The sequence below is a fragment of the Micromonospora sp. NPDC049060 genome (assembly GCF_040649055.1).
GTDB lineage: Bacteria > Actinomycetota > Actinomycetes > Mycobacteriales > Micromonosporaceae > Micromonospora > Micromonospora reichwaldensis.
Window position 1 is genome coordinate 1 of the sequence record NZ_JBEZEV010000024.1, and the last position, 55502, is coordinate 55502.

General features: G+C 72.8%; 53 protein-coding genes, 3 tRNA genes and 2 pseudogenes (1 of these 58 running past the window's edge). 23 read left to right on the top strand and 35 right to left on the bottom strand.

Annotation, left to right across the window (positions count from 1 at the left end; genetic code table 11):
• Positions 1-292 precede the first annotated feature (292 nt).
• The 5 genes from AB0B83_RS12410 to AB0B83_RS12430 all read left to right on the top strand — a co-directional run bounded on the left by AB0B83_RS12410 (position 293) and on the right by AB0B83_RS12430 (position 4252).
• Positions 293-1039 (top strand): MBL fold metallo-hydrolase, encoded by a 747-nt coding sequence (locus AB0B83_RS12410; protein ID WP_357578230.1) that lies wholly within the window; start codon positions 293-295, stop codon positions 1037-1039.
• A gap of 78 nt (positions 1040-1117) precedes the next feature.
• Entirely contained in the window at positions 1118-1894 is a 777-nt protein-coding gene (locus AB0B83_RS12415) for a hypothetical protein (protein ID WP_357578231.1), read from the top strand.
• A 78-nt stretch (positions 1895-1972) separates the two neighbouring features.
• Complete coding sequence (rph, locus tag AB0B83_RS12420) at positions 1973-2701, top strand: ribonuclease PH (protein WP_357578232.1); 729 nt, start codon at positions 1973-1975, stop codon at positions 2699-2701.
• On the top strand, positions 2698-3315 hold the full coding sequence (gene rdgB, locus AB0B83_RS12425) for an RdgB/HAM1 family non-canonical purine NTP pyrophosphatase (RefSeq protein ID WP_357578233.1): 618 nt from the start codon (positions 2698-2700) through the stop codon (positions 3313-3315). The genes rph and rdgB overlap by 4 nt, the downstream gene beginning before the upstream one ends.
• A 22-nt stretch (positions 3316-3337) precedes the next feature.
• The gene (locus tag AB0B83_RS12430; protein ID WP_357578234.1) at positions 3338-4252 is read left to right on the top strand and encodes an AEC family transporter; all 915 of its coding nucleotides are present in this window, start codon (positions 3338-3340) and stop codon (positions 4250-4252) included.
• A gap of 52 nt (positions 4253-4304) precedes the next feature.
• On the opposite strand, the gene hutH is transcribed toward AB0B83_RS12430, so the two are convergent.
• The 6 genes from hutH to AB0B83_RS12460 all read right to left on the bottom strand — a co-directional run bounded on the left by hutH (position 4305) and on the right by AB0B83_RS12460 (position 12289).
• Positions 4305-5840 (bottom strand): histidine ammonia-lyase, encoded by a 1536-nt coding sequence (gene hutH, locus AB0B83_RS12435; RefSeq protein WP_311412461.1) that lies wholly within the window; start codon positions 5838-5840, stop codon positions 4305-4307.
• Positions 5837-7039 (bottom strand): imidazolonepropionase, encoded by a 1203-nt coding sequence (hutI, locus tag AB0B83_RS12440; RefSeq protein WP_357578235.1) that lies wholly within the window; start codon positions 7037-7039, stop codon positions 5837-5839. Before hutI ends, hutH begins: the two co-directional genes overlap by 4 nt.
• Positions 7036-8394, bottom strand: a complete 1359-nt coding sequence (locus AB0B83_RS12445) for a formimidoylglutamate deiminase (protein ID WP_357578236.1) — start codon at positions 8392-8394, stop codon at positions 7036-7038. Before AB0B83_RS12445 ends, hutI begins: the two co-directional genes overlap by 4 nt.
• A 112-nt stretch (positions 8395-8506) precedes the next feature.
• Positions 8507-9706 (bottom strand): allantoate amidohydrolase, encoded by a 1200-nt coding sequence (locus AB0B83_RS12450; RefSeq protein WP_357578237.1) that lies wholly within the window; start codon positions 9704-9706, stop codon positions 8507-8509.
• Between the two features lie 55 nt (positions 9707-9761).
• Positions 9762-11420 (bottom strand): urocanate hydratase, encoded by a 1659-nt coding sequence (gene hutU, locus AB0B83_RS12455; RefSeq protein ID WP_357578238.1) that lies wholly within the window; start codon positions 11418-11420, stop codon positions 9762-9764.
• Between the two features lie 17 nt (positions 11421-11437).
• The gene (locus tag AB0B83_RS12460) at positions 11438-12289 is read right to left on the bottom strand and encodes a MurR/RpiR family transcriptional regulator (protein WP_357578239.1); all 852 of its coding nucleotides are present in this window, start codon (positions 12287-12289) and stop codon (positions 11438-11440) included.
• 159 nt (positions 12290-12448) lie between these two features.
• Between AB0B83_RS12460 and AB0B83_RS12465 the strand changes: the two genes are divergently transcribed.
• Complete coding sequence (locus AB0B83_RS12465; RefSeq protein WP_357578240.1) at positions 12449-14395, top strand: trypsin-like peptidase domain-containing protein; 1947 nt, start codon at positions 12449-12451, stop codon at positions 14393-14395.
• A gap of 43 nt (positions 14396-14438) precedes the next feature.
• On the opposite strand, the gene AB0B83_RS12470 is transcribed toward AB0B83_RS12465, so the two are convergent.
• The gene (locus tag AB0B83_RS12470) at positions 14439-15416 is read right to left on the bottom strand and encodes an acyltransferase (protein ID WP_357578241.1); all 978 of its coding nucleotides are present in this window, start codon (positions 15414-15416) and stop codon (positions 14439-14441) included.
• A 189-nt stretch (positions 15417-15605) separates the two neighbouring features.
• Between AB0B83_RS12470 and AB0B83_RS12475 the strand changes: the two genes are divergently transcribed.
• The gene (locus AB0B83_RS12475) at positions 15606-17816 is read left to right on the top strand and encodes a sialate O-acetylesterase (RefSeq protein WP_357578242.1); all 2211 of its coding nucleotides are present in this window, start codon (positions 15606-15608) and stop codon (positions 17814-17816) included.
• Positions 17817-17882: 66 nt separating this feature from the next.
• Here AB0B83_RS12475 and AB0B83_RS12480 read toward each other — a convergent pair whose 3' ends face one another.
• The 6 genes from AB0B83_RS12480 to AB0B83_RS12505 all read right to left on the bottom strand — a co-directional run bounded on the left by AB0B83_RS12480 (position 17883) and on the right by AB0B83_RS12505 (position 25470).
• On the bottom strand, positions 17883-19208 hold the full coding sequence (locus AB0B83_RS12480; RefSeq protein ID WP_357578243.1) for an O-antigen ligase family protein: 1326 nt from the start codon (positions 19206-19208) through the stop codon (positions 17883-17885).
• 31 nt (positions 19209-19239) lie between these two features.
• A complete protein-coding gene (locus AB0B83_RS12485) occupies positions 19240-20616 on the bottom strand; it encodes an oligosaccharide flippase family protein (protein WP_357578244.1) in 1377 nt (458 codons plus the stop codon).
• Complete coding sequence (locus AB0B83_RS12490) at positions 20613-21680, bottom strand: glycosyltransferase (RefSeq protein WP_357578245.1); 1068 nt, start codon at positions 21678-21680, stop codon at positions 20613-20615. The genes AB0B83_RS12485 and AB0B83_RS12490 overlap by 4 nt, the downstream gene beginning before the upstream one ends.
• Entirely contained in the window at positions 21680-22681 is a 1002-nt protein-coding gene (locus AB0B83_RS12495) for a glycosyltransferase family 2 protein (RefSeq protein WP_357578246.1), read from the bottom strand. The genes AB0B83_RS12490 and AB0B83_RS12495 overlap by 1 nt, the downstream gene beginning before the upstream one ends.
• Positions 22682-22771: 90 nt before the next feature.
• Positions 22772-24307 (bottom strand): sugar transferase, encoded by a 1536-nt coding sequence (locus AB0B83_RS12500; protein WP_357578247.1) that lies wholly within the window; start codon positions 24305-24307, stop codon positions 22772-22774.
• Positions 24308-24420: 113 nt separating this feature from the next.
• Positions 24421-25470 carry an LCP family protein gene (locus AB0B83_RS12505; protein ID WP_357578248.1) on the bottom strand — a complete coding sequence of 350 codons (1050 nt, stop codon included), beginning with the start codon at positions 25468-25470 and terminating at the stop codon, positions 24421-24423.
• A gap of 179 nt (positions 25471-25649) precedes the next feature.
• Between AB0B83_RS12505 and AB0B83_RS12510 the strand changes: the two genes are divergently transcribed.
• The 3 genes from AB0B83_RS12510 to AB0B83_RS12520 all read left to right on the top strand — a co-directional run bounded on the left by AB0B83_RS12510 (position 25650) and on the right by AB0B83_RS12520 (position 28324).
• The gene (locus AB0B83_RS12510; RefSeq protein ID WP_357578249.1) at positions 25650-26483 is read left to right on the top strand and encodes a class I SAM-dependent methyltransferase; all 834 of its coding nucleotides are present in this window, start codon (positions 25650-25652) and stop codon (positions 26481-26483) included.
• A gap of 141 nt (positions 26484-26624) precedes the next feature.
• Positions 26625-27449 carry an MOSC N-terminal beta barrel domain-containing protein gene (locus tag AB0B83_RS12515; protein ID WP_357578250.1) on the top strand — a complete coding sequence of 275 codons (825 nt, stop codon included), beginning with the start codon at positions 26625-26627 and terminating at the stop codon, positions 27447-27449.
• Between the two features lie 386 nt (positions 27450-27835).
• Positions 27836-28324 carry a hypothetical protein gene (locus tag AB0B83_RS12520; RefSeq protein WP_357578251.1) on the top strand — a complete coding sequence of 163 codons (489 nt, stop codon included), beginning with the start codon at positions 27836-27838 and terminating at the stop codon, positions 28322-28324.
• A gap of 104 nt (positions 28325-28428) precedes the next feature.
• Here AB0B83_RS12520 and AB0B83_RS12525 read toward each other — a convergent pair whose 3' ends face one another.
• The 3 genes from AB0B83_RS12525 to bcp all read right to left on the bottom strand — a co-directional run bounded on the left by AB0B83_RS12525 (position 28429) and on the right by bcp (position 29662).
• A complete protein-coding gene (locus AB0B83_RS12525) occupies positions 28429-28968 on the bottom strand; it encodes a GNAT family N-acetyltransferase (protein ID WP_357578252.1) in 540 nt (179 codons plus the stop codon).
• A gap of 67 nt (positions 28969-29035) precedes the next feature.
• Positions 29036-29118: transfer RNA gene (locus AB0B83_RS12530), tRNA-Leu, on the bottom strand.
• Positions 29119-29185: 67 nt separating this feature from the next.
• Complete coding sequence (gene bcp, locus AB0B83_RS12535) at positions 29186-29662, bottom strand: thioredoxin-dependent thiol peroxidase (RefSeq protein WP_132233902.1); 477 nt, start codon at positions 29660-29662, stop codon at positions 29186-29188.
• Between the two features lie 243 nt (positions 29663-29905).
• Here bcp and AB0B83_RS12540 point away from each other — a divergent pair, with 243 nt between their 5' ends.
• The 4 genes and pseudogenes from AB0B83_RS12540 to AB0B83_RS12555 all read left to right on the top strand — a co-directional run.
• Positions 29906-30622 (top strand): energy-coupling factor ABC transporter permease, encoded by a 717-nt coding sequence (locus AB0B83_RS12540; RefSeq protein WP_357578253.1) that lies wholly within the window; start codon positions 29906-29908, stop codon positions 30620-30622.
• Positions 30619-31011 carry a PDGLE domain-containing protein gene (locus AB0B83_RS12545; RefSeq protein ID WP_357578254.1) on the top strand — a complete coding sequence of 131 codons (393 nt, stop codon included), beginning with the start codon at positions 30619-30621 and terminating at the stop codon, positions 31009-31011. The genes AB0B83_RS12540 and AB0B83_RS12545 overlap by 4 nt, the downstream gene beginning before the upstream one ends.
• A 7-nt stretch (positions 31012-31018) precedes the next feature.
• On the top strand, positions 31019-31789 hold the full coding sequence (gene cbiQ / locus AB0B83_RS12550) for a cobalt ECF transporter T component CbiQ (protein ID WP_357578255.1): 771 nt from the start codon (positions 31019-31021) through the stop codon (positions 31787-31789).
• Positions 31786-32541, top strand: a pseudogene (locus AB0B83_RS12555) (ABC transporter ATP-binding protein); the annotation flags it as partial. The gene cbiQ and the pseudogene AB0B83_RS12555, both read left to right, overlap by 4 nt.
• Positions 32542-32587: 46 nt before the next feature.
• Here AB0B83_RS12555 and AB0B83_RS12560 read toward each other — a convergent pair.
• The 4 genes from AB0B83_RS12560 to AB0B83_RS12575 are packed head-to-tail and all read right to left on the bottom strand — an operon-like array spanning position 32588 to position 35615.
• A complete protein-coding gene (locus AB0B83_RS12560) occupies positions 32588-33763 on the bottom strand; it encodes a hypothetical protein (protein ID WP_357578256.1) in 1176 nt (391 codons plus the stop codon).
• Positions 33760-34476: a thioredoxin domain-containing protein gene (locus AB0B83_RS12565; RefSeq protein ID WP_357578257.1), complete on the bottom strand. Its 717-nt coding sequence runs from the start codon at positions 34474-34476 to the stop codon at positions 33760-33762. The genes AB0B83_RS12560 and AB0B83_RS12565 overlap by 4 nt, the downstream gene beginning before the upstream one ends.
• Complete coding sequence (locus tag AB0B83_RS12570) at positions 34469-34993, bottom strand: MauE/DoxX family redox-associated membrane protein (protein ID WP_132233914.1); 525 nt, start codon at positions 34991-34993, stop codon at positions 34469-34471. The genes AB0B83_RS12565 and AB0B83_RS12570 overlap by 8 nt, the downstream gene beginning before the upstream one ends.
• A 31-nt stretch (positions 34994-35024) precedes the next feature.
• Positions 35025-35615, bottom strand: coding sequence for a sigma-70 family RNA polymerase sigma factor (locus tag AB0B83_RS12575; protein WP_357578258.1), 591 nt, complete (start codon positions 35613-35615; stop codon positions 35025-35027).
• 107 nt (positions 35616-35722) lie between these two features.
• Between AB0B83_RS12575 and AB0B83_RS12580 the strand changes: the two genes are divergently transcribed.
• The 4 genes and pseudogenes from AB0B83_RS12580 to AB0B83_RS12595 all read left to right on the top strand — a co-directional run.
• Positions 35723-36367 (top strand): zf-HC2 domain-containing protein, encoded by a 645-nt coding sequence (locus AB0B83_RS12580; protein ID WP_357578259.1) that lies wholly within the window; start codon positions 35723-35725, stop codon positions 36365-36367.
• A 129-nt stretch (positions 36368-36496) separates the two neighbouring features.
• Positions 36497-38161, top strand: a complete 1665-nt coding sequence (locus AB0B83_RS12585) for a copper resistance protein CopC (RefSeq protein WP_357578290.1) — start codon at positions 36497-36499, stop codon at positions 38159-38161.
• 16 nt (positions 38162-38177) lie between these two features.
• Positions 38178-38909: a YcnI family protein gene (locus AB0B83_RS12590; protein WP_357578260.1), complete on the top strand. Its 732-nt coding sequence runs from the start codon at positions 38178-38180 to the stop codon at positions 38907-38909.
• Positions 38910-39578: 669 nt separating this feature from the next.
• Positions 39579-39857: pseudogene (locus tag AB0B83_RS12595) on the top strand (hypothetical protein); the annotation flags it as partial.
• A gap of 466 nt (positions 39858-40323) precedes the next feature.
• On the opposite strand, the gene AB0B83_RS12600 reads toward AB0B83_RS12595, so the two are convergent.
• Entirely contained in the window at positions 40324-41592 is a 1269-nt protein-coding gene (locus AB0B83_RS12600) for a glycosyltransferase family 87 protein (RefSeq protein WP_357578261.1), read from the bottom strand.
• Positions 41593-41668: 76 nt separating this feature from the next.
• Here AB0B83_RS12600 and orn point away from each other — a divergent pair, with 76 nt between their 5' ends.
• Positions 41669-42259 carry an oligoribonuclease gene (orn, locus tag AB0B83_RS12605; RefSeq protein ID WP_357578262.1) on the top strand — a complete coding sequence of 197 codons (591 nt, stop codon included), beginning with the start codon at positions 41669-41671 and terminating at the stop codon, positions 42257-42259.
• 112 nt (positions 42260-42371) lie between these two features.
• A tRNA-His gene (locus AB0B83_RS12610) sits at positions 42372-42444 on the top strand.
• A 50-nt stretch (positions 42445-42494) separates the two neighbouring features.
• Here AB0B83_RS12610 and AB0B83_RS12615 read toward each other — a convergent pair.
• Positions 42495-43793, bottom strand: a complete 1299-nt coding sequence (locus AB0B83_RS12615; protein WP_357578263.1) for an Ig-like domain-containing protein — start codon at positions 43791-43793, stop codon at positions 42495-42497.
• 290 nt (positions 43794-44083) lie between these two features.
• Positions 44084-45361, bottom strand: coding sequence for an Ig-like domain-containing protein (locus AB0B83_RS12620; protein WP_357578291.1), 1278 nt, complete (start codon positions 45359-45361; stop codon positions 44084-44086).
• A 187-nt stretch (positions 45362-45548) separates the two neighbouring features.
• Between AB0B83_RS12620 and AB0B83_RS12625 the strand changes: the two genes are divergently transcribed.
• Positions 45549-45624: transfer RNA gene (locus AB0B83_RS12625), tRNA-Lys, on the top strand.
• Positions 45625-45686: 62 nt separating this feature from the next.
• Here the strand turns inward: AB0B83_RS12625 and AB0B83_RS12630 are convergent.
• From AB0B83_RS12630 to AB0B83_RS12685, 12 genes are all read right to left on the bottom strand, one after another.
• The gene (locus AB0B83_RS12630; protein WP_357578264.1) at positions 45687-46946 is read right to left on the bottom strand and encodes a tyrosine-type recombinase/integrase; all 1260 of its coding nucleotides are present in this window, start codon (positions 46944-46946) and stop codon (positions 45687-45689) included.
• Positions 46946-47140 carry a helix-turn-helix domain-containing protein gene (locus tag AB0B83_RS12635; RefSeq protein WP_357578265.1) on the bottom strand — a complete coding sequence of 65 codons (195 nt, stop codon included), beginning with the start codon at positions 47138-47140 and terminating at the stop codon, positions 46946-46948. Before AB0B83_RS12635 ends, AB0B83_RS12630 begins: the two co-directional genes overlap by 1 nt.
• Before the next feature lie 2 nt (positions 47141-47142).
• The gene (locus AB0B83_RS12640; protein ID WP_357578266.1) at positions 47143-48894 is read right to left on the bottom strand and encodes a replication initiator; all 1752 of its coding nucleotides are present in this window, start codon (positions 48892-48894) and stop codon (positions 47143-47145) included.
• Positions 48895-49117: 223 nt separating this feature from the next.
• A complete protein-coding gene (locus AB0B83_RS12645) occupies positions 49118-49555 on the bottom strand; it encodes a hypothetical protein (RefSeq protein ID WP_357578267.1) in 438 nt (145 codons plus the stop codon).
• The gene (locus tag AB0B83_RS12650) at positions 49552-50199 is read right to left on the bottom strand and encodes a hypothetical protein (protein ID WP_357578268.1); all 648 of its coding nucleotides are present in this window, start codon (positions 50197-50199) and stop codon (positions 49552-49554) included. Before AB0B83_RS12650 ends, AB0B83_RS12645 begins: the two co-directional genes overlap by 4 nt.
• On the bottom strand, positions 50199-50738 hold the full coding sequence (locus AB0B83_RS12655) for a hypothetical protein (protein ID WP_357578269.1): 540 nt from the start codon (positions 50736-50738) through the stop codon (positions 50199-50201). The genes AB0B83_RS12650 and AB0B83_RS12655 overlap by 1 nt, the downstream gene beginning before the upstream one ends.
• A complete protein-coding gene (locus AB0B83_RS12660; RefSeq protein ID WP_357578270.1) occupies positions 50735-50989 on the bottom strand; it encodes a hypothetical protein in 255 nt (84 codons plus the stop codon). The genes AB0B83_RS12655 and AB0B83_RS12660 overlap by 4 nt, the downstream gene beginning before the upstream one ends.
• Positions 50986-51171 (bottom strand): hypothetical protein, encoded by a 186-nt coding sequence (locus tag AB0B83_RS12665; RefSeq protein WP_327030972.1) that lies wholly within the window; start codon positions 51169-51171, stop codon positions 50986-50988. The genes AB0B83_RS12660 and AB0B83_RS12665 overlap by 4 nt, the downstream gene beginning before the upstream one ends.
• Before the next feature lie 37 nt (positions 51172-51208).
• Positions 51209-51517: a spread protein gene (locus tag AB0B83_RS12670; RefSeq protein WP_357578271.1), complete on the bottom strand. Its 309-nt coding sequence runs from the start codon at positions 51515-51517 to the stop codon at positions 51209-51211.
• Positions 51514-53166: an FtsK/SpoIIIE domain-containing protein gene (locus AB0B83_RS12675; RefSeq protein ID WP_357578272.1), complete on the bottom strand. Its 1653-nt coding sequence runs from the start codon at positions 53164-53166 to the stop codon at positions 51514-51516. The genes AB0B83_RS12670 and AB0B83_RS12675 overlap by 4 nt, the downstream gene beginning before the upstream one ends.
• Before the next feature lie 135 nt (positions 53167-53301).
• Complete coding sequence (locus AB0B83_RS12680; protein WP_132238517.1) at positions 53302-53517, bottom strand: hypothetical protein; 216 nt, start codon at positions 53515-53517, stop codon at positions 53302-53304.
• Positions 53517-53915, bottom strand: a complete 399-nt coding sequence (locus AB0B83_RS12685) for a transcriptional regulator (RefSeq protein ID WP_357578273.1) — start codon at positions 53913-53915, stop codon at positions 53517-53519. The genes AB0B83_RS12680 and AB0B83_RS12685 overlap by 1 nt, the downstream gene beginning before the upstream one ends.
• A 201-nt stretch (positions 53916-54116) precedes the next feature.
• Here AB0B83_RS12685 and AB0B83_RS12690 point away from each other — a divergent pair, with 201 nt between their 5' ends.
• Positions 54117-54971 carry a GntR family transcriptional regulator gene (locus tag AB0B83_RS12690; protein WP_357578274.1) on the top strand — a complete coding sequence of 285 codons (855 nt, stop codon included), beginning with the start codon at positions 54117-54119 and terminating at the stop codon, positions 54969-54971.
• Positions 54971-55502: the 5' portion of a kinase gene (locus AB0B83_RS12695; RefSeq protein WP_357578275.1), read on the top strand. 5 nt of this gene lie beyond the right edge of the window; only the first 532 of its 537 coding nucleotides appear in the window; it begins with the start codon at positions 54971-54973; the stop codon falls past the right edge of the window. The genes AB0B83_RS12690 and AB0B83_RS12695 overlap by 1 nt, the downstream gene beginning before the upstream one ends.

Genomic DNA, 55502 nt, shown 5'->3' on the forward strand with positions numbered 1-55502 from the left:
CCTCGGTCACCTCGCTGCGCGGCGACGAGCGCTCGCCGTAGCTGAGCACGTCGTCGGAGCCCCCGCGATGTGGCCGGCCCGCTCACCCAGCGCTACCGGCGGACGCCGTCTCGTCACGGGATCCGGGCGGGCGGCCCGGGCGGGTGTCACGTTGGTGACAACTTCCTGTGGATGACTCTTGTCGCCGCGCGGGCGCGCGTAGGCTGCCCTGCGTGGTGTACGCGTCGGTAGAGATCATCCACAGCGGAACCGTCGACGCGGAAACTACGCATAGTTACAGTGAGAAGACTCGATGCGACTGACCGTCCTGGGCTGCGCGGGCAGTTTCCCCGGTCCCGAGTCCCCCTGCTCGGCCTACCTCGTCGAGGCGGACGGCTTCCGGCTGCTCGTCGACTTCGGCTCAGGGTCGCTGTCCAACCTCCAGCGCTACGCGGGGCTGCACGCGCCCGACGCCATCATCCTGACCCACCTGCACTGCGACCACATCCTCGACGCGGTGACGTACGTGGTGGTCCGCCGCTACGCCCCGGACGGCCCCTACCCGTCGCTGCCCGTCTACGCCCCCGCCGGCGCACCGGACCGGCTGGCCGCCGCGTACGGGCAGGAGGACGGCACGGTCGAGGACGTCTACCAGTTCTACGCCCTGGAACCCGGCACCTTTCCGATCGGCCCGTTCACGGTCACCGTCGACCGGGTGAACCACCCCGTCGAGACGTACGGCGTCCGGCTGGAGCATGGCGGCCGGGTGCTCTGCTACTCCTCGGACACCGCGCCCTGCGACGCGCTGCTGCGGCTGGCCCAGGACGCCGACACGTTCCTCTGCGAGGCGAGCTACCTCGACGGCGTGGAGAACCCGCCGGACCTGCACCTGACCGGCGGGGAGGCCGGCGAGGTGGCGACCAAGGCGGGGGTGGGCCGGCTGCTGCTCACCCACCTCGTGCCCGCCTGGGGCAGCGAGGCGCACACCGTGGCGTCGGCCGGCGCCGCCTTCGACGGGCCGCTCGAGGTGGTCCGGCCCGGCGCCAGCTACGAGATCTGACCGGGCAGTCCGACGCCCGGCCGCTCCGTGCCTCGCACGGGGCCTCGGAAACCGGGTCGTCCGCCTAGGATCTCGCCGGTGAGCGACTCCCCCTCCGGGTCGGCCGGCTGGCAGCCCCACCCGCCAACTCCTCTCACGGGCCCGCCCAGCCCGCCTGGTGCGCTGTTCCCGCCGGCCCCGGCCGGCCCCTGGCCAGGCCACCCGCCGTCGGCCGCCGGGCCGTACCCGCCGCCGTACCCGCCGTCGGCCGCCGGGCCGTACCCGCCGCCGTACCCGCCGCCGGCCGCCGGGCCGTACCCGCCGCCCGGACAACGCGTCGCGTACCCGCCGGTGGCCGGCCTTCCGTCGGCCGGGTCCGGCTCGCCACCGCCGCGCCGGTCCACCGGGCTGCGGGTGCTTTTCGTGCTGCTCGCCGGGCTGCTGGCGACAGGGCTCTGCGCCGGTGGCGGCATCGCGGGCTACCTGGGTTGGTGGGAACCCCGGCAGGACATGGCCGAACGGCGCGCGATCTTCGCGGACTGGGGGCGGCCGCACAGCTTCACCTCCGACGGGCTCGTCGAGGGCGACGACGCGTCGTCGCAGGTGTACCGGTTCACCTGCCCGCAGGGGCGGTGCCCGGTGGACCTCGGCGAACGGGTGCACGACTGGCTCGTCACCGCCGGAGCGCAGGACGCCAAGATCGAGGACGTGACGCGTTGCGTGACCCACGGCTTCCAGTACGGCGGCCCCACCTGCACCTGGACGTGGCGGGCGAACGGTTGCCGGGCGACCGTGACGACGACGGGCCTGGACAAGGTGCCGAGCGGCTGGGACCGGCCGCTCGTGCTCAACGTCCGCATCCGTGAGTGCGACTGATCCGGGCGGCGGACGCGGCGTCGACCGGGACGGGGCACCCCGGAACGGCACGACCGCCGCACCGCATAGGGTGCAGGGATGGCGCGACCTGACGGGCGGCGACCCGACGAACTCCGACCTGTGACGTTGACCCGGGGCTGGAGCACCCATCCGGAGGGCTCGGTGCTCGTGGAGTTCGGCGGCACCCGGGTGCTCTGCACCGCCAGCGTCACCGAGGGCGTGCCCCGCTGGCGCAAGGGCTCCGGGCTCGGCTGGGTCACCGCCGAGTACGCGATGCTGCCGCGGGCCACCAACACCCGCTCCGACCGGGAGAGCGTGAAGGGCCGCGTCGGTGGGCGTACGCACGAGATCTCCCGGCTGATCGGGCGGAGCCTGCGGGCGTCCATCGACCTGAAGGCCCTCGGCGAGAACTCGATCGTGCTCGACTGCGACGTGCTCCAGGCCGACGGCGGCACCCGCACCGCCGCGATCACCGGCGCGTACGTGGCGCTGCACGACGCGGTGACCTGGCTGGCCGGGCGTAAGTCGCTGGCCGGCAAGCCGGAGAAGGTGATGCACCGCTCGGTGGCCGCGATCAGCGTCGGCATCATCGACGGCGAGCCCCGGCTGGACCTCGACTACACCGAGGACGTCGCCGCCGAGGTCGACATGAACGTGGTGTGTACCGGCACCGGCGAGTTCGTCGAGGTGCAGGGCACCGGCGAGGCGGGCGTGTTCGCCCGCGAGCAGCTCGACGCGCTGCTCGACCTGGCCGTCGCCGGCTGCGTGGAACTGGCCGAAGCCCAGCGGAAGGCGTTGAACTCATGAACAAGGTGCTGCTCGCCACCCGTAACCGCAAGAAGCTCGTCGAGCTCCAGCGGATCCTCGACGGCGCGCTCGGCGCGCACCGCGTCGCCCTGATCGGGCTGGACGACGTCGAGGAGTACCCGGAGCTGCCCGAGACCGGCCTGACCTTCGGCGAGAACGCGCTGATCAAGGCGCGGGAGGGCTGCCGGCGCACCGGCCTGCCGACGATCGCCGACGACTCCGGGATCGCCGTCGACGCCCTCAACGGCATGCCAGGGGTGTTCAGCGCCCGCTGGGCCGGCCGGCACGGCAACGACCAGGCCAACCTCCAGCTCGTGCTGGACCAGATCGCGGACCTGCCCGACGAGCACCGGGCCGCGTCCTTCGTCTGCACGGTGGCGCTGGTGCTGCCCGGCGGCAAGGAGCACCTGGTCGACGGCCGGCAGAGCGGCCGGCTGCTCCGGTCGCCGCGCGGCGACGGCGGGTTCGGCTACGACCCGATCTTCCTCGGCGACGGCCAGGACCGCACCAACGCGGAGCTGACGCCGCAGGAGAAGGACGCGGTCAGCCACCGGGGCAAGGCGCTGCGGGAGCTGGCCAAGCTGGTCGCCAAGGTGCTGCCGCCCGCGAGCTGACGGACCCGCCCCGGTGGGAGGGGTGCTGACGGGGTTCGCCGTCATCGTCTCCGTCATCGCCGTCGGCTACGCGCTCGGCCGCGGCGGGGTGCTGGGGCCGGAGGCGGCCACCGTCCTCTCCCGCGTCGCGTTCTTCGTCGCGACTCCGGCGCTGCTGTTCGAGACGGTGGCCCGGGCGGACGTGCCCGCGGTCGTCTCGTCCGCCCTCGTCGTCACGGTGGTGAGCACCACCGCCGTGGCGTCGGTGTTCGTCGCCGTCGCGCGGCTCTGCTGGCACCGCTCCGTCGCGGACGCGACGATCGGCGCGCTGGCCTCGTCGTACGTGAACGCGGCGAACATCGGCATCCCCGTCGCGGTCTACGTCCTCGGGGACGCCGCGTTCGTCGCGCCCGTGCTGATGTTCCAGCTGGTCGTCGTGACGCCGGTCGCGTTCGCCTTCCTCGAGGCGGCCACGGCGGGAAGCAGGCCGTCGCTCGGCACTGTGGTGCTCCAGCCGCTCACCAACCCGGTCACCATCGCGTGCGCGTTGGGCGTCGCGGCCAGCCTGACCGGCTGGCTGCCGCCGGAGCCGGTCCTGCGGCCGATCGAACTCGTCGCCGCGATGGCGGTGCCCGCCACGCTTATCGCGTACGGCCTCTCCCTGCACGGCGCGCCGCGGCCCGGCTCCGGCGACACCGGACGCGACGTCCGGCTCGCGGTCGTCCTCAAGACGGTGGTCCAGCCGGCCGTCGCCTACCTCGTCGCCCGCTTCGCGATGGGGCTGCCGCCCGGCCTCGTGCTGGCCTGCACGGTCACCGCCGCACTGCCGACGGCGCAGAACGTCTTCGTCTACGCGATCCGCTACGGCCGGGGCACGGTCCTGGCGCGCGACTCGATCCTGCTGTCGACGGTGACCGCCGTGCCCGTGCTGATCGGGGTGGCGGTGCTGGCGGGCTGACACCCGCGGGCGCCCGGGCCACCGTGGGCGTGACGGCGGCCCGGGGCGGCCGTCAGTCGAGGGGGCCGATCTCGCGCTCGATGGCGGCGCGCAGCTCGGGCCCGGCCAGCACGGCCCGGGCGGCCTCCATCAGCGGGGCCAGGAAGACGTCCGGCCCGGGTTCCCCGGCGATCCCGCCGAGCGCCGCGACGGCCGCCCGGCCGGCCGGCGACGGGGTGAGCGGGGCGCGCAGCTGGAGCCCGCGTACCCCGGCGAGCAGCTCGACGGCGAGCAGGCTGGTCAGGTTGTCCAGCACGGTGCGCAGCTTCTTGGCCGCCGCCCAGCCCATCGAGACGTGGTCCTCCTGCATGCCGCTGGTGGGCAGCGAGTCGACCGACGCCGGCGCGGCGAGCCGCCGGTTCTCCGCGACGATCCCGGCCGCCGTGTACTGGGCGATCATCAGCCCGGAGTTGACCCCGGCGTCGGGGGAGAGGAACGCCGGCAGCTCCCGGGACCGGGTGACGTCGAGCAGCCGGTCCACCCGGCGCTCGGCGATCGCGCCCACCTCGGCGGCGGCGATGGCCAGGAAGTCCGCGGCGAAGCCGAGCGGCGCCCCGTGGAAGTTGCCGGTCGACTCGACGCGGCCGTCGGGCAGCACGACCGGGTTGTCCACCACCGAGACCAGCTCCCGGCCGGCCACCGTACGGACGAAGTCCAGGGTGTCCCGGGCCGCCCCGGCGACCTGCGGCGCGCACCGCATCGAGTACGCGTCCTGCACCGCGTGCGCGAGGTCGTCGCGGTGCGAGTCCATCACCCGGGAGTCCTGGAGCAGCCGGTGGATGTTCGCCGCCGAGGCCGACTGTCCGGGGTGCGGCCGGATGGCGTGCAGTTCCGGCAGGAACGGCCGCTCCGAGCCGAGCATCGCCTCGATGGCGAGGGCGGCGGTGACGTCGGCCATCGTGAACAGGTGCGCGGCGTCGTGGATCGCCAGCAGCAGCATGCCGAGCATGCCGTCGGTGCCGTTGATCAGCGCCAGCCCCTCCTTGGCGGCCAGCCCGACCGGCGACAGCCCGGCGCGGCGCAGCGCGTCGGCGGCGGGCAGCCGCTCGCCGGCCGGGCCGAGCACCCAGCCCTCGCCGAGCAGCACCAGCGCGCAGTGCGCCAGCGGGGCCAGGTCGCCGGAGGCGCCCAGCGAGCCGTGCTCCGGCACCCACGGCGTCACGTCGTGGTTGAGCAGGTCGACAAGCGCCTCGGCGAGCAGGGGCCGGACCCCGGAGCGGCCGAGCGCCAGCGAGCGGACCCGCAGCAGCATCATGGCCCGGACCACCTCGCGTGGCATCGGCGCGCCCACCCCGGCGGCGTGCGAGCGGATCAGCGCGTGCTGGAGCTCGGCCCGCCGTTCGGGCGCGACGAAGGTGTTCGCCAGCGCGCCGAACCCGGTGGAGACGCCGTAGACCGGGCGGCCGGCGGCCTCGATGCCGTCGACGATGGACCGGCTGGTGGTCATGGCGTCCACGGTGGCCGGGTCGAGGACGACCTTGGCGGAACCGCGCGCCACGGCGAGCACGTCGGCGGGGGAGATCCCGGTGGGCAGGATGGTCACGGTCATTGCGGCACTCCGTTGCGCAGAACCTGGCGGATCAGTGGCACCCCCGGCCGGTAGGCCAGGTGCAGGTGGGACGGGGCGTCGAGGACGATCAGGTCGGCCCGCGCCCCCACGCCGAGCTGCCCGATGTCGTTGCGGCGCAGCGCCCGCGCGCCGCCGGCGGTCGCGGCCCAGACGGCCTCCGCCGGGGTCATCCGCATCTCGCGTACGGCGAGCGCCACGCAGAACGGCATCGACGACGTGTACGACGAACCGGGGTTGCAGTCCGTCGCCAGCGCCACGGTGACGCCGGCGTCGAGCAGCCGGCGGGCGTCCGGATAGGGCGACCGGGTGGAGAACTCGGCGCCGGGCAGCAGGGTGGCGACCGTGGTGGTGTGCAGGCTGTCGGCGCACATGCAGTCGTACCGGCTGGACGCCAGCGCGTCGACGTCGGCGTCGGTCAGGTGGGTGCAGTGGTCGACGCTGGCGGCGCCCAGCTCCACGCCGAGCTGGACGCCCGGCCCGGGGCCGAGCTGGTTGGCGTGCACCCGCACGCCCAGCCCGACGGCCTGCCCGCAGGCGAGGATCGCGCGGGCGTGGTCCACGTCGAACGCGCCCCGCTCGCAGAAGACGTCGATCCAGCGCGCGTGCGGCGCGGCGGCGGCCAGCATCGGCCCGCACACCAGGCTCACGTAGTCGTCGGGGCGGTCGGCGTACTCGGCGGGGACCACGTGGGCGCCGAGGAAGGTGGTCTCCTCGCTGACCTCGGCGGCGATCCGCAGCGAGCGGGCCTCGTCGGCGACGGTGAGGCCGTACCCGCTCTTGATCTCCATGGTGGTGGTGCCCTGCCGCAGCGCCTCGCCGTGCAGCCGCCGCACGGTGGCCCGCAGCTCGTCGTCGCTGGCCGCCCGGGTGGCGCCGACCGTGGTCCGGATGCCGCCGCCGGTGTACGGCTGCCCGGCCATCCGGGCGGCGAACTCGGCGGCCCGGTCCCCGGCGAAGACCAGGTGGGCGTGGCTGTCCACGAAGCCGGGCAGCACGGCGGCGCCCTGCGCGTCCAGGCGTCGGTCGGCGGCCGGCGCGTCGCGGGACGGCCCGATCCAGGCCACCCGCCCGTCGTCGACCAGCAGGGCGACGTCGCGCCGGATGCCCAACGGTCCGCCCTCGCCTCCGACGTCGTTGGTCACCAGCTCGCCGATGTCGTCGACCAGCAGACTGCTCAAGAGGTCACCTCCTCGATCGCCGCGGTCAGTTCGGTCGGCACGTCGACCGTGAGGTGCCGGCCGTCGCGCACCACCGGCCGGCCGTCCACCACGACGTGCGTGACGTCGGCCGCGCCGGCCGCGAACCACACCCCCACCGGCGGTACGCCGGCCGTGCGCGGGCTGTCCAGCCGTACGGTCACCAGGTCGGCGCGTGCCCCCACGGCGATCCGCCCGGCGTCGCGCCAGCCCAGCGCGGCGTGACCGCCCACGGTGGCCGCGTCGCGCAGCTCGGCGGGGGAGAAGTGGCCGCGCCGGCGGGTGCGCAGCCGCTCGTCCAGCTCCACCGCGCGGGCCTCCTCGAAGAGGTCGATCACGGCGTGGCTGTCGCTGCCCAGGCTGAGCGGCAGGCCGACGTCGGCCATCCGCCGGGCCGGGCCGATCCCGTCGGCCAGGTCCCGCTCGGTGGTCGGGCAGAGGCAGACGCCCGTGCCGGCGTCCCCGAGCAGCGTGAGGTCGCCGCCGGTCAGGTGGGTGGCGTGCACGGCCGTGGTGTTCGGGCCGAGCGCCCCCCGGTCGGCGAGCAGCCGGGCCGGGGTGCAGCCGTGCGTGGCCCGGCAGGCGTCGTTCTCCGCCGGCTGCTCGGAGAGGTGCACGTGCAGGGGCGCCCCACGCCGGTCCGCCCACCCGGCCACGGTGGCGAGCTGCCCGGCCGGCACCGCCCGCACCGAGTGGATCGCCGCACCCACCCGGACGTGGTCGTCGGTGGGCCGGAACGCGTCGACCCGCTCCGCCCAGCGCAGCGCGTCGCCGTCGCCGAAGCGCCGCTGCGGCCCGGCGAGCGGCTCCCCGTCGACCGTGGCGGTGAGGTAGCAGGTGTCCAGCAGGGTGATCCGGATCCCGGCGTGCGCGGCGGCCTCGACCAGCGCCGCACCCATCACGTTCGGGTCGGCGTACGGGGTGCCGTCCGGGGCGTGGTGCACGTAGTGGAACTCGCCGACGCAGGTGATGCCGGCCAGCGCCATCTCGGCGTAGACCGCCCGGGCCAGGGCCAGGTACGAGTCCGGGTCCAGCCTGGCGGCCACCGCGTACATCCGGTCGCGCCAGGTCCAGAAGTCGCCGCGCCCGCCGTGGGTGCGCCCGCGCAGCGCCCGATGGAACGCGTGCGAGTGCGCGTTGGCGAGCCCGGGCAGGGTCAGCCCGGGCAGCCGGATCGCGTCACCGAGCACCTCGACGCCGGCCGGCGGGCCGCTCCCGGCCGTCAGCGGCGTCACGTCGGTGATCCGCCCGTCCGCCGTCGCGATCAGCACGTCGGGGGTCGGCTCGGCGCGGTCGGGCAGCCAGGCGTACTCGGCCAGCCAGCGGGTCCCGGTCATGTCGTGTGCCCCCTGTCGAGCTGAATCGTCTGCGACATCAGTCGATCACCGCGGAGGCGAATCGTCTGCGACATCAGCTCGACAGGCCGCCGACGGACTTCCCGGGCCGCGGTCAGCCGCACGCCAGCTCCTCCAGCACCCGGGCCAGGGCGGTGACCCCGGCCGCGCAGTCGGCGTCGCTGGCCGACTCCGCCGGCGAGTGCGACACCCCCGTCGGGTTGCGCACGAAGAGCATCGCCGTGGGCAGGTGCGCGGCGAGCACCCCGGCGTCGTGCCCGGCCCCGGTCGGCAGCACCGGCGCGTCGAGCAGGGTCGCGAGCCGGTCGGCCAGGCCACCGTCGAAGGAGACCAGCGGGGTGGCCGACTCCTCCGTCAGCGCCAGCTCCGTACCGTCACGGCGGGCCCGCTCGGCGGCCTTGGCGCGGACCGCGTCGACCAGCCCCGTCAGCGTCTCCGGCTCGGCGGCCCGGGCGTCCAGCCAGCCGGTCACCTTCGACGGGATCGCGTTGGTGGCGTTCGGCTCCACCGCCACCCGGCCGACGGTGGCGTGGGCGCCGCGCAGCCGCGCCTCCTTGTTGGCCGCCAGCACCGTGAAGGCGTACGTCAGCATGGGGTCGCGGCGGTCGGCCATCCGGGTCGTACCGGCGTGGTTGCCCTCGCCGGTGAACTCGAAGCGCCAGCGGCCGTGCGGCCAGATCGCGCTCGCCACCCCGACCGGCGCGCCGGCGTCCACCATCGCGCGGCCCTGCTCGACGTGCAGCTCGACGAAGGCGGCGAAGCCGCCGAGCAGCTCGGGCCGGGCGCCCGCCGGCCGGGCGCCCAGCGCCTCGGCGAAGCTCACCCCGCCGGCGTCGCGCAACCCGGCCGCGCGCTCCACCGCGATCTCCCCGGCGAGCAGGCGCGATCCCAGGCACGGTACGCCGAAGCGCGCGCCCTCCTCCTCGACGAACGCGCCGACCACCACGGGTCGGGTCGGCGCGACGCCGGCCGTGCGCAGCTCGTCGACGGCGAGGAACGCGCTGACGATGCCGAGCGGCCCGTCGTAGGCCCCGCCGTGCGGCACCGAGTCGAAGTGGCTGCCCGTCAGCACCGCGTCGCCGGCCTCCGGGTCACCCCACCGGGCGAACAGGTTGCCGTTGCCGTCGTCGGTGACCGGCATGCCCCGGCGGTCGGCCTGCTCGCGGAACCAATCCCGCAGCCGCAGCTCCGGCTCGGTCAGCGCGTACCGCAGGTAGCCGCCGCTGCCCTCGTCGCGCCCGACCGGCGCGATCTCGTCCCACAGCGCCCGGAACCGGCCGGCGAGGCCGCTCATGCGGTACCTCCGTTGTTCGCGACTGCGGGGCTCCGCTGCGCTGCACTCCTCGCGCTCACGGGTTGTCACCCTCCGCCATCGGCACCCGCACGCCGGTGGCCTGCGCGACCTCGCGGGCGGCGTCGTAGCCGGCGTCGACGTGCCGGATGACGCCCATCGCCGGGTCGTTGGTCAGCACCCGCTCGATCTTCTGCCCGGCCAGCGCCGTGCCGTCGGCGACGCAGACCTGCCCGGCGTGGATGGACCGGCCGATGCCGACCCCGCCGCCGTGGTGGATCGACACCCAGGACGCCCCGCTGGCGGTGTTGACAAGCGCGTTGAGCAGCGGCCAGTCGGCCACGGCGTCGGAGCCGTCGGCCATCGCCTCGGTCTCCCGGTACGGGCTCGCCACGCTGCCGCAGTCCAGGTGGTCCCGGCCGATCACCACGGGCGCGGAGAGTTCGCCGGAGGCGACCATCTCGTTGAACCGCACGCCGGCCTTGTCGCGCTCGCCGTAGCCGAGCCAGCAGATCCGCGCCGGCAGGCCCTGGAAGGCGACCCGCTCGCCGGCCATCCGGATCCACCGGGCCAGGGACTCGTTCTCCGGGAACAGCTCCAGGATCGCCCGGTCGGTGGCCGCGATGTCGGCCGGGTCGCCGGAGAGCGCCGCCCACCGGAACGGGCCCTTGCCCTCGCAGAACAGCGGCCGGATGTACGCGGGCACGAAGCCGGGGAAGTCGAAGGCCCGCTCGAACCCGCCGAGCTTCGCCTCGCCCCGGATCGAGTTGCCGTAGTCGAAGACCTCCGCGCCGGCGTCGAGGAACCCGACCATCGCCTCGACGTGCTTCGCCATCGACGCCCGCGCCCGATCGGTGAACTCGGCCGGCTTCGCCTTCGCGAGGTCCGGCGCGTCGGCCAGCTCCACCCCCTCCGGCACGTACGACAGCGGGTCGTGCGCGCTGGTCTGGTCGGTCACGACGTCGATGTCGACGCCCCGGCGCAGCAGCTCCGGGAAGACCGTGGCCGCGTTGCCGACCACGCCGACGCTCAGCGCCCGCCGGTCCCGCTTCGCGGCGAGCACCCGCGCGACGGCGTCGTCCAGGGAATCGGCGACCTCGTCGAGGTAGCGGTCGTGCACCCGCCGGTCCAGGCGGGTCCGGTCCACGTCGACGATCAGGCAGACGCCGCCGTTCATGGTGACCGCGAGGGGCTGCGCCCCGCCCATCCCGCCGCAGCCGGCGGTCAACGTCAACGTGCCCGCCAGGGTTTCCCCGAACTTCTTCGCGGCGACGGCGGCGAACGTCTCGTAGGTGCCCTGGAGGATGCCCTGGGTGCCGATGTAGATCCACGACCCGGCGGTCATCTGCCCGTACATGGTGAGGCCGAGCTGTTCGAGGCGGCGGAACTCCGGCCAGGTGGCCCAGTCGCCCACCAGGTTCGAGTTGGCCAGCAGCACCCGGGGCGCCCACTCGTGCGTACGCATGACGCCCACCGGCCGGCCCGACTGCACCAGCATGGTCTCGTCGTCGCGCAGGTCGGTCAGGGTGCGCACCAGCGCGTGGTACGACGGCCAGTCCCGCGCCGCCTTCCCGGTGCCGCCGTAGACCACCAGGTCGTCGGGGCGCTCGGCCACCTGCGGGTCGAGGTTGTTCATCAGCATCCGCAGCGCGGCCTCCTGGGGCCACCCACGGGCGGTGCGTTCGGTGCCGCGTGCGGCGCGTACGGGCTGGGTCATCTCGGCTCTCCTCCGGGTCATCCGAGGAACAACTGGCGGCGGGCGGCGGAGGCTTCGAAGGCCTCCAGCCGGCGCTGGGTGTCGGTCGGGGTGGCGTCGCAGATGGCCTGGAGCAGCACCATGGCCAGGGTCATCGGCGCGGTGTGCAGGTCGAAGACGAGCTGCGCGCCGACCGCGGCGGGCAGCACCACGTCGGCGTGCTCGGTGGCCGGGCTGACCGGCGAGTCGGTGATGGCCACCACGGTGAGGCCGGCGGCCCGCGCCTCGCGCAGCGCGTCCAGGGTCTCCCGGGGATAGCGGGGGAGCACGAAGGCGAGCAGGGCGCCCGCCCCGGCCTCGGCGGCCTGTTCGAGGCGGTCGGTGAGCAGGCTGCCGCCGTCGTCGAGCACCCGCACGTCGGGGTGCACCTTCGCGGCGAAGTAGGCGAAGTAGGCGGCCAGCGGGGCGGCGGCGCGCAGGCCCAGCACCGGCAGGGGGCGGCTGGCGGCCAGCAGCCTCCCGGTCTCGGCGATCCGGTCCCGGTCGGCGAGCTGCCCGGCGAGGCGGTCGAGGTTGCCGATCTCGGCGCGTACCGCCTGCTGGAGCTCGTTGCCGGCGTCGGTCGCGTCGCCCGGGGTGCCGGCGGACAGCTCGCGCAGCCGGCGGCGTAGTGCTGGGTAGCCGTCGTGGCCGAGCGCGACCGCGAACCGGGTGACCGACGGCTGGCTGACCCCCGCGAGCTCGGCGACCTCGGCCGCCGACAGGTACGCGGCGGCCGGCGCGTGCTGCACGAGGCAGTGCGCGATGCGGCGCTGGGTGGGGGTGAGCCGGACCCCCTGGAACAGGTCCAGCACCCGCTCGGTGGGTGCCACGACAGTTCCCTCATTCATGCCGCGACTCTATGCATGAAAACTTTCACAAAGCAACCGTCCGTCGCGGAGTTCCCCCGAGGAACTGCCCGTCCCGCTGAGTGTCGGGCCAGCGACCGGCAGGGGGAGAGCTGGCCCTGCCTCGGTACTATCCCCACGGCGTTGAGCGGAGGAGTGCGCATGCAGCCGGAAGGCCCCTACAGGTTCACCCACATGTTGGGCGGATCTCCGGTCGGAAAGGCCTGGGCTGCCATCGACGGACAGGGCCGCCTGGTCACCGTGGCGGTCCTGGACGCCGCAGTGGCCGCAGCCCCCGGGTGGCGGGAGGCGTTCGCGGGGATCGTCAACTCCCTCGCGCAGGCGCAGGCGCCGAACGCGCTGCCCTACACGTACGCGGACTTCTCGGCCGCCTCGCCCTGGGTGGCGTACTCCTCCGAGGTGGGCCCGGGGGCCGAAAAGCTCTTCCGGGCGCTCGGCGTCGAGTACGAGCCCGCGCCGGCCGCCGTGCCCCCCGTCTCGGCCCCTCCCCAGCAGGTCTCCGGAATCCCGCAGTCGGTCTCCGGGGTCCCGCACCCGGTCTCCGGGCTGCCGCATGTGCCGTGGGCGATGCACACCAGTCCGGTCTCCGCCCAGCCGGCGTCGGCGGCCCCGTACCCCGTCTCGGCCGCTCCGGCCTCGCCCGCCGGGTCCCAGGGCGTCCCGGCGCCGGTGGCCGGCGAGACGGTTCAGATGCCGGTCGTGCAGCCCCGCCCGCCCGCCGAGCCGCCGCCGGACGACCCGTTCGCCGCGCCGGCCCGCCGGATCCAGTCCTCCACCCCGCCCCCGCGCCGCACCGGGCGTTGGGTCGCCGTCGCCGCGCTGCTGCTGGTGGCGGCCCTGGGCGGCGGGGTCGGCGCCTGGGCGGTCACGACGGGCGGCTCGGGCGAGCCGGCGGCTGCGCCCGCACCCACCTCCACCGCCTTCCCGACCGCCCCCCCGGTCAACCCGGGCCTCAAGCCCTGGGCGCAGGCAGCCCTCTACAGCCCGGAGGAACGGGCGTTGGCGACAGCGGCCCCGTCCATGGTCTTCGTGGAGGTCATCTTCACCGGCTACGTGCGGAACAAGCAGGGCGACGCCCCGCTGCGGGAGGCGCCCGTCACGTTCAGCCGGCGATGCAGCGGGTTCGTGGTCAACCACGACGGACACGTCCTCACCAATGGTCAGTGCGTGCAGCCGACCGAGGACATCGTGCTCGCCGGCGCCCTCTCCGCCCTGGCCAACGTCCTCGTCAGCGAGAAGAAGCTCGACGCGAAGGACGTCTCCGCCTACACCCGGGCCAGGATGAGGACGACCCGCTTCACCGGCGCGGAGGCCACGACGGCACCCGAGGTCAAGCTCTTCGGACAGCTGAACGCGGCCAAGGGCGACGTCACGGACAGCCCGGCGATCCCCGGCACCATCGTCCGGGCACTCACGCTGGAAGAGGGCAACCTCGCGCTGGTCAAGCTCGCCCAGCAGAACCTTCCCGCCGCCGAGCTGAACCCCTCCGCCGCCGTCAGCCCGGAGACCCCGCTGCTGATCCTGGGCTACGGCACCACCGACGCCAGCTTCCGGTCCGCCACATACACGGTGCTGTCCAAGCCCGTGCGGGTGACCGGGGTGGACACCCAGTCCACGGTCGGCGCGTACCGCATCAGCGAGGACGTCGGCCTCTACTCCCGAGGCGGGATCGCGATCGACCCGCAGGGCCGCGTCGTCGGGTTGCTCGACAACGACCTTCTCCGGCCCGACAAGGCCAACCGGCTGGTCGCGCCGGTGTCCACGATGACCGGCCTGCTCGGCGCGGCGGGGGTGCAGAACAGCCTCGGTGAGCCCGACAAGCTCTACCGCTCCGGCCTGGACGCGTACTTCGCCGGCGACGAGCCGGTCGCGATCTCCCGCTTCTCCGGCGTGCTGGAGCAGTCCCCGGCCAACCTGCTGGCCCACGCGTACCGTCAGGCGGCCGTCGACAGCGGTGGCGGCGAGGGCGGCTCGTCGGCCCGGCCGGGCTGGGCGGTGCCGCTGCTCGTCGCCTCCGGTGTCGTGCTCCTGATCGGGCTCGTCGCGCTGACCGCGATGTTGTTCAGCCGGCGGGGGAACCGGGCGTAGGGCGGGCCTCGCGCGTATCCCGACGGCCACGCCCGTCCGGCGCCTACGGCCGGCGTCCGCCCGCGCCGGTGAGGTAAGGGCCGAGGCGCGTGCCCAGCACGACCAGCGCGAAGGCCCAGGGCAGCACGAGGGTGGCCGCCAGGTCGGGCCACCCGCCGTCCGGGCCGGTGCGCAGGACCCAGAGCACCGCCGCGTGGCTCAGCACGACGGCGATGCCGCAGGCGGCGAGCCGGCCGACGACGTGCGCCGCGGGCGCGCCGACGCGCCCGTCGAGAGCCTCGGCCAGCAGGATGAATCCGCAGCTGAGCAGGATCGCGGTCAGCACACCGAACACCGGGTTGCCGAAGTCGCCGGCCTTGATGTCCAGCGAGCCACTCGCACCGACGAGCACCAGGCCCGTGCCGGCCGACACCATGCCGGCACCCATGCCGGCGGACAACCGCGACCGCAGCTCACGCAGGTGACGACCGCAGAGCACGAACAGCAGGCAGGCCGGGACGAGGAACACGCCGAGCGGCCCGGCCGTGACCACGTCCGGAGCGAGGTGGGTGGCCACCAGTCCCGCCAGGGCCACCCCCCAGGTGACGGCCGTCCCGAACCGCTCCAGCCAGCGGTACGCGACCGCGATCAGGAACAGCACCGAGACGAACCAGAACGCCGAGAACGGCCGGACGGCGGCCGTGCCCCCGTACAGCGCTCCGCTGAAGGTGTCCGATCCCACGCCGCCCTTCACCGCCGCCGCGGCCGCGAGCATCGCGAGCAGGATCACCAGCCAGGCCAGGTACGGCACGCCGAGGGTCTGCCACCGCTTCCGCAACTCGCCGCCGACAGGTCGGCCGGGCGTCCAGAAGTAGCCGGTGAGAACGAAGAACAACGGGACGTGCCAGGTGTAGATGACCGCCCTGGTGGTGTCGTCGATCCAGACGTGGCCGACGACGACGGCCGCGATTCCGATGATCCGGAGGGTGTCGATCCCGACGGACCGGGTGCCCACCGCGGGCGTCGTGGTGGTAGCGGCCATGGCGGGCATCATCGCAGACAATGACGACGGGTCATGTCCCGCCCCGAGCCGACCGCCCGCCTCCCGACGGGGGGGCAAGGGGCGACGCCGGGAGCGTGGCGTGGTCGCAGGTCCCGGGCGCGCACGATCCGTCGCCGCGCATCGCATAGCCTTGCCGCGACGAACCGTCCGACCAGTGGAGGTCCGAGGGTGCCCGATGCTCTCTCCCCCTTCCAGCGCTTCCGGTCCGTGCCCCGGAAGGTCTGGATCGCCGTGGGGACGGTCGGGCTGCTCGTCTTCTCGCTGGCGGTGCTCGCCTGGCCCTCGTCGCCAGCGGGAAAGCCACAGGCGGCGTGGTCGACGCCCGGCGGCGACGGGACGCGACCGACGGCTGCCCCGGTCGACGGCACGACGTGCGCGGCGAACGTCACCGGCATGGCCGACTTCACGCCGGTCGCGGCGGTGGACCTGCCCGACCGCGTCGACTGGACCAACCGGAACCCGGCGTACGCGTTCGACCGCACCGCCGAGGTGGCTCGCGGCTTCGACCGGGTCGGCTACTGCCTGGAACTGACCGGCCCGGCCGGCCGGCAGTGGGTGTGGACCGCCATGGCGCCGTTCACCACCGACGCCCGCCGCCTCGGTCTGCCGACCCGGGGCGGCCAGATCGTGCGACAGCGGGTCAGTGACCTGGAGATCGCGTCCAACGTGGCGGGCCTGACGACCGGCACGGGGCTTCCCGGTTACCTGGAGATGTGGCCCAACTCGTACAACGCCGGGGCGTCCGGTCAGGTACCCGGCGCCTCCGCCGCCCGTTTCGACGCCGACGACGACCTGCGGGGTGCCCTCGGGTACGGCTCGTTCCAGGTCCACCTGGTCGCCCCCACCCGCCCCTCCACCGTCGCACCGCAGACGGTGCTCGCGGTCAACGGGTTCACCTCGAAGAAGAACACGCTGTCGCTCGGCATAGGTACCGCCCCTGACGGCCACCCCGACTGGACGCTGGCCGACAACGCGGGCGCCTTCACCGAGCGCCGGTTGACGGTGTACGCGAGGCCGTCGGTGCTCACCCTCGCCCAACACCCCCGCGACCGGCAGTTGTACCCGAGGGACGCCGAGAACGGGGCCGTGGTGCCCGTCACCGGCAAGGTGCGCGACGCCCGCGTCAGGGCCGTACGCCTCAAGATCACCAGCGGGGCCGAGGGATGGGAGGAGACCCTGCCGGTGACCGGTACCGGTGACTTCACCTTCCGCCGGCGCATCCTGGCGGCGCTGCGGGAGTACCGCTTCGAGCTGCACGTGCTGGGCGACGGCCTGAGCCGCCGGGTCGGCCTCTGGGACGGGGTGGTCGCGGGTGACGTCTACGTCATCCAGGGCCAGTCCAACGCCGTCTCGGCGAAGTACCGGGGATCGGCCGCGGGGGAGGAGTCACCCTTCGTCCGCAGCTACGGCTCGTCCACCGTGGACCGTACGCTCTCGGCGTCCGACCGGGGATGGAACTACGCGGTCAGCGAGGCGATCCGGCAGCCCGGCTCGGTCGGCCAGTGGGGGATCCGGATGGCCCACCGGCTTTCGGACACCTACCAGGTGCCGGTGGCCGTCCTCAACGGCGCCGAGAACGGCAGGCCCGTCTCGTTCTTCCAGCGCAACGACGCCAGCCCGGGCGACCTCGCCACCAACTACGGTCGCCTGCGGCAGCGTCTGGTGGCCGCCGGGGTGGCCGGGCGGGTCAGGGCCGTGCTCTGGTACCAGGGCGAGTCGGACGACAACGACGCCGCGCGGCACGTGGCCGGGTTCACCGCCCTGCTCGGCGACTGGCGGCGGGAGATCGGCACCGACATTCCCGGCGGAAGCCGGTACTACGTCTTCCAGGTGCGCACCTCGCCCTGCGGTGACAGTGGTACCGGCCAACTGCGGGAGGCCCAGCGGCGGATGCGCGACACCCTCGGCGTGACGGTGCTGTCCACCAACGGCCTGTCCGGCCACGAGGGCTGCCACTTCGCGTGGGAGCAGGGCTACCGCGAGCTGGGCGACCGTGTCTTCCGCGTGCTGGCCCACGACCTGTACGGCGGTCCGGGGGACGGGGTGGCCTCCCCCGACCCACGGTCGGCGGCCTTCGCCGACGCCCGACGCACCGAGGTGGTCGTCCAACTGCGCGACGACGACCCGCTCACGGTCCAGCCCGGTGTGCAGGCGGACTTCCGCATCCATGGCGGCACGGTCACCGTCACCGGCGTCGCGTACCGCGACGGCGGCCGGCTGGTGCTGACCCTGTCCGGCCCGGCCGACGGCGTCTCGGGGGTGAGCTACCTGGGCCACGCCGGGGCGGGGCCGTGGATCGTCAACGCGACGGGCGCCGGGCTGCTGGCCTTCCACAACCTGACGATCGCCGCCGGCCCTACTCCCGGCGGCGGCTCGTGATCCACCCGGGCCGGCTGGCCAGCGCCTGGCCGCCGCTGCGCGCCGCGGTTCGGCGGGCCCGCAGGCTCACCGATCGGTCAGCGCCCCGGTCCGGCCCTGCGCGTGCCACGGCGTCAGCTTCCGCAACGCCGCCCACCGTCCGTCCGGCCGGTCGGCGGCGTCCACCGGCCCGGCGGCCGGCACCGGGTCCGCCGTGGCGGACGCCGAGGAGGTCAGCATGAGCGCGATGAAGATCCACGACAGCCCGTCGACCGAGAGCGGGTTCCAGGTGACCTCGGTGAACGAGTAGATGACGAGCAGCACGACGGGCGCCTTCGCGGAGAAGGCCCGACCGTCGGTGACGCTCCCGTGCAGCAGGGTCGTCGCCCACAGGCCCCACAGCGTCAGCGCGACCAGGCCACCGGCGAAGATGACCAGGACGTACCCCGAGTGGAAGAAGTGGGTGGGCGCCTCGCCGACGTCGCGCAGGTAGTACCACTTGGAGACCCCGACGCCGGTCGCCTCCGTGCCGGCGATGTACTCGCGGGCGGCCATCCAGATGTTGCCGCGATTGCTCAGGGTGGTCTTCGACGCCGTCCATGTCAGGTAGGTGGCCAGCCCGAGGGCGGCCACCACCAGGGCCACGCAGAGAGGGAAGTTGATCCGGAGGAACTGCCGCCACCGTTCGAGGACGAGGCTGCCCAGCAGCCAGAGGCCGGCGGCGGCGAGGGCCAGGTAGCTGGTTCGCGAGCCCGTGGCGACGATGATCAGCAGGCAGAAGGACGCCGATGCCAGCAGTTCCAGCCTCCGCATCGCGCAGAGGCTGGCGACCAGCGTGAACGACGCGAGCATGGCGATGTAGTTCTCGGAGTCGTAGAAGCTCTTGAACAGTGCCCCCGCCATCGAGCACTTCTCCAGCTTCCCGGCGGTGCACGCCCGCCACGACTGCCCGGAGAAGAGGGTCGGGATCGTCATCACCGACAGGACGGCCAGCCCCGTCCAGGCCATCGCCCGGCTGGTGAGGGCGGTGTCCCGGGACAGCAGGGCCACGGCGAGCAGCAGCAGCGCGGACGCCCCGTACGCCGCGAGTCTCGAGCCGTAGAGCCCGGCACCACTGAGGCTGTCCACGGCGAAACACCAGGCGAGCAGCGCACCGGCCATCAGTAGGCTGATCCGGCGCCAGATGTCGGTGGAGCCGCGCAGGCTGCGGCGGCCGGACACCACCAGCCAGACCAGCAGGCACAGCACCAGCAGCCCGATGAGCGCGGAACTGCGGTCGCCGGCGAGCACGGGCGCGGCGTTGGTGAGCACCGCGAACCCGATGAGGGCGACCGCCGGTGCGCCGCCGCCGAAGGACGCGGTGACCTGCCGCCGGGCACGGACCAGCCAGACGGCCACCGTGAGACCACTCACCGTCAGCAGGAAACCGAAGAGGCCGACCAACTCAGGCCCTTTCTCTCGACGACGTCGGACCGGCGGCCGGCACGGCGTCACCCGGCGGCTGCCGGCGGAGGGCGACGGCGAGGCAGCCCCACAGCAGTACGCAGAGGAGCGCGTCGCAGACCAGGCTGGAGACGACGGCTCCCTGCCAACCGTAGGCGGGGATGAGCCAGACGTTCAGCAACGCGTTGACGACCCCGACCGCGATCTGACACACCGTACGGCGGCCCTGCATCCGGCTGCCAGAGAGGGTGTCGGCCGCGAGGTAGTGCAGCGCCTTCAGCACGAGCAGCGCACTCAGCCCCTGCAGCGCCGTCTCGGCCGCCGCGAACTCGGCCCCGAAGACGTACGGCATCGTCCACGCGAACGCGACGAGCGCCAGGCTGGCCGGCGCGCTGAACATCAGGTAGCGCGGCAGCAGCCGCCGGGTGAGGGCGAAGGCGGCCCGGGTCCCGTCCCGGCCGGCCTCGAAGAACTTGGGGTACGCGACCGCCGCCATGGAACGGCCGGGGGTGTACGCGAAGTCGACCACCCGGTACGCCGCCGCGTAGATGGCGGCGCTCTCGGGGGTACTCAGTCGCGACAGCATGACCTTGTCGAGGTCGTTGTAGACGGTCTGGGCCGACAGCCCCACGGCGAACAGCATCCCGGTCCGGGCCTGCCCCAGCGCGCCGCGGATGTCGAAGCCGAACCCGCCCGCGCCGCGCAGCCCGAACCCGATCACGAGCACGCTGATGACGGCGGAGATGACGGCCGACAGGGTCGCCCAGCCGTACAGCGTCATCGGTTCCGCAGCCGCGATGCCCAGGGCCAGCGCCCCGGCCAACCGACACACGTGCAGGAGCGCGGGGATGACCGAGGCGAGGAAGACCTGGCCCCGGGCCTGCACCGAGGCGGCCACGACCTCGACCAGGCGCCACGCCACCAGGTCGGCGAAGGCGAGGCAGGCGACCGCGACCACGCTCACCTGGGCGCCCCAGATGGCCACCCCCGCGGCGGTCACCAGGACGGTCGCGCCTGCGCCGAAGACGAGGGTGAGCAGCAGGCCCCGGGCGAGATGGCGGGGCCAGTCGGACGGCGAGTCGGCGTAGCTCTGGAAGATCAGGCTCGGCGCCCCGGCCGACGCGAACGGCGACACCACGGCGATGAGCGCGGTGATGCCGACGAACAACCCGTAGGTGTCGATCGGCATCTCCCGCGCGAGGAGAACGAAGAGCGCGCCCTGCGCGATGGTTCGCAGCAGGGTCCCGGTGAAGAACTTCCCGGACTTGCGCAGGAAGCCGTCGCCCCGGCCGGACAGGGAGGACCTCCGCCGGTGTGATCGCGGGCGGGCACCTTCGGGGGCCGCCACGGGCCCGGCCGTGCCCCGGGCGAGCGTCACCGCTGCAACGCCTCCACCCACTGGCGGCTGACGACGGCGGGATCGAGGGCCGCGCAGCGTGCGTGCCAGGCCTTCTCGAAGTCGGCGTGGGTGGGACGCGCCTCCTGCGTCATCCTCCGCACCGCCTCCGCGAGCGCCTCGGGGGTGGGCGCCGCCGCCAGCGTCCCCGGCACCAGCGTCGGGATCAACTCGTCCAGCGCGGGCACCGGAAGCGTGGCGACGGGCAGGCCGGCCTCGGCCGCCTCGACCAGGCTGAACCCGAACGTCTCGGCTCGGGAGGGGTGCACCAGCAGATCGGCCTCGGCGAGGAGCCCGCCGACGCCGGGAACCCGGCCCAGGAACGTCACGCGGCCCTCCAGGCCCAGGTCACGCGCCTGGTTCTGGAGCAGTTCGCGTTCTTCGCCGTCGCCGGCCAGCGTCAGGTGGTAGGTCTCCGGCAGGAGGGCGAGGGCGGACAGGGCGCAGGAGTGGTTCTTGTACGGACGGAAGGCCGCGGTGGTGAGGAGTTGGATCCTGCGCGGGTCGACGACGGCCCGGGGCGCGACGAACGGGGTGAGCGGCATCGGGTTGGTGATGGTGACGACGGGCTGCTCCGGTGCGAGGTGCCGTACGGTCCTCGCGACGCCACCCGAGACGGCGACGACGAGCCGGGGCCGCAGCACACCGACCCGGGTGACCCGGGCGAGCGTCCGCACCCTGCGGTCGATGCGCAGCCGCTCCGGGAGCAGGGAGTGTTCCCATGCCACGAAGCTCCTGCCGGACCCGGCGAGCGCCGCGCCCGCCGGCACGCTTCCCCACAGGCCGCTGGACACGATCTCGACGTCCTTCGGAAGGGCCTGCAACCGGCGGCGCAGCGGCGGCACCGCCTCCATCAGGCGGGTGATCCGGGACCCCAGGTTGAGGGTGTCGATCGGCAGGTCGCCGAGGCCGGCCGGGATCCCCCGCGACATCACGGTCGCGGAGACCTCCACGCCCTGCGCCCGGAGGCCCTGCATGAGCAGCGCGGCCGCCCGCTCCATGCCGTAGAAGGGCTCCAGTTGGGGCAGCACGAAGTGCAGACGCATCAGCGTTCTCCGTCGGTCGGGCAGGCACCGGCGGTGACGCGGGACTTGCGCATCGCCACCCGTTCCAGGGTGGCCCGCGGCACGAGGCCGAGCGCGGCCAGCACCGCGTTACGGGCCGACGGCGGCGAGTTCCGGCGGATGGCGCGCACCATCTCCCGTACGCCCTGCCCGTCGCGGGACTGGAGGGCGTAGCGGAGGGTCTGCGCGGCGATGAAGTCGGAGAAGGTCTCGGGGGACCACACGCCTTCCCACCGCTTGGCCCACTCCCACGACTGGCGCCAGTCGGCGCGGGCGGAGATGGAGCCGGGGCTGCCCACGGTGTAGACGGCGGTGGCCTCCTGCACCTGCACGATCCTGGCGCGGGGCAGGCGAGCCGCCCGCACCAGCCAGTCCCAGTCCTGGTGCCGGGGCAGCGCCTCGTCCCACGGGCAGCGGGTGGCCAGTTCGTGGGTGGTCACCAGGGTGGAGGTGGGCAGCGACTGGCGACCGACGCCGAGGTGCCGGCGGCGGAAGAGGTAGTCCTCGGGAAGCATGCCGTCGCTGATGAGCGTTTCCGGGGCGGCGGTCGGGAGGGGAGCGGCGCCGGCCTTGCGTTGCAGGATCCGGGACGACACGACTGGCAGCCAGCCCTCGGCGGCCAGCCGGTCGACCACCGGTACCTGGACCGCCAGTTTCGTCGGGAGCCAGGCGTCGTCGTCGTCCAGGAACGCCACGTGGCTGCCCGGGGCGGCGTGCGCGACTCCGAGGTTGCGCGCGTGCGAGCCCCGCCGGCCCCCGCCGGTGCACACGATCTCGTCCACGTGGCCCCGCAGGTCCTGCACGGACGCGGGAATCTCGGCCAGGTCGCACACGACCACGATGTGTACGGACACCCCCTGCTGCCCGCGTGCCGACAGCACCGCCTCCGCGATGCTGGGCCTGCCCGTGGTCGGGATCACGACCGAAACGTCCGGCAATTGACTCTCCAAGCACTCGGCGCGCGGTGGACGGCGAGCGCGCACAGGAAACAGCAGACTGTGGGGCCGGGGTTAGGGTGCCCGCGGAATCCCCGGTCGGGTGGGCCGTCGAGGGGACAGCCCTCGCTCAACGGCTCAGCGACCACCGCCGCGGAAGACTTCGGACACCGTCCGGATCAGCACCTTGGCGTCGAGCCACAGCGACCAGTTCTCGATGTAGTAGTTGTCGAACCGTGCCCGGTCGGAGATCGGGGTGTCGCCGCGCAGACCACTGACCTGCGCCAGCCCGGTGAGCCCCACCGCGACCCGGTGACGCATGGCGTAGTTGGGGTACTCGGCCGAGAACTTCTCGACGAAGAACGGCCGCTCGGGCCGGGGCCCGACGACGCTCATGTCGCCCCGCAGGATGTTCCAGAGCTGCGGCAGTTCGTCCAGCGACGTGCGGCGCATGAAACGGCCGATCGGTCCGACGCGCTGGTCGTGCGCGATCGACCAGTTCGTCTGTGACTCGTGCTCGTCGACGGGACGCATCGAGCGGAACTTGATGATGTGGAACGGCTTGCCGTGGCGACCGATCCGTTCCTGGTAGAAGAAGATGCCGGGACCGCCGTCGAGGAGCGTCGCGATCGCGCAGAGCAGCAGCACGGGGCTCAGCAGGAGCAACGCGGTGGCGGCGAAGGCGATGTCCGAGGCGCGCTTGAGCGCCCAGCGGGGTCCGGACAGCGTGATGTCGCCGACCTTGACGATCGGGATCGCACCGATGTGGTCGCCGTGCGAACGGGAGCCCCAGAGCCGCGGCACCGCCCACAGGTCGCAGCTCGCGCTGCGGGGCTGGCGGAGGACCTCCATCAGGGTCAGCTCCGGGCAGATCGGGTCGGCGATGATGAGCACGTCGCACTCGACCATCCGCACGAGCGGTTCCAGCTGGTCCAGGGTGCCGATCAGTGGGAGCGCCGCCGGCGTCTGCGGGGGCGTGGAGTCGACGCAGCCGACGAAGCGCAGCCCGTACTGGGGGTAGCGGCGCAACAGCCGGGCGAGTTCCACGGCGATCGGGCCGCTGCCGATGATGATGGCGTTGTGCTCCACCCACCGACGCTTGCGCGCGATGGTGGCGAACTCCCGCGAGAAGGCACGACCGACGAGGACCAGCCCGGCCGCGATGATCACCCCGCGCGCGAACCCGCCCACGTAGTCGGCGGAGTCGTGACGCAGCGCCGCGACGATGGTGACCACGGCCGCGGACGCGAGCAATCGTCCGCAGAGGCTCGGGAGTTCGTCGAGGATGCTCACGTGGCGACGGGCCCGGTAGAGCCCGCCCGCCGCGAAGATGGCCACCGTCAGGCCGGCCATGCCCAGCGTCCCGCGCCAGTACTGGTGGCTGAACAGCAGGGGCGCCAGCAGGGCGGCCACGTCGACGGGGGCCGTCATCATCCAGGCCCGCAGGCCCCGGGTGCGCGTGGACGCGCGGGAACTGGCGTACGGCAGCACCGCCGTCACGTCGAGGCCGGGCCGGGGCGCTCCGCTCGCCTGACCGCCTGCCGGTGGCGCGGAGGCGGGCAGCGAACCGGTGGAGTCCGCCTCGTCGCTCACCCCCACTGCCATGCCTCGTGCCGCCACCTCATCGCCCTGCGGTGTCGTGGCGTGGTGGCCCATCGCCTGTTGCCTGGACATGGTTGGTCCTTCCCCGTTGACTGCCCCGGGGCGGCACACGGCGGCTTCGAGGCGAACGAAGGATACGACCAGGGCGGGCGGCCCACCAGAGCCGCATCGGGCAGTCCGGCCTCCTACTTTCCGGCGTTGAGGATGTCTGCTACGGCGTCACGCCGGACCGCGTCGTAGAAGGACTTGGCCTTGTCGGTGTTCGCGAACACGACGCTCTCACTACCCACCCGACCGGTGCCCTTCGTCGGGCTGGTGATGAAGCGCAGGTTGTTGCCGCGCAGGCCGCGCAGGTCGGTCGCCATGCTCAGCAGCGACATGTTCTCGTCCACCGACACGGCATTGGAGGTGGCCTTGACGAAGGAGTTCAGCTTTCCCGGGTTCGTGACGATGCCCCCGGACACGGCCCGGTCAAGGATGGCCTTGATGACCTGCTGCTGGTGTCGGATGCGGGCGAAGTCCCCGTCGGGGAACTGCTTGCGCTGGCGCGAGTAGTCGAGTGCCGTCTCGCCGTCCATCCGCTGCATCCCCTGGCGGAAGGTACGGAACGGGGGGTGGATCGAGGTGAAGTTCTTCTCCGCGTAGATGTCGATGCCGCCCAGGGCGTCGATGATCTCCTTGAACCCCGCGAAGTCGACCATCATGACGTGGTCGATCCGCACGCTCGTGAACTTCTCGACGGTCTGCACCATCAACGGCACGCCACCCCACGCGTACGCTGCGTTGATCTTCGCGTCCCGGCCGCCCTGGTTGCCCTCCTTGGACCGGGGCACGGCGACCCAGGTGTCCCGGGGGATCGAGATGAGCTGGGCGCTCGACCGGTCCTTCGGCAGGTGGGCCAGGATGATCGTGTCGGTGCGCGACCCCGACGTGCTCTCCGGGTCGCGGGTGTCGCTGCCCAGGATCAGGATGTTCATCGCGCCCTTGGCCACCGCCTGCGGGCGCCCCGCCTCGGGCACGTCCGCGAATGCGTCGACGCGCTCGATGTCCGAATCCACCGAACGCAGGTAGAGCCCACCGGCGATCATGCCACCGCCGCCGAGCAGCGCCACCACCAGCAGGCTGATGAGGGCGACGCGTCGCCACCGGCGACGAGGCTTCGCGTGCTTGCCCGGCTGGCGTTCGGTCTGGTCGGCGACCGCCTCCGGCTCGACGGACTGTTGTGGAACTGGCATGGCGGCGATGCTACTTATCCGCGAGGACGTGCGCGTACCCTCATCCGGCTGATGGCCGCCCCGTCCGTGCAGACCCGTCCACCTTGTCATGCGACATCAGTGCCCGGACCTGCCAATCAACTTGTGTGCGGGTGTGCTCTGCACTACACCTGACCGCCTGTGGCTGGTAGAACCCTTGCGTGGACGCAACGAAGCTCCGACGGGCCATCGCCCGCACCCGCCTTGCCCCCGTCGCGGCCTTCCCCAAGCGCCTGGCCCGCGTCGCCCGTCACGACGCCAAGGTGCTGCGCACCTCGGCCCGCTGGCTGGTCACCTCGCGGGAGCACCACAACTACACGTACGAGCTGACCAAGCTGAGCCGGCACCACCTCGCCTGGTTCGTCAGCGTGGTCTGCGACGTGCCCGTCAAGCAGGTCCGCGCGTACTTCGCCGAGATCGAGTCGGACGACGTGCTGCGCCGGCACATCGAGTCCGCCACCGCCGGCGCCGCCCGCCGGGGCCTGGCCGACCGGCAGGTCCGCTACGCCCGCCGCATCGGCTGGTATGCCATCGTGCGCGCCACGAAGCCGACGCACGTGGTCGAGACCGGTGTCGACAAGGGGCTCGGCAGTTGCGTGCTCGCCGCCGCGCTGCTGCGCAACGCCGCCGACGGGCAGCCCGGCCGGGTCACCTCGCTGGACATCAACCCGGAGGCTGGCTACCTCGCCCGCACCGCGCCCTGGTCCGAGGTGGTCGACCTGGTCATCGGCGACTCGATCGCCTCGATCGCCGCGCTGGACCGGCCGGTCGACCTGTTCCTGCACGACAGCGACCACAGCCGGGCCCACGAGAAGCGCGAGTTCGAGGCGGTCGAGGGCAGGCTGGCCCCGGGCGCGATCCTGCTCACCGACAACGTCACCGCCACCAACGTCCTCGCCGAGCACGCCGAGCGCACCGGCCGGCGCTTCCTCGCCTACCGGGAGACCCCCGCCAACCACTGGTACCCGGGAGACGGCATCGGCGTCGCCTGGTGATCGCGGTCGTGCGGGCCGGGTCGGCACGAGGTGCCGGAGGTCCTCGACCAGCCGGGGCACGCTGAGCGGGCGTCCCACGCGACGCCGGCAGGGGAGCAGGCGGGGGCGACGGTCGCGCGCGGGCCGTGGCAGGGTGGTCGGATGCGGTTGAGCGCCATCCACACGTACCCCGTCAAGGGTTGTCGCCGGCTCGACCACGACGTCGCGGGCGTCGAGCCGTGGGGCCTGGCCGGCGACCGGCGCTGGATGATCGTCGACGCGGACGGCGTCGGCATCACCCAGCGGGAGACCACGCGCCTGGTCGGCCTGCACGCCACGCCCCACAGCGGCGGCCTGCTGCTGCGCGCCGAGGGGCACGACGACCTGACCGTGCCCGAGCCGGCCGGCGGTGAACCCGTCGCGGTGCGGACCTTCCGCAACCGCAAGCTGCCGGTGCCGGCGCTCGCCGCCGGACCGGCCGCCGACGCCTGGATCGGCACGCTGCTGGGCCGCGCCGTCCGGCTGGTCTGGCTCGCCCGACCGACCCGGCACATCCCGTCGGGGGACCGGGAGCACGACACCGGTGAGCAGGTCAGCTTCGCCGACGCCTACCCGCTGCTGCTGGCCACCGCCGCCTCGCTCGACGCGCTCAACGGGTGGCTCGCCGAGGCCGGCGAGGAGCCCGTGCCGATGGCGCGGTTCCGCCCCAACCTGGTGGTGGAGGGCGCGCCGGCGTGGGCCGAGGACGACTGGGTCGGCCGCCGGCTGCGCATCGGCGCCGCCCGCTTCCGCGCCGCCGGGCCGTGCGACCGCTGCGTGGTCACCACCACCGACCAGGAGACGGGCGTACGCGGGAAGGAACCGCTGCGCACCCTCGCCCGGCACCGCAAGGTCGACCAGAAGCTCCTCTTCGGTCTGCACCTGGTTCCCGAGGCGACGGGCAGGATCGCGGTGGGTGACCTGCTCGTGCCGGGCTCCTCCTCGTAGGTGGGTGTGCGGGCGGGCTCCGCCGCACCACGCCTGCGGGTCCACGCTGGCGGTGCCGGGGCGACCGCGGCGGTGACGCTGTGGACGAATGTCGATCTGTGGCGACAACCCCGGCGTCTCCCTTCCCCGGTGCGCAGGGCGATTGTTGCGGCGATCGACGGGGCAGCGGCATTGCCGGGCGTGCTCTAAGGTCGGAATTCTGCGGCGATCGCAGCTTGTTCCGAGGCTTCACGGGGGGCCTCTGAGACTCATGTGCATCGATAGGATGGTCGTAGCTTCTCCCCGGAGCGTCCGTCGCCCACATTGGACTGCGGGCGTCGCGACGACGGCGGCCAACGCCAGTCACCGTTCCTGTTGGGCCATGTTCCAGGTAAGCGAGGTCATGAGTGAAGAACTTTCGGGCGTTGCTCGTCACCGGATTGGTCGCCGGCGTCGCCGTCGCCGGCGGCATGACGCTGGTCTCCGGCGCCGCCAACGCGGCCTTGGAGGACGCGCCGCCCTCGATCGAGGAGGACTTCAGCTATCCGGGGGCCGCCCAGATCGAAGCCAGCGATGGCATCAAGTTGATCAAGGGCGACGGCAAGATCATCTTTGCCGACTGCGTGGCCAGCGCCACCAACCAGATCATCGTCCGGAGCTACGCGAGGCTCAGCGGATACTGCTTCACGGTCAAGGGCGCACCTGGCTACCTGACTCTGGAGATCTCGGATGTCTACCAGATCCGTGGTGACAGTCACACGGCATCCGCCACGGTGAGCGTGGACGGCGAATCCGAGACGGTCGCCCTTCCCAAGAACGGTTGGGTCGGTGTCGGGGTGGGAGAGGATGACACCCTGCCCCCTGCCGTCCTGCTTGAGCTGCGTGTCACGGGCTGATCCCCACAGCCGGTCGGTGTCCTGAACCCCGGGTTGCTCGCCGGGTGGCACCGCCCGCTGTTCCGCGCGGGGCTCCGCTGGTCTGGAGCCCCGCGCGTTTCGGCTCAGCGCCCGGGTGCCGCCGGGGCGGTCAGGCCCAGCCACATGAGGATCTCGTCGCGGTCGTCGCCGGGGGCGACCCGCAGCGCCCCGGGCAGCCGACCGATCTCCCGGTAACCGAGCCCGCGATAGAACCGGTCGAGCCCCAGCCCGTCCCGGACGGTCACGTGCAGCGCCTCCCAGCCCATTCCGCGGCCGAGGCGCTCGGCCTCGCGCATCAGCGCGGCGCCGTACCCGTTGCCCTGGGTGTCCGGGTGGACCATCACCCGCTTCAGCACGCACCAGTGCGCCTTCAGGTCGAACCGGTTGTCGCAGAAGATCAGCGCGGCGACGGGCCGCTCGCCCGCGTACCCCACGAGGAGGCGGTCCGGGCCCTCCGCAATGCCGGCGAAGGTGGGGTCCGCCGTGTGCCGGACGTCGGCGACGGTGACCGGCGGCACGAAGCCGACCGCCCCGCCGGCGTTGGTGACGTCGACCCAGAGGGCGACGATCCGTTCCCGCAACTCGGGGGTCAGCTCGGGATCGAGGACGAAGCGCAGGCTCACCCGGTAATCCTGACCGCGCGGGCCCCGCGCCGACCCGCGATCGTGACGCGCGCGACAGGACGCTCGGTGCGGGAGGGGGGATTCGAACCCCCACGTCCTTTCGGACAATAGGACCTAAACCTACCGCGGCTGCCGTTACGCCACTCCCGCCGACCCGCTGAGTCTAGAGTGTCACGCCGAGCCGGTGGTGGGCTCGGTCCCGGCGCGCGCGGCGACCTCAGTCCAGCCCGAGATCCCGGCGCAGCTTGGCGACGTGGCCGGTGGCCTTCACGTTGTAGAGCGCGCGCTCGATCTTGCCGTCCGCGTCGATGACGAATGTCGAGCGGATCACGCCGGTCACCGTCCTGCCGTACGACTGCTTCTCGCCGTACGCGCCGTAGGCGGTCAGCACGGCCTTGTCGGTGTCGGCGACCAGCGGGAAGGTGATGGCGTCGCGCTCGCGGAACTTCGCCAGCTTCTCCGGCTTGTCGGGCGAGATCCCGACGACCTCGTAGCCGGCGGCCTGGAGCGAGGCGAGCGAGTCGCGGAAGTCGCAGGCCTGCTTGGTGCAGCCGGGCGTCATGGCCGCCGGGTAGGCGTAGAGCACGACCTTGCGGCCGCGCAGGTCGGTGAGCGAGAGCGTCTCGCCGGTGTCGGTGGGGAGGCTGAACTCGGGCGCGGGGTCACCGGGGGAGAGGCGGTCGGGCGCGGTCATGGCACGACCCTACCGCCGGCCCCGGCCGTCCCCGGGCGGCACGCCGACCCCGGCGGGAACGCGTCCCGGCCGCCTCCGGGCGGCGCGCCGGCCCGACCGGAACGCCGACCCGGCCGGCACGTCGGGTCGGCGGCGGGCGCGCAATCGGGCGTACGCCAGTTGCCAACCCTTGGCAACTGCCAAGCTCGGGAAATAGGCTGACGTCAACGGCCAGGCCTGGCCGGGCGACGCGTGGGAGGCCGCGTGGAGAACCTGGCGATGCACATCTCGAACGGGATCGTCGACGGTCCCGTCGCGGCGGTGTTCGCGGCGGTGGCGCTGCTCGCGATGACGTTCTGCGTCCTGCGCGGCAGGCGTGACCTGGACGACCGGTTGGCCCCGATGGCCGGGCTCGTCGCGGCCTTCATCTTCGCCGTGCAGATGCTCAACTTCCCGATCTTCACCGCGGGCGTCAGCGGTCACCTGCTCGGCGGGGCGCTCGCCGCGATGCTGGTGGGGCCGTGGGTCGGCGCGCTCTGCGTGGCCGTGGTGCTGGTCGTGCAGGCGCTCGTCTTCGGCGACGGCGGCGTGGCCATGCTCGGGCTCAACATCACCAACATGGCCGTGCTCGGCACCGCCGCGGCGTACCTGCTGATCGCGCTGCTGCTCCGGGTGCTGCCGCGCACCCCGGCCGGCCTGGGCGTGACCGCCTTCGTCTCCGCGCTGGTCAGCGTGGTGGTCGCGTCGATGGGCTTCGTGCTCCAGTACCAGCTCGGCGGCACCACCGACCTCGGCGGCAACCTGGGCGGTCTGGCCGGCACGATGGCCGGCGTGCACCTGCTGATCGGCATCGGCGAGGGCCTGATCACCGCGACCACGGTGGTCACCGTCGCGAAGGTCCGGCCCGATCTCGTCTACGCGCTGCGCGGGCTGCGCGTGGCGTCCACGCCCGCCGTCCCGGCCGTCGGAGGTGCCCGGTGAGGAAGCGTTCCTGGGGATTCGTCGTCGGCGGGCTGCTGGTGGCCCTGCTCCTCGCCGGGGTGGTCAGCAACTTCGCCTCGTCCCACCCCGACGGGCTGGACTCGTCGCTGCGCGAGGGCTGCACCTTCGACGCCGACGACAACATCACCGGCGGCAGTTGCCCCGCCCAGCGGGAGCGCGAACACGAGGTCGGCGGGCCGCTGGCCGACTACGGGGTGGCGGGGATCGACAACGAGTTCCTCTCCACCGGCCTGTCCGGCGTCCTCGGCGTGCTGCTCACCTTCGCAGTGGCCGGCGGGGCGTTCTGGCTGGTCCGCCGCCGCGGCCCCCGGGACGGGGACGCGGCTGGGGGCGCCCGCACCCCCGTCGGGGCGTCGGGTCGGGAGTAGCGACCGGATGGGCGCCGGGCACGCGCACGTGCTGTACCGGGACGCCGCGTCACCGGTGCACCGGCTCCCGCCCGAGGTCAAGATCGCGGCGATGGTGGCGTTCACCCTCGCCGTGGTCGGCACCCCGCGCGAGGCCTTCTGGGCCTTCGGCGCGTACGCCCTGCTGGTCGCGGTGGTGGCGGCGCTGGCCCGGGTCGGGCCCGGCTGGCTGCTGCGTCGGTCGCTGATCGAGCTGCCGTTCGTGCTGTTCGCGGTGGCGCTGCCGTTCCTCGGCGCCGGTGAGCGGGTCGAGGTGCTCGGCCTGAGCCTGTCGGTCGACGGGCTGCTCGGGGCGTGGAACATCGTCGCCAAGGGCACCCTCGGCGTGCTCGCCTCGCTGCTGCTCGCCGCGACGACCACGACCCGGGACCTGATCGTCGGCCTGGACCGGCTGCGCTGCCCGCAGATCCTCACCCAGATCGCCACGTTCATGCTGCGCTACCTGGACGTGCTGGTCGGCGAGGCCCGCCGGATGCGGGTGGCGCGGATGTCCCGGGGCGACGATCCGCGCTTCCTGTGGCAGTTGCGCGGCTTCGCGACCGGCGTCGGCGCGCTCTTCCTGCGCGCGTTCGAACGCGGCGAGCGGGTCTACCTGGCGATGTTGTCGCGCGGCTACACCGGGCGGATGCCGGCGGTGTGGCAGGGCGCGGGCGCGGCGACCGCCGGGCAGTGGCTGGTCGCGGCCACCGTGCCGGTCCTGGCGGCCGGCATCGCCGCCACGGCCGTCGTGCTGACATGATCGGTGCCGTGCAGACCGCCCTCTCCCTGGACGTTCGTGGTGTCCGCTACGCGTACCCGGACGGGCACGTCGCCCTGCACGGGGTGGACCTGACCGTGCCGCGCGGCGACCGGGTGGCGCTGCTCGGGCCCAACGGCGCCGGGAAGACCACGCTGGTGCTGCACCTCAACGGCATCCTCACCCCGGCTGAGGGAAGCGTGAGCGTCGGCGGGCTGACCGTCAGCCAGGACCGGGCCACGCTCGCCGAGGTGCGCCGCCGGGTGGGCATCGTCTTCCAGGACCCGGACGACCAGCTCTTCCTGCCCACGGTCGCCGAGGACGTGGCGTTCGGGCCGGCCAACCTGGGCCTGCGCGGGGCGGAGCTGTCCGCCCGGGTGGACGAGGCCCTCGCCGCGGTCGGGATGGGCGAGCACCGGGACCGCGCGCCGCACCACCTCTCCTTCGGGCAGCGGCGCCGCGTGGCGGTGGCCACCGTGCTCGCCATGCACCCGGAGATCCTCGTCCTGGACGAACCGTCGTCCAACCTCGATCCGGCGGCCCGCCGCGAGCTGGCCGGCATCCTGCGCGCCCTGCCGGTGACGCTGCTGATGGTCACCCACGACCTGCCGTACGCCCTGGAACTGTGCGATCGCTCGGTCATCCTGGACGCCGGTCGCATCGTCGCCGACGCCCCCACGGCCGACCTCCTGGCGGACGCCGACCGCCTCGCCCGCCACCGCCTCGAACTCCCCCGGGGCTTCACCCCCACCCCCCCCGCTGAGCCCTCCGCGCCCCACCCCCGAGGCGTCGATCATGCACTCATGGTGCCCGATCAGACCTCTTCTGCTCCGGTTCGTCCCCCACCACAACTCCATGATCGACGCGCGGGGCGGGGGTGGAGGGCGGGGTGAGGGGAGTGGGGGTGGGAGGGGGAGCGGGGGTGGGGCGGGCGGCGTGTAGGCGGAGGGCGCCGGCCGCCGTGGCGCCGGCGCCGGCGACGAGGATCAGGGCGACCAGGATCCGGGCCGTCGTCGCCGGCCACGGCACGGGGGCGACGGCGCGGGCGAAGACGGCGGCGTTGGCCACCCCGGCGAAGAGCGCCAGGCAGGCCCCGGCCAGCGCCAGCGCGAAGTCGGCGGCCGGCCGGCGGGCCAGCGCGAAGACCCCGGCGGCGACGGCGCCGAGCCCGGTCAGCAGCGCCCAGACCTGCCCGCCGAGCAGGCCGGTCAGCACCCCGCCCACGCCCCGCGCGCCGGCGTCCACCTCCCGGCCCACGGTCAACACCACCGCGGCCACCCCGCCGACGACCAGCAGCCCGCCGAGCCCAGCCAGCGCCCGCGCGCCCGGCCCGGAGCGGGCCGGCAACAGCCCGAGGGCCCCCACGGCCAGCAGCCCGACCGTGGCGACCACCCACCAGACGTACGCGTCCGGCGGCGGCACCCAGTCGAGGGTGCCGCGGATCTCCCCCGTCCCGGTGTCGGTGCGCAGCGGCACCGTCCAGTCCCGCACCCGGTGCTCCCGGTCCGGGGCGGCGCGCACCTGCGGCGGCGGTGCCGACTCCCGCCAGAGTGCCCGCTGGTCGTGCCAGCGCGCGGTGGCGGAGTCGTCGACGCGCCGCCAGTCCGGTGCGGCGGCGGGGTTCGCCTCGGCCGGCAGCCGCGTGTCCCCGGCGATGGTCCGGTTCAGGTACGTCGCGGGGGAGCGGACGTTCTCGTACACGCCGTCGGGGCCGACCCGCAGGTAGGGCTCACCGGAGTAGCCGAGCACCTCGACGGCGCGGTCGCCGGTGTTGGTCAGCTCCAGCCGCGCGCCCGCCTCGATCACCCGTACGCTCAGCCCGGGGCGGGCCGGGGCGACGGCGGTCACCTCGGTGCGGTAGTCGGTGCCGTCGGGAGCGTCCGCGCCGTGCGCGGCGGCCGGGGCAGCGAACGCGACCGTCGCCGTCAGCGTGCCGGCGAGTACCAGGCCGGCGCGGGTCACCAGGTCGCGGATCACCTGCCGGCCGCCTCCACCGCCGACTTGATCCCCTCCGGGCTGCGGTCGGCGATCTGCTCGCCGTCGACCAGGATCGTCGGGGTGCTGGTGATGTTGGCCTTGCTGGCCTCCTGCGTCACGTGCTCGGTCCACGGCTTGAAGGTGCCCTCCCGCAGGCAGGAGGCGAAGCCGTCCCGGTCGAGGCCGGCGCCCGCCGCGATGTCGGCCAGCTCCCCGTCGCTGAGCCCCGCGCCGCCCTCCGGCGGCTGCCGGTCGAACAGCGCCTTGGCGTACTCCCGGTAGCGGCCGCCCTCCGCCGCGCAGCCGGAGGCGGCCGAGGAGCGGGTCGAGTACTGGGTGCTGGAGAAGCGGTTCAGGTACGCCACCGGGTGGTAGACGACCCGGACCTTGCCCTCGCTGATGAGCTGGTCGATGGTCGGGCCGCTGGCCTGCTCGAACTGCTTGCAGGCCGGGCAGAGGAAGTCCTCGTAGATGTCGATGGTGACCGGGCCCGAGCCGGCGACGACCCCGGTGCCGTCCTCGGTCGAGCCGGTCGGCGCGGTGAAGTCGTCGGAGCGCTGGCTGGAGTAGACGCTCCAGCCGATCAGGCCGGCCACGACCAGGACGGCCACGGCGGCCACGGAGACCCAGAGCGTCCGCTTGCGCCGCCGCTCCCGGGCCAACTGCTCGCGGACCACCCGGGCGGAGCCCTTCTGCCCCTTGCGACTACTCATCCTCGTCCTCCACGGATGCGTCCCCCGCCAGCCAGCCGTCCACGGAGACGGGGGTGCGGGGCCAGATCAGCAGGAACCCGGCCAGCGCCAGGAATCCCAGGTCCCGGAGGATCTCCGGGAGGTAGCTCGGGGTCTGGCCCTCGGCGAGCTCCCCGCCGGCGCCGAAGCAGCCGCAGTCGATGGCGAGGCCCCGGCTCCAGGCCGAGACGATGCCGACGATGAAGACCACCAGCAGCGCCGCGGACACCCCGGCGGAGAGCCGGGTGGCCAGGCCGAGGAGCAGCAGCAGGCCGAGCGCCAGCTCGACGAAGGGCAGCGCCGCGCCGATCACCGTGGCGAGGTCGTACGGCATGACCTGGTACGCGTTGACGGCGCGGCCGGAGGCGGCCAGGTCACCGACCTTGCTGCCGCCTGCGACGAGCCACACGGCGGCCAGGCCCAGCCGGACGGCGACCCCGATCCAGGGGCGGACGGCGGGCCAGCGGGCGACCCGGGTGTGCGGTGCGGTCACGATCATTGGTCGTCCCGTCCCCGGCGGAAGTTCCCGGTCATCCGGCGAGGGCGTCGCCGACCGCCTCGACGAGGTCGTTGCGGGCCCGGGCCACCCGCGAGCGGATGGTGCCCACGGGCACCCCCTCCACGGCGGCGGCCTCGGCGTACGACAGGCCGAGCAGTTGGGTGAGCACGAACGCCGCGCGGCGCTCGGCGGGCAGCCGGCGGACCAGATCGGCGGCGCCGAGCTGGCCGGCGGGGTCCGGGTGCGGCCGGTCGGTCCAGGCGTCGGCGGCGAGCCGCTCGCCGAGCCGGCGGCGACGCACGACGGTGCGCAGGTGGTCGGCGCAGGCCCGGCGGGCGATGCCCAGCAGCCAGGTGCGCGCGCTGGAGCGGCCCTCGAACGCCGGCAGCGCCCGGAACGCCCGCAGGTAGGTGTCCTGGGTCAGGTCGTCGGCGCTGTCCGGATCGACGAGCGCGGCGGTGAAGCGCCACACCTCGGCCTGGGTCAGCCGGACGAAGGCGGCCTGGGCGACGGGGTCCCCGTCGCGGGCGGCCAGCGCCCACTCGGTCGCCGACTCCCGCGCAGCGACGCCCGCGTCACCGGTCGGACTGGCGGCGGGGGTCTCGCGCGGGGCGGGGATCACGACAGTCCAGGTTACGCGGCGTGGCCGGGCCGGGGAGGGTCCTTCGACCCTTCCATGGCCTGCGCCACCCCGGGAACTAAACCGGTGCGTCGCACGACTATCCCCACATGACATGCGACGACGTACGCGCGGCGCTGTCGGCGCGGCTGGACGGCGAGGACCCGCTGGCGGCGCCGGCGGTGCTGGACGCGCACGCGGAGAGCTGCCCCGGCTGCCGGGCCTGGCTGACCCGCGCCGAGCAGGTCACCCGGCTGGTCCGGGTGCAGGCGGTGGCGGTGCCCGACCTGACCGCGTCGGTGCTGGCGGCGGTCGCCGCCGATTCGCTGGCGGCCGGACGCACCCGGGCGGCGGCCAGGGCGGCCCGCCGTCAGGTGCTGCGGGTGGCGGTCGCGGTGGCCGCGGTCGCACAGTTGGCGATCGCCCTGCCCGTCCTGCTGGCCGGGCTGGGCGTGACAGTCGATCCGCACACGAGCCGCGAGATGGCCTCCTTCGACGTGGCGCTGGCCGTCGGGTTCGCGCTGGCCGCGTGGCGACCCGAGCGGGCCCGGGCGTTCGTGCCGGTGGCGCTGGTGCTGGCGGTCTGCCTGGCCGGCACCAGCGCGGTGGACATCGCCAACTCGACGACCGCGCTGGTGCACGAGGTCGGGCACCTGGCCGCCGTGGTGCAGGCGGGGCTGCTGTGGGCGCTGGGACGGGTCAGCGACGAGCCGGACCGCCGGCCGTCGACCGCACTCCTGGCCCGTCATGGCTGACGTCACCCCGGGCGGGCCGGCCCGCCCGGTCCCGGCGGCGCGGGGCATCCTCGAAGTCGCCCCGGGCGGGCCGGTCCCGGCGGCGCGGGGCATGGTCGGAGTCGCGCCGGACCGGTCGGATTCGAGAGCATTGCCGGCATGAGTGTCGCCATCCGCCGCCCGGTCGCCCGGCTGCTCGCCGTCGCCGGCCTGCTGGTCACCGTCGTCGCCCTGCTGATCGCCCCCGCCGGCCCCGCCAGCGCCCACGCGGTGCTGGTGAGCAGCAGCCCCATCGCCTCGGCCGTGGTGTCGAACGCGCCGGCGGAGGTCGTACTCACGTTCAGCGAGCCCGTCCGCAAGGTGTCCGGCAAGATCCGGGTGATCGCACCGGACGGCTCCCGCGCCGACCGCGGCGAACCGACCTTCGAGGGCACCGTGGTCACCGTGCCGGTCGACCCCGCCGGGGCGCGCGGCACCTACCTGGTCAGCTACCGGGTCATCTCCTCCGACAGCCACCCCGTGTCGGGCGCGTTCACCTACTCCGTCGGCGCGCCCTCGACGCCCCCGGTCGACAGCGGGGACGACAGCCGGGCCGACCCGGTCGTCGGCAACGCGGTCAAGGTCGCCAAGTACGCCGGCTACGCCGGCCTGCTGCTGCTCGTCGGACCGACGCTGGTGCTCGCCGCCCTCTGGCCCCGGCGGCTGCCCCGGCGCGGACCGGCCCGCCTGGCCTGGGCCGGGCTCGGCCTGCTGGCGGTCTCCACGGTGGCGAACCTCCTGCTCCAGGTGCCCTACACCGCCGGCGGCGGCGTGTTCGACGTCACCGGCGAGGGGCTCAGCGACGTGCTGGGCAGCTCCTTCGGCGCCGCGCACCTGGTCCGGCTGGGCCTGTTGGCCGCGGCGGCGTTCCTGCTCCGACCCCTGATGGCGGGGCCGGTCGAGCGGAGCGATCTGGTCATCCTCGGCGTGCTCGGGGCGGCGGCGCTGGTGACCTGGCCGCTGGCCGGGCACCCGGCGGCCTCGCCCGCCCCGGCGGTCTCCGTGGTCGTCGACGCCGTCCACCTGGGCGGCATGGCGGTCTGGATGGGCGGGCTGGTGATGCTCGCCGTCTTCCTGCTGACCCGGGCCGACGAGCGGGAGCTGGGCGCGATCCTGCCGATCTGGTCGCGCTGGGCGGCGCTGGCCGTCTCGGCGCTGCTGCTCGCCGGCACCGTCCAGGCGCTGATCGAGGTGGCCACCCCCCGCGCGCTGATCGACACCACCTACGGCCGGCTGGTGCTGGGCAAGATCGGGCTCTTCGCGCTGGTGATCGCGGTGGCCGCGTACTCCCGGCAGCTGGTGCGCCGGCGCACCGCGGCCGGCCGGCCGACGTCGATGCGGCGGGCGGTCTGGGCGGAGCTGGCGATCACGGCCGTGGTCCTCGGCCTGTCCGCCGTCCTGGTGCAGACCACCCCGGCCCGCACCGCCGGCGCCGACGTGGCCGGCGCGCCGGGACGCTTCTTCTCCACGACGCTGTCCAGCCCGAACTACGACCTCCAGATCGAGCTGGACCCGGCCGAGCGGGGCAACAACACCGTGCACTTCTACGCGTACACGAAGGACAACCGGCCCCAGCCGGTGGTGGAGTGGCGGGCCACGGTCGCCCTGCCGGCGGCGGGGATCGAAGCGATCCAGGTCCCGCTGCTGCCGCTGACCGACAACCACGCCACCGGCGAGATCAACTTCCCGGCTGCGGGGGAGTGGCAGTTGCGCATCACGGCCCGCACCTCGGACATCGACCAGGCCACGGTGACCACCACCGTGCCGATCAGGTAACAGGAAGGCTCGCACCATGATCCGTCACCGGCGTACCGCAAGCGCCGCCGCCCTGGCGCTCGGCGCCGTCGCCACCGCCGTCCTCGGCTTCGCGGCGCCCGCCTCGGCCCACGTCACGGTCAACCCGCAGGAGGCGACCCAGGGCGGCTACAGCCGGTTCGCCTTCCGGGTGCCGAACGAGAGCGACACGGCCTCCACCACGAAGCTGGAGGTCGTGCTGCCGGAGAACGCGCCCATCGGCTCCGTGTCGACCATGCCGGTGCCCGGCTGGACGGTGGCGGTGGAGAAGCGCAAGGTGGACCCGCCGGTCGAGGTGCACGGCAGCCAGCTCAGCGAGGTCGTCTCCAAGCTCACCTGGACGGCCACCGGGAGCGCGGCGGTCAAGCCCGGCCAGTTCCAGGAGTTCCCGGTGTCGATGGGTCCGCTGCCGCAGGTCGAGACGATGGTCTTCAAGACCTTGCAGACCTACTCCGACGGCAACGTGCAGCGGTGGATCGAGGAGCCGCTCCCCGGCGGCGAGGAGCCGGAGAACCCCGCCCCGGTGCTCACCCTCACGGCGGCCGCGCCGTCGACCGCCCCCACCGGCACCGCCGCGCCGCAGGCCGCCGGCGACGACGATGACGACGCCGGGAGCGACGACGTGGCCACCGGGCTCGCGGTCGCCGGCCTGGTCGCCGGCGTGGGTGGCCTGCTGCTCGGCGGGCTCGCGTTCTCGCGTACGCGGCGGGCACCGACGTCGCAGGAGTGACGCGGTCATACCGCCCGCCGGCCCGTCGGATCATCCGGCGGGCCGGCTGCAACCTGGCCCCGTGCCGTGGATATCCGCTGCTGGTTCGCCCCACGTCGGTAAGGTCGGCCGGGTATCCGGCTACGGAGGGGGACGAGGCGAATGCGGATCGTGCGGGTGCTCGCCGCCATGCTGCTGCTGACGGTCGGGATCACGGCGCTGCTCGCCGGTGGGGCGCTCACGCTGCTCGCCCGGCAGGCCGACCCGGGTGGCGCATTCAGCGCCCGGTTCGAGACCGTGCAGACCCCGGGTCACGCGATGGTCGTCCGGGACGTCGACGAGCTGCTGCGGGCCGAGGCGCCGTTCACCCGCGCCGGGCAGGCCCGGCTCCGGCTGGACGCGCGCACGCCCGACGGCCCGGCCTTCGTCGGGCTGGCACCCGCCGACGAGGTGCGGCGCTGGCTCGAGCCGGTTGCGCATGCCGAGGTGCGCCGGGTGGCGCTGGCCCGGGGGCCGCTGCCGGTCCGGTTGCAGCCCGCCGGTCCCGCGCCGTCCGCCGGCCCCGCGCCGTCGGTCGCGCCGATCAACCAGCCCTTCTGGGTACGCGAGGGGATCGGCGCGCTGGAGTGGACCCCGGCGGAGCTGGCCGACCGGCGGCTGAGCCTGGTGGTGATGCGTCCCGACGGGCGGGCCGACCTGAGCCTGGAACTGCGCGCGGGGCTGCGCGCCGGCTGGACCGCTCCGACGACCGCCGGGCTGCTGGCCGGCGGGGTGCTGGCGGTGGCGCTGGCCCTGCTCCTGCTTCGCCCGGTGCGGCCCCGCGAGGTGGTCTTCGTGGTCGAGCCGGACCAGGTGCCGGTGCTCGCCGGCCGCCTCGGGGTGACCTCGCTCGCCGGCCTCGGCGCGCAGCCGACCCGGGACAGCGACCGGTCGCGCGTCGCCGGGCGTCAGCTCGCCTCGGTCGGTGCCGCCCCCACGGGGGCCCGACCGGCGATCGGGCCGGTGCCCGCCCGCCGCCCCGCGACGCTCGCCGACCTCGCCGGAGGCGACCCGGCGCTCCGGCCGCCCGAGGTGAACCTCACCCTGGCCTGGCCGCCCGCCGCCCCCGAGGAGACGGCCGACCCGGTCGCCGCAGCGGACCGCCGCCGCCCCGCCGCTCTCGACGCCGCCGCTTCCGACGCTGGCACTCCCGGCGCTGGCACTCCTGACGATGGCGCTTCCGGCGATGGCGCTTCCGATGCCGGCCGGCAGTCGCCCGACGATCCGCGCTGACCCACGTCCGGCCTTCGCCACGCGCCGGCATCCCACCGTGGGCGGGGGCCCGGACGGCGGGCGGCCCTCCGCGCTGCCGACGCGGAGGGCCGCCCTCACCGGGGGATCGGTGCTACCCGAGAGACGTCTGAGGTAGTAACAGCCAGATTAGCCATGAAGGGCGCTACTTGGGAAGACTGTCCATTTCCCGCGACCTGCGGCCCTCCCGCCGCACCGGCAGGGTCACCAGCAGCAGCAGGCTCAGCAGCACGTACGTGTTGCGCACCAGGAACTCGCCCGGCGAGTCCGTACGCACCGGGGCGATGCCCCAGTCGTGGAAGGTCACCACCCCGTACACGATGAGGGCGGAGGTGCCGACGGCGAGCGCCGCCAGCAGACGTCGCCGACGGGCGCCCTCGCCGGTCGTGGCGTCGGCGCTCAGCGCCGCGTCCGTCAGCACGACCACCGCCGGGATGAACCAGTAGATGTGGTGGGTCCAGGTGATGGGGCTGACCAGCGAGCCGACCAGTCCGGTCAGGGCGAGGCCGGTGAGCGTGTCCCCGGCGCGGGCGGCCCGCGCGGCGCGCCACAGCCCGTACCCGGCGATGGCCGCCACCAGCAGCAGCCAGAGCAGTTGGTGGGGCTTCTCCGGTGCGGTGATGCGGCTGAGCAGGCCGAACAGCGACTGGTTGCCGGTGTAGTCGGTGCGGCCGACCCGGTCGGTCGCCCAGAGCTCGTGGGTCCAGAACCGCCACGAGTCGCGCGGCGCGACCGCGGCGGCGAGCAGGGTCGCGGCGGCGGCCGTCGCGCTCGCCACCGCCGCCGCCCGCCACCGGCGGGTGGCCAGCAGGTAGACGATGAAGATGCCCGGGAAGAGCTTGAGCGCCGTCGCCAGCCCGACGCCCACGCCGGCCCACCGGCTCGCCCGGGGTACGGCGAAGAGCAGGTCCGCCAGGATCAGCACGACCAGCAGCATGTTGATCTGACCGAAGGTGATCGTCTCGCGGGTGCTCTCGACGGCCAGCACCAGCAGGACCGCCACGGTGAGGCTGAACACACGGGGCAGACCGTGCCGGGCGATCACCGGCGCGAGCAGCCACCGGGTCGTGACCACCACCGCCAGGCCCGTCAGGACCGTGAAGATCGCCACGGTGGCGCCCAGCGGCAGCAGCGCGAACGGGCGCAGCAGCAGCGCGCTGAACGGCGGGTAGGTGAAGTAGAGCTCGCCCTGCACCCGGTCGGGCTGCACGTAGTCGTAGAGCGGGTTCCCGGCCGCCCACCAGTCCATCGCCCGCATGTAGATCTTCAGGTCGAAGAAGTCGTGCACCGTGCCGGGTAGGTAGAGCGCCGGCAGCACGGCGGCCAGTGCCAGCAGGGTGACGAGCCGACGGACCGTACGGCCACCGGGATCGTCGTCGGTGACGGCGGGCGGTGCGGCGGGTTCGGCTGGCACGGAGGAAACCCTAGCGGTCACCGCGCGCCCCGGTGCGCGGGCGCGCGGCCGGGTGGGCTGCGCGTAGGCTGTCCCGGTGGCTGATCTTCTCGTCTGGATCGACTGTGAGATGACCGGGTTGGACCTCGGCAGGGACAAGCTGATCGAGGTCGCCGCGCTCGTCACGGATCCCGACCTCAACGTGCTCGGGGACGGCGTCGACGTGGTGATCCACGCTGACGAGGCGGCGCTGGAGGCGATGCCCGAGATCGTAACGACGATGCACGCCAAGTCGGGGCTGACCGAGGAGGTCCGGCGCTCCACGGTGACCCTCGCCGAGGCCGAGGACATGGTCCTGGACTACGTGGCCAGCCACGTGAAGGATCCGCGTACGGCCCCGCTGTGCGGCAACTCGATCGCCACCGACCGGGGCTTCATCACCCGGGACATGCCCCGCCTCGACGCCCACCTGCACTACCGGATGATCGACGTGTCGTCGATCAAGGAGCTGTGCCGCCGCTGGTACCCGCGGGTGTACTTCGGCCAGCCCCAGAAGGGGCTCGCACACCGGGCCCTGGCCGACATCCGGGAGAGCATCCGGGAGCTGGAGTACTACCGGCGGACCCTCTTCGTGCCCCTGCCCGGGCCGGACGTGGAGACCGCCAAGGCGATCGCGGCCGAGCTCTGATCCGGCCCGGCGGAACCCGCTGGACGCGGCGGGCGGGGGTGGGGCTATTATTGGTCCGCACCCCGCCCGGGGCGATCGACCGGGCGTGGATCCATCGGGTGTGAACGGCATGGTGGCTGTAGCTCAGTTGGCAGAGCACCGGGTTGTGGTCCCGGTTGTCGTGGGTTCAATTCCCATCAGTCACCCGGTGACCGAAGGCCCCCTCCTCGCGGAGGGGGCCTTCGGCGTTTCCGGCTCAGGTGGTCGGGGTGACCGTGGGCTCGCCGCTCTCCTCCGGGGCGGCCTCGGTCGGCGGCTCGTACGGCAGGGCGCTGCCCTTGACGTACTGCTCCCAGCTCATGTTCCAGTCGGTCCAGCCGTTGCCGTTCTGGAGCTTGCGTTCCGTGCCCTTGACGGTGATCGGGTCGCCGACGCGGGTGTTGGCGAAGAGCCAGGCGCCGTTGGCCATCGAGACGTTCACGCAGCCGTGCGAGACGTTCACCCGGCCCTGCTGCCCCTCCGACCAGGGCGCCGCGTGGATGAACTCGCCGCCCCAGGTCAGCCGCTGGGCGTAGTCGATCTTGGTGCGGTAGCCCTCCTCGGGGCCCAGCTCCTCGAAGGTGTCGAAGACCGTCTTGCGCAGCTTCTCGATGACCACCATCGTGCCGCTGGAGGACGGGGTGCTCTTCTTGCCGAGGCTGACCGGGATGGTCTTGATCACAGAGCCGTCCTTCGTGACGGTCATCCGCTTGGTCCTGTTGTCCACCGTCATGACCACCGCCGGGCCGACCTTGATGCCGACGCTGAGGTCCGCCCGGCCGTACCAGCCGCCGCCCAGCGGCAGGCCCCCGGCCTGGACGCGGTAGGAGACCGTGCTGTTCGCCTTCCAGAACTCCTTCGGGCGGTAGCGGATCTCGGTCGGGCTGACCCAGTGCCAGATGCCCTCCTGCGCCGGTACGGAGGTGACAGTCATCCGGCTCTGCACGTCGTCGCGGTAGTCCTCCGGGACGGCCCGGCTGAACTTCACGATCAGCGGCATGCCGACGCCGACGACCTGGTCGTCACCCAGGAAGCTGCTGATCCGGACCTGCTTGCCGGGCTTCGCCATGGTGGTGAAGGTGCTGGTCGCCGTCGCCGGTCGGCCGTCGTCGCCGGTCGCGGTCACCGTCGCGGTGTACGTCTCGCCGTACTTCAGCGCGCCGGCGGGCAGCCAACTCTTGCCGTCGGCCGCCAGCTCGCCCTCGACGGCCCCACCGGCGGAGTCCTTCAGCTCGACGCTGGTCTGCTCCGCCTCCGTCGCCGTGAAGGTGATGCCGGTGGACGCGGGCACGTCCTTCGCGTCGGCCTTGGGCTCGACGATGGTGGCCGCCGCCTTCGGCGCGGCGGGCTGGTCGTCGCCGTTCTGCCAGCCGCCCGACGGCTTGCCCCCGCCGCCGTCGGTGCAGGCGGAGGCCAGCACGAGCGTCACGGCGAGCACCGCCGCCGCGAGCCCACGGCGTCGTCGACCCCGCCGGTCGTCCCCGTGCCGGATCAGCTGGTCCTGGACAGCTCGCATGATTCCCTCACAGTCGTGGTCCCCGGTTGCCCATCGTCCCTCACTGACGCACACGGGCAGGTACCCGTTCCGCAAGGTGAACCGAAACACGCCGTACGAGATGTCCGGATGTTGATAAGATCCGGGGCTTTGCCGAGGCTCGCTCGCCTCTCCGACCCGCCGTACGTGCCGGCAGCGCGGGCTCCCGGGTGTCGCCGGCGTCGCGGGCCCGGACGGCTCGCGGCAGGGCCATGAAGACGGCGACCGGCCCGCGGGTGCGGGCCGGTCGCCGGATCGTCGGTGGGTGTGCCTCAGAAGGGCGATCCCTCGCCGGCCTCCGACACCGGCACGGCGCTGCCCTTGACGAACTCGGACCAGCTCTGGCTCCACGCCGTCCAGCCGTTGCCCGGTGCCAGCTTGCGCTCGGTGCCCTTGATGGTGATCGGGTCGCCCACCTTGGTCTTCCCGAACAGCCAGCGGGCGTTCGCCATGGAGACGTTGACGCAGCCGTGCGAGACGTTCTGCCGGCCCTGCACGTGCTCCGACCAGGGCGCCGCGTGGATGTACTCGCCGCCCCAGGTGAGCCGCTGGGCGAAGTCGATCTCCGTCACGTAGCGGTTCGCCGGGTCCGGGTCGTCGCGGGTGTCGAAGACCGTGGACTCCTTCTTCTCCATCACGACCATCGTGCCGCTGGAGGAGGGGGTCTTCTTCTTGCCCAGGCTCACCGGCAGGGTGCGGACCACCTGGCCGTCCTCGTACACCGTCATCTTCTTGGTGGCGTTGTCCACCTGCATCTCGAACGCCCGGCCGATCTTGGCGGTCGCCGCACGGTCGACGTTGCCGTAGCGGCCGTTGCTCAGCGGGATGCCGGCCAGGGCGATCCGGACGGTGAGCGTGGTGCCGGCCTTCCAGTACTCCGGCGCGCGGTAGTAGGCCTGGGTGCCGTTCTCCACCCAGTGCCAGGCGCCCGGCTGCGGCGGATCGGTCTGCACGAACATGCGCTTCTGCACCGCCGCCCGGTCCTTCTTCGGAATTCCCGGGTGGAACTCGGTGACCACCGGCATCGCCACGCCGTAGGTCTTGTCGTCGAAGAGGTAGAGGCCGGAGCTGATCACCGACTTGGGCTTCGCCATCGTCGTGAAGGTGCTCTTGCCCTGGCTGGTGGTCCCGTCGGAGCCGGTGGCGGTGACCGTGGCCGTGTAACGGGTGCCGTACTTCAGCGGCTTCGACGGCACCCAGGACGAGCCGTCGGCGCGCAGGCGCCCCTCGACCTGGCTTCCGTTGGCGGCGGCCAGCGTGACGCTGGACACCTTCCCGCCGCCGGGCACCTCGGCGCTGATCTCGGAGCTGACCGGCCGGTTCTTCCCCCCGTCGGCCGGGCTCACCGTCAGCGGCGGCCCGCTCGGCGCGGCCGGGGTGCCGGGCTCCGCCGGCTTACCCGACGCATCCGGCGCTGCCGACGTGGCCGGCGCGGTGCCGTCGACGAACTCCGCCTTCTTCTTCTGCTCCGTGCCGCAGCCCGTCAGAGCCAGCGACGCCACCAGGCCGAGGGCGCCCACCATCGCCCCGGCCCGCGCGAACATGCCCATCCCCACCTCTGTTCTCGCGTACCTGGCGCACATCGTGCCGCATGGTCGCCGTTTGTCCGCCCCCTGTCATCGGCCGGTGGGAGGTTTTGGGACCAGATGTCCGTTAAGCTCGGCCGAAGGGGGGAGCCGGGGATCGGATTGGAACCCCGCTCAGGAGGCATGCTAGTGTTCTCCCCGTTGCCAACGAGCGCCGCTAGCTCAACTGGCAGAGCAGCGGACTCTTAATCCGCGGGTTCGGGGTTCGAGTCCCTGGCGGCGCACCAGCAGTAACACTCTCAGGGCCGGTCATTGAGACCGGCCCTGACCCCTTTTGGTGACCCCTACGTTAGGCCTCGAACAGATAACCCAGCTTGTCTGTGGTCGACCGCTGGGCCTGTCGCGTGACCTCGACGTAGATCAGTTTGGTGATCGTCGGGGAGCTGTGCCCCAAGACGTCTTGGATCTTCTCGATCGGTACGCCCTGCTCGTAGAGCAGCGTCGCGCACGAGTGACGCAGGTCATGGAAGCGCACTCGACGTAGCCCGGCGCCGTCGAGGAGCCGGACGAAGTGCCGGTTGAGGTTGCGCGGCTCGATTGGCGTTCCGATGCCGGTGGTGAAGATCAGGCCGAAGTCCTGCCACCTGTCGCCCATGCTCTTTCGCTCCGCCTCTTGCATGAGCTTGTGCTGTCGAAGTGCGGCCAGGCACGGCGGTGGAAGCCCGATCACCCGCTCCGACTCGTCGGACTTCACCGGTCCGAACACGAGCCGACCGTTCAGACGTTGCAGCGACTGACGAACGAAGAGAACGCCGTCGACCAGGTCCACGTCCTGCCAGCGCAGGGCGAGCGCTTCACCGCGGCGAAGGCCGAGGGCCAGCGCCACCGCGTAGAGGGCGTACAGGCGATCCGACCGCGCAGCCTTGAGCAGCAGCTTGGCTTCCTCGCCGGTCAGCGGTGTGAAGCGCGGACGGTACCGGTGTGCGAGGCGCAGGTTGCGTGCCGGGTTCTCGGCGATGAGTCCGTCGACCACGGCATCCTGAAGCGCCGCCCGGACCATCCGGTGTAGGTGGCGGATCGTGCCGTCGGAAGGGTAGGACTCGCAGCATTGGCGCGGGTGCTTCGCGCAGCAGCGAGCTTCTTTCCCGGCTGCCCGTCGGGCCGCGTCCTTGCCCTGCGCACAGCACTGGCAGGTGCTCTTGGCCCGGTTGAGGAACGTGCGGATCGTTGGCGGTTGGAGCTTTCCCAAACGCTGGCTCCCGATCAGCGGGACGACGTAACAGCGCGACAGCCATTCGTAGGTGCGCAACGTGCTGGGGCGGACCCGATCCTGGAGGACCTCTCGCTGCCAGTAGGCCATGAAGTCCGCCACGGACTGGATGGACCCAGCAACCCGGATTCCCGCCTGAGCCTTGGCCTTCAACCCGGTCAGCTTCTCGTGTACCTCCTCCCAGGAGCTGCCGTAGACGCTTCGGCGGATCTCGCGGCCATCGCTGGTGAATACCCAAGCGCGGCCTTCCCAGCGCCCGTCCTTGCGCTGGCGGATGTTGCCCTCACCGTTGACCTTGCGGCGAGCACCGCGTCGGGCCGGTTCCGTGCCCCGAGGCATCAGGCAGCCTCCTCGATCAGCCGGGCCTTGTACGCCTCCACCGACTCGGGCAGCACGCGACGAGCGCGACCGATCCGAACGCCCGTGATCTCGCGCGCTTTGACCAGCCGATAGACCGTCCAGTACGAGACGTTCAACATCTCCGCCACCTGGTCGATGGTGAGCCACTTGCCGGCGTTCGTTGAGCTGTCCATTCTCAGTTCCTCCCGTTAACCAGGGCAGCATCAGGGTTTGCAGAGCCGTCGGAAGCGCCGTCCTGTGTCGCCTTGTCTCTGGCGGCGAGGAGGGCGGCTTTCCATTGGGCGCGTTGGGACAGCGCCCGGAGCAGTCGGTGTTGCAGGGGTGGGATGTCGGGGTCATCGGGGCGGGCGAGCTCCCAGGCGTAGGCGGGTGCGTCGTTCTGGTCGACGGGGTCGGCGTCGTCGGCGCCGGTGGTGACGCCGAGGAGTTTGCGGACCCAGGCGCGGGCGTCGGCGCGGTGGTCGGCGAGGGTCTTGCCGGACCAGTCGCGGGAGACGAGGATGCGTCGCCCGCCGATGCCGAGGGTGGCCCGCTGGTGCACCTTGCCCTTGCAACGCCCGGCTTGCAGGCGGCCGTGGGCCTTCTTCGGCTGGATGCCGTAGAGCAGCCAGTTGGCGCAGCGTTCGTTGCAGGGTGTGATGCGGAGTTGGTGCCAGAGCCGGTCGAGGTGGTTACGCTGCCGGTCGGTGTCGGTCTTGTGGCAGTCGGCGGCGCTCTTGGTGATGTACTTCGTGATGTAGCCGATGGTGCGGTCAGCGTGCACCGTGCCCGGGGTGACGCCCTCGGCGTGAACCTGCCGGCCGAAGCGGACGACGTGCACAGGCTGCGCGTCGGGGTCGGCGTCGAGCAGGTCCAGGGCGTCAGCCCACGCGGTGAGCGGCTGTCGGGTGTCGGGGTCTACCCAGGCGTCGGCGTTGTTGTCCCACACGGGCAGCCGATCGAGGGAGTAGACGAGTTCGTTGGCGGGCGGCCACCAGACTTGGTGGTAAGTGGCGGCGGCGACCTGGCGCAGCAGGGCGCGGGGGATGGTGCCGCGGATGGCGAAGTGCGCGTGCGGGGCGAGGCGCCGTTGGGGTTCGACGCAGCCGGCGTATTGGACGTTCCAGCCGACGCACCGCCTGAGGTTTTGCCAGAACCGGTCGAGGAGTCGGGCGAAGTGCACGGCGTCCCAGGCGGCGCGCCGGTAGTCGTACGAGCCGGGGTCGGCGGGTGTGCCGTCGGGTAGGACGCGGCCGTACGTGTCGAGGGTGAGCGACAGCCACATGGACGGGCGGTGCTGGGTGCCGTCGGGGGCGGTGTAGACCTTGCCGACCGTGCGCGGCTCGACCTTCTTGCGGGGCAGGTCCGGGGCGTCCTGGCGCCGTTTGGTGGACCGCTTGCGCCGCCCGTTGTCGGAGTCGTCTTCATCGTGGGATGGGGCGACCTGTCCGCGTAGGCCCTCGGCGGCGATGGCTTCCTCTACCTCGGCGATCGCAGCGTCAATGCCGGGCACCTGGTCGAACTGGGCAGAGCGCTGTGCTTCGTCGCGGGCGAACTCCAGGTGTGCCCGCAGCAGCACGAGTTCGCGCTGTTCCTCGGTGGCGGGGTTGGCGCCGGCCGTGTTGGGTTCGTCAGTGCGGTGCCAGCCCTCGCGGATCTGGGTCTGCCGCAGCCGGCGGGCACGCTTCGCACACGGGGAGCACTTGTCTTCACGGGTGCTGCCGCAGGGCAGGTCGATGACCTCGGTCTGACCGGTGTGCAGGTCGGTGCGGCGCAGGGTGACCGGGCGCAGGCACACGCCGTACTCCGCGGCCATCTCCTTCAACACCTGTCGGGACATGGGCAGAGCGAGGCGAGCAGCACGCGATCCGGGTGCCGGCGGGGCAGCCGCGGCCCGGGTCGGCTCGATAAGGGCGGGGGTGAGGCCGGGCAGGGTCGGGGCGGTCAAGGGGCCACCTCCGGTAGCTCGAACAGGGCGGGTTGGGTGTCATCGATCGGGGTGGTGCGGGTCGGACCGAGGCGGCTGGCCCAGCGGTGGGCGGCTTGCTGGTGGCGGGTGCAGGCGGTTTCGGCGCGGTAGCGGCCGGTGCCGGGGTGGCCGGATTCGATGAGGGCGGTGGCCCACCTACGGCAGCGCGCGCAGTAGGTGGGCCAACCAGCAGTCATCGCGGTCAGTGGCCGCAGCCGGGGCAGTGCAGTCCGGGGCAGCAGCGACCGGAACGACGCAGCAGCGCCGCGACGACGATGAGGACCAGGACGACGCCCGCGATGAGCGGCACCGCGGAGCGGACGGCGTCGACGAGCTGCGAGGCGAGGTAGCCGGCAGCGGCGAGAGCACCCACGGCAGGAACGGCGACAGCGGCGACGACGTGACCCCGGCGCAGCCGGCGGACCGCAGCGGGGGCGGGGCCGTGGTTGTCGATGAACCGCACGGTGACCGTGACGCGGGAGTCGCCGGGCATCTGGCGGGGCTTGGTCATGGAGACGAGGCGGCCGGAGTCGCGGACGAGGGCGACGGTGGCGGCGACCTCGGCGGGGGTGCCGACGACGCGGCGGGCGATGACGGTGGGGTCGGCGAGGTTGCGGCGGGCGAGTTGGGTGCGGGTCATCGGACAACCTCCGAGGTGAAGACCTGACCGTTGCGGGGGGCCTGGACGACGGACGAGATGAGCGCGGAGCGGACCGGTGTGGCCGAAGCCGGGGCCTGGGCGACGGCGGGCGGGGGTACTGGCGGGACGTAGACGGGTGCCGGATCGGTGGGCAGATCGACCGGTTCCAGGTCGGCGGGTTCCTCGACGGCCACCGGCACCGGTTCGGGCTTGGGCTTGGCCGGGCCGGACTCTCGGGCCGGGCGAGCACCAGGGGCGGTGAGGACGAGCTTGGACAGGGCGAGGAATGCCAGCGCTGGCACCGACGACAGCAGCCGTGACGAGAAGCTGTCGTTGGCAACGGCGATCTGCGCGGCCAGGGACAGGGCGACCGCGCCGACGAGGATTGACAGCGGGTAGAACACCGAGGCGTCCGGGTCGAGGCGGCGTCGGCGGCGGATGACCAGCAGGGCGGCGGCGGGGGTGAGTTCGGAGATGACGGCGTTGGACCAGCCGAACCACTCGTGGGTGCCGGCGGGGGCGTGGATCATCGTCCAGTCCTTGACGTGGGTGAACGACGCGGCACCGGCCATGCCGCCGACGGCGAGGAGGATCACGACCAGGGCGACGCCTTCAAGGCGGTCGGAGTTGACGAAGCGGCGCATCAGCGGACCTCCCCAGCGACGCGCGGGGCGGGGTTCATGTCGCGGTGCAGGTAGTAGGCGGCGAAGTCCGCCGACGAGCCGGGAACCGGGGCGCAGCTGCGGCCCTCTTCCTCGATCGCGTTCCAGGCGCAGGGCTCGCACCAGGGCGCACCGTCGTGCCAGTGCGTCGCAGGCCGGGTGCAGTACGAGGTGAGGCAGCGCACTGGCCCTGAGTGCTCCCGCAGCGGCGACTCCCGCACCACGGGCGGGTGGGCGACCCGGACGGGGGCAACGGTCGGCGAGGGATTGTTGGCAACCTCGCCGACCGTCACGGGGGCAGTAGCCGGGCGGAGCCAGGCGCGCAGGTTGCGGACGTAGACCGCGCCGTAGACGAAGCAGGAGGCCAGGAAGCCCCACTGCTCGGTCACGAGGGAGTACGCCAGCCACAGCACCTGCCCGGCGAGGCCGACAGCCCATCCGGTCCAGGAGCGTTTGCCGGCGAGGTAGAGGCCGGTGACGCCGACGGTCATCAGGAGCCAGGACCAGAGTTGGTAGGTCATTGCGGGGCCTCCCAGGTGGTGAAGTCGGCGGGGTGGCAGACGGGGCAGGGGATCTTCCACATGCGGTGTGCGGGTGGGGTGCGTTCGTGGGTGAGGGGGTCGCGGATCTCGGGGTTCCAGATCTGGACCTCGCCGCGCTGGCGGCACAGGGAGCAGTCCTCGGGGTTGATGACCAGGTGCAGCAGGCCGGCGGAGGTGACGGCGAAGACGGCGACGGGCTGAGCGAACGGGTGCAGGCGGCGGGCGGTCATGCGGCCCATCCCCAGGCTTCGGCGTCTTCGGCGGCGATCTCGGCGTGCCGGGCGAGAGCGGCGTCGAGGATCGCGGCGGCGTGCGTGTCGGTGCAGTAGGGGCAGTCCTGGTCGGGGTCGGTGTGGTTGAGGTCGAGGCAGGTACGGCGGATCGGGCGCAGGGTGAGGCGACGGGCAGCCATCACAGGACTCCTCGTTGAGGTACGGGTGTGGGGAAGGTCAGCGGTGGGTGGGAGTGACGTGCACGCGGATCCACTCCGGCGGCTCACCGGTGGAAGCGACCGCCTCGGACAGGCAGCGCCACAGCGCCCACGCCTCGTTGGGGGTGAGGTACATGCGGCGGCGGCCGGCACCAACGGCCACGTACAAGTCAGCGTCGGGAGTGACGCGGACGGTCACCGGCACCGAGGCCTTGTCGACGTGCGGTGCACGCAGCCGGTAGAAGCGCCGCGGCTCCTGCTCCTGGGTGTCGGGTTCGTCGGCGTAGGGCATCCGGGCGGGGGTGCTCTCGGGCAGCTCGGTGGTCATCGGGGGTCGCCTCCGTTCGGGGTGGCGTCGAGGTCCAGGGCGTGAAGCAGCGACGGCGGCAGCAGCGGAGCGGCCTGCTTCGGCGGGGTGGGCCGGTAGGTGTGCCGGCCGTTGCCGTTCGACCGGGCCGCCTTGACCGCAGCCGGAGCCGGGGTGTCGGCGGGTTCGGGCTGGACCTCGGCAGGTGCGGGGAACGTCGCGGCCATCTCCCGGATCAGGTCATCGGAGATGTACGAGAAGCGAACCCGCGCCGGTTCGGGCTGACCGTCAAGCAGGACGTACGCGACACCCTTTGCCGACAGCGGGATTTGGTCAGCGAGTGCTCCACGGTCGCGGGCGCCGTCGCCCAGGAGCAGGTCAACGTGGCCGCGTTCGGTGACGCCGAGGGCGATGCGGGTGGGGAAGAAGTCGCGGACGGAGACGACTTCCTTGCGGGGGTCCTGGGTCGCGGCCACGACCAGGACACCGAGGCCCGCTCCCTGGGTGAGTAGGAGGCCCAGGGCTTGGGTGATGCGCTGGCGGATGTCGCTGTCAGGCAGGAAGGCGAGCAGTGCGGCGATCTCGTCGATGACGATGACGATCAGCGGCTCATCGACGGTCGGGGTGTGCACCCGCACCTTGCCCCGCAGCACCCGTTGACGAGCCCGCATCCTGGTGACGGCGTCATCGAGCATGTCGGCCATGCGGCTCCAGTCGTCATCGACGTAGCGGGAGAACAACAGCCGACCGATCGACAGCTCCATCCCGCCCTTCGGGTCGATCGCCCACACCCGCACCAACCCCGACCGGATACCGGCCGCGAGAGCGCGAAGCAGGGACCAGATCACGGAGCCCTTGCCCATCCGGGTCGCGCCACCGATGAGTACGTGTGTGGCGAGCAGGCGCAGGCAGTACACGGCCAGGTCTTCCCGCAGGCCGAGGGGCAGGGCGGTGAAGTCCGGGCGGGCCGGCACCGGCAGCGGCTTGACGATGCGGGTGAGCGGGTCGCGGCGGATCAGCACCAACCACACGTGGCGGGGGCGATCGCGGAACCGGATGGCGTCGATGCGGCGCAGGATCCAGGCGAGAGAGCCGGAGCGGGCCGGGGGTGCCTGGCGGCGGCCGGAGAAGACCCGGCAGTGCCGGGTGCCGAACGAGTACGCCAGATCCCGGGCCGCCTTGTGGTACGCCTCTGGGTTCTGCCCCCGAGGCATCCGCAACACGACCTCATCCGTGGCATACGTGCAGCGCACCGACAGCAACTCGGGCAGCTTCTCGCCACCGTCGTACTTCTTCACCAGCCCACACAGCGACATGACCTCGTGCCACTGACGCCGATACACCCACAGCCGACGCCACCACGACAGCCCCCGCAACACCACCAGGCGTTCGAAGGACTCCCGAGCCCGCCACCACCACACGCCCGCCGAAGCGGCGACGACGATGAGGACCAGGAGGTGAGGCCACCAGCCGTGCGAGCGGTGCACGTCGACGGCGAGCAGGACCAGGGCGACAGCCGGCCAGGCCCGCCAGTGCCGCATTACCGCGACAGCAGCGCGCACGAGCAGGACGGCGAGGCGGGCGAGGAGGATGAAGAACGTGACCGTCCAGACCAGGGGCCACGGGGCGGCGACCTGTAGGCGGCGGAAGTTGACCAGCGGAGCGTGCATCACGCCACCGCCTTCGGCGTGGTGTGCCAGAGCAGAGAAGTTGGCATGATGAACCTGCCCTTCCAGGCCGAGAGGGTTGAGAGGGGCAGCGGGGCGGTCGAGCTTTCCTAGGGCCGAGACCGCCCCGCGCCACATCTAGTAGCCGTGCCTCCGGAGCGCATCGATCGCCGCCTGACGTTCCGCCCAGGTCGACTCACGAAGCGCTGCCTCGAACGCACCCTTGGCCTGGTCGAACTCCGGGCCGTCAATGTCCCTGTCGGCAGCGTCGGTCTCCCGCATCCCGAGGGTGATCAGGCGCATCACGCGGTCCTTGCGCACCGGCTGCGCATCGCGCTTCTTCCGGCCGAACATCAGGCGGCCTTCCCGCGCGTCTCCGCCAGGGTCTTCGGCGCCACGATCCCGGTAGCCCGGAACGAGTACGCCAGCCGGCCGTTGGAGCCGACGTACGGGGTCACGGTCAGGTTCTCGAACTCCACCTGCTGGAACGGACCCACCGGCGACACCGGCTGCACGTTCGACAGGATCTTGATCGACACCTCACGCGAGCGCGAGCCCAACTCCGGGTCCATGTCCATCACCCGGCACTGCCACACCCGCTGGCCCGTGACCTTGTCCTTCGCCGGCGTCCGCTGCCGGGTCGCCTCGTTGAAGTCCTGCGCCTCCGCGATCGAGTCCGGCACGAACACCGCGCCGTGCGGGAAGACAGCTTCGAACGGAACCGTGAACCGAGTACCACCCCTGAGGGCCATGGCGCTCTCCTTCGCAATCGCGACTAACCGGCCATCCGGTCTGTGTGATGCCGGTAACCTAACAACTGGTAGGTCTACGGGTCAACTGTTATGGCAGGACTTCTCGCGCAGGGTCACTGAGCAGGCACGCAAGGGGAGATCTGTTAGCCCACTGGTAGGCTGACGCGCGGATAGCTGTTGCCTACCTAGCTGGGAGCACCGATGACGCCTCCGCGCAGCCGGCTCGCCCGGACGGAGTCCCTGCACCAGCAGGTCGCACGCAACATCCGGAACGACATCGAGGCCGGTGCTTTGCGCGACGGCGACGTTCTGCCGTCAACCAGGGAGCTCGCTGAGCAGTGGGGTGTCAGCGTCTTCACGATCACCGAGGCGATGAAGCTGCTTGCTGAAGAGGGCCTCGTGGTCAGCAAGTCCCGGTCTAAGAGGGTCGTTAGCGCCCCGAATCAACCGCGCAGGAGCGAGGTTCGGCTTCACGTCCCACGGGTCATCTTCGTGGGTGGCTACCCCGGTAGTGGGAAGACCGAGCTGGGCCGGATCCTGGCCCGCGAGACCGGGTGGCCGATGCTTGATAAGGACACCCTCACACGTCCGGTGGTCGAGGCGATGCTTGAGGCTGTTGGCCATTCCCCGCACGACCGCGAGTCTGAGACCTACCTGACCAAGGTGCGCCCTCGCGAGTACGAAGCTCTGCGGGCCGCAACGGACGAGAACGTCGAGTGCGGCAACAGCGCGATCGTGACGGCACCGTTCATCCGTGAGTTCAACGACTCCGCCTGGATCGGTCGGACGCGAGCCGCCTACGCCGCGATGAATGCCTTGACGACCTTCGTGTGGGTGTACTGCGACGTCGAGACGATGAACGTGTACATCAGGCGACGCGGCGCGGCACGAGACGCTGCGAAGCTGGCCGACTGGCCTGGGTACCTGACCAAGATTGACGTCGACTTCCGGCCAGAAGTGCCCCACGTCCTGGTCAACAACTGCACGTCCAGCCTTCCTCTTCAGAGCCAGGCGAAGGAGCTGCTGAAGAGTCTGACCGGCGACGAGCAGGCATAGTGCAGGGCGTCATCTTCTACGGACCACCCGCAGCGGGCAAAGACACCGTGACGGGCGCCCTCTGCCAGCTCGACCAGCGATACACGCAGTTTCAGCGACTCAAGGCCGGCCCAGGCAGAACCGCCGGGTACCGCATGACCAGCGAGGAGCACCTCCAAGAATTGCGGGTCGCAGGCGAGGTCATCTGGGAGAACCACCGCTACGGAGCGACCTATGTCGTTGACCGCCCACAACTCCTGGCCCTGCTGGATGGTCGCGTGCCAGTCGTGCACCTGGGCCAGCCGGAGGCAATCGAGGCAGTGAAATCCGCTGTCCCCGCGGCACGCTGGCTTGTCGTCTACCTCTGGTGCCCCCGGCCAGTCGCTGCTACCAGGATCACGGCTCGCGGCACCGGCGACACGGAAGCCCGCCTACGAGCGTGGGACGAAACTGAGCCGATCGACGCTGACCTGACACTCAACACCGGGGCGCTGTCGGCGACGGAAGCAGCGGCAGAGGTGTCAAAGTGCTTGGAAGCCGCAAAGCGGATGG

Bases quoted from the DNA above. Each gene is read 5' to 3' on its own strand.
- AB0B83_RS12410 (WP_357578230.1), top strand. From the start codon at position 293: ATGCGACTGACCGTCCTGGGCTGCGCGGGCAGTTTCCCCGGTCCCGAG.
- rph (WP_357578232.1), top strand. From the start codon at position 1,973: ATGGCGCGACCTGACGGGCGGCGACCCGACGAACTCCGACCTGTGACG.
- rdgB (WP_357578233.1), top strand. From the start codon at position 2,698: ATGAACAAGGTGCTGCTCGCCACCCGTAACCGCAAGAAGCTCGTCGAG.
- hutH (WP_311412461.1), bottom strand. From the start codon at position 5,840: ATGACCGTGACCATCCTGCCCACCGGGATCTCCCCCGCCGACGTGCTC.
- AB0B83_RS12445 (WP_357578236.1), bottom strand. From the start codon at position 8,394: ATGACCGGGACCCGCTGGCTGGCCGAGTACGCCTGGCTGCCCGACCGC.
- AB0B83_RS12450 (WP_357578237.1), bottom strand. From the start codon at position 9,706: ATGAGCGGCCTCGCCGGCCGGTTCCGGGCGCTGTGGGACGAGATCGCG.
- hutU (WP_357578238.1), bottom strand. From the start codon at position 11,420: ATGACCCAGCCCGTACGCGCCGCACGCGGCACCGAACGCACCGCCCGT.
- AB0B83_RS12460 (WP_357578239.1), bottom strand. From the start codon at position 12,289: ATGAATGAGGGAACTGTCGTGGCACCCACCGAGCGGGTGCTGGACCTG.
- AB0B83_RS12465 (WP_357578240.1), top strand. From the start codon at position 12,449: ATGCAGCCGGAAGGCCCCTACAGGTTCACCCACATGTTGGGCGGATCT.
- AB0B83_RS12470 (WP_357578241.1), bottom strand. From the start codon at position 15,416: ATGGCCGCTACCACCACGACGCCCGCGGTGGGCACCCGGTCCGTCGGG.
- AB0B83_RS12490 (WP_357578245.1), bottom strand. From the start codon at position 21,680: ATGCGTCTGCACTTCGTGCTGCCCCAACTGGAGCCCTTCTACGGCATG.
- AB0B83_RS12500 (WP_357578247.1), bottom strand. From the start codon at position 24,307: ATGTCCAGGCAACAGGCGATGGGCCACCACGCCACGACACCGCAGGGC.
- AB0B83_RS12505 (WP_357578248.1), bottom strand. From the start codon at position 25,470: ATGCCAGTTCCACAACAGTCCGTCGAGCCGGAGGCGGTCGCCGACCAG.
- AB0B83_RS12515 (WP_357578250.1), top strand. From the start codon at position 26,625: ATGCGGTTGAGCGCCATCCACACGTACCCCGTCAAGGGTTGTCGCCGG.
- bcp (WP_132233902.1), bottom strand. From the start codon at position 29,662: ATGACCGCGCCCGACCGCCTCTCCCCCGGTGACCCCGCGCCCGAGTTC.
- cbiQ (WP_357578255.1), top strand. From the start codon at position 31,019: ATGGGCGCCGGGCACGCGCACGTGCTGTACCGGGACGCCGCGTCACCG.
- AB0B83_RS12565 (WP_357578257.1), bottom strand. From the start codon at position 34,476: ATGAGTAGTCGCAAGGGGCAGAAGGGCTCCGCCCGGGTGGTCCGCGAG.
- AB0B83_RS12570 (WP_132233914.1), bottom strand. From the start codon at position 34,993: ATGATCGTGACCGCACCGCACACCCGGGTCGCCCGCTGGCCCGCCGTC.
- AB0B83_RS12580 (WP_357578259.1), top strand. From the start codon at position 35,723: ATGACATGCGACGACGTACGCGCGGCGCTGTCGGCGCGGCTGGACGGC.
- AB0B83_RS12590 (WP_357578260.1), top strand. From the start codon at position 38,178: ATGATCCGTCACCGGCGTACCGCAAGCGCCGCCGCCCTGGCGCTCGGC.
- AB0B83_RS12615 (WP_357578263.1), bottom strand. From the start codon at position 43,793: ATGCGAGCTGTCCAGGACCAGCTGATCCGGCACGGGGACGACCGGCGG.
- AB0B83_RS12620 (WP_357578291.1), bottom strand. From the start codon at position 45,361: ATGGGCATGTTCGCGCGGGCCGGGGCGATGGTGGGCGCCCTCGGCCTG.
- AB0B83_RS12630 (WP_357578264.1), bottom strand. From the start codon at position 46,946: ATGCCTCGGGGCACGGAACCGGCCCGACGCGGTGCTCGCCGCAAGGTC.
- AB0B83_RS12635 (WP_357578265.1), bottom strand. From the start codon at position 47,140: ATGGACAGCTCAACGAACGCCGGCAAGTGGCTCACCATCGACCAGGTG.
- AB0B83_RS12645 (WP_357578267.1), bottom strand. From the start codon at position 49,555: ATGACCCGCACCCAACTCGCCCGCCGCAACCTCGCCGACCCCACCGTC.
- AB0B83_RS12650 (WP_357578268.1), bottom strand. From the start codon at position 50,199: ATGCGCCGCTTCGTCAACTCCGACCGCCTTGAAGGCGTCGCCCTGGTC.
- AB0B83_RS12655 (WP_357578269.1), bottom strand. From the start codon at position 50,738: ATGACCTACCAACTCTGGTCCTGGCTCCTGATGACCGTCGGCGTCACC.
- AB0B83_RS12660 (WP_357578270.1), bottom strand. From the start codon at position 50,989: ATGACCGCCCGCCGCCTGCACCCGTTCGCTCAGCCCGTCGCCGTCTTC.
- AB0B83_RS12665 (WP_327030972.1), bottom strand. From the start codon at position 51,171: ATGGCTGCCCGTCGCCTCACCCTGCGCCCGATCCGCCGTACCTGCCTC.
- AB0B83_RS12670 (WP_357578271.1), bottom strand. From the start codon at position 51,517: ATGACCACCGAGCTGCCCGAGAGCACCCCCGCCCGGATGCCCTACGCC.
- AB0B83_RS12675 (WP_357578272.1), bottom strand. From the start codon at position 53,166: ATGCACGCTCCGCTGGTCAACTTCCGCCGCCTACAGGTCGCCGCCCCG.
- AB0B83_RS12680 (WP_132238517.1), bottom strand. From the start codon at position 53,517: ATGTTCGGCCGGAAGAAGCGCGATGCGCAGCCGGTGCGCAAGGACCGC.
- AB0B83_RS12685 (WP_357578273.1), bottom strand. From the start codon at position 53,915: ATGGCCCTCAGGGGTGGTACTCGGTTCACGGTTCCGTTCGAAGCTGTC.
- AB0B83_RS12690 (WP_357578274.1), top strand. From the start codon at position 54,117: ATGACGCCTCCGCGCAGCCGGCTCGCCCGGACGGAGTCCCTGCACCAG.